We start from the raw sequence: 53,883 nt of genomic DNA on the forward strand, positions 1-53,883 counted from the left end.
ACGATCAGCCTGTCGAGCCTGCCCGGGCTCGGTGACAGATAACGAGACCTGCACCAGACCCGGGGCGCATCAAGTTGTTCGCGAAGGCGTTGGTCATCAGCATTTAGTAGGGCTTCCAGCGAGTCGCGCCAAGCTGTATCGAAGGAGCCCACGAATTTGAGAAGCTGGTCGGGGGTTGCTCCAAGACCTCCCCGCAAGTGATGGGTGATCCGTCGATGAAGTCGCGCATTGCCTGTGGTGAACGCGTATAAGTCTGCCAGGTCATCACGGACCGCTTCTATGTAGCCGACAGCTCTCACCGTGAGGTAGCGGGCCAAGGAGCGAGATACAGCATCTGGCTGATTCGTATCGAGGTTACGTAGACACTCTTGAACTTCCTTAAGGTCGGCCAGACGCTGTCGGATCGTGGCGCGGTGCGGCTTGAATGCGGGCATCAGCTGAGGGCGGCCTGTGCGCGCGTGAGCCTCGTATCCACTGCGTCTTTGTCGGCCGTAGCCCTCCCGGTGTGCTTGATGAACTCAGAATCATCGAGGAGTCGATCAAATCGTTCCGATAGGTTACTCGGAGTACTCCCTTCGGCAATGGATTTCATCACGGCAACGCAAATTGCTTCGGCTTGGGCGGTATTTACCTGGCTGCCACCAGGGCGTCGAAATGCTTTCGGGCCGATACTAGAATTAATCAACTCGCATGCTGTTCGAAACAGCACTCCACGCTCTTCGTTGGCAATTTCGATGCTTCGGTTATTGCGAGCGAACGTATTGAGAAAGCTCTTCAGTGGGCGAGCGTAGTTCGCACTGTTCGAATACAGGGCAAGAATTCGCATGATGAGCTCGTGGTCCCTGATGCGCTTCGATCGGGTACCGTAGAGCTTCCGCCAGTCATCACCGTTATTCAACTTCTCGATCGACGACATCAGTGGTCCTGCGGCCAATGATACTCGGATTTCGTGTGGAGTCAGTTGTGTTCCGCCCGAGTTGAGGCGCTCGAAAATCTGAAATATGGCGTCATCGACTTCGGGTGAGCCGTCGGCGGCGACTATTGTTGCCTGCATGTACGAGTCGTCCAGTTTGAACTGTAAACTCTCATCGAGTGTTCGGTAAGTTAGGCCCTTGAACTCGTCACCGACGTTATCGAGAGTAAATTCCTTCCCTCGATATAGGCCACCGTAGAAATGCTGCAAAGTGATCAACCGCTGCTGGCCGTCCAAAATTAGCATTCGGTTATCATCGGCTTGCTTGACGAGGAATATGCCTGGCACTGGATAGCCTAGCAATAATGACTCAACAAATCGATCCATTTGCGCCTTCGACCACACGAAGCCGCGTTGAAAGCCGGCTACCTTTATTAGTTCATCGCTATGTCCGAATTGTGGAACCATCATCGACTTGCGGTTGAGTCGCTTCACCAACCCGTCGATGCTGAAGTCCTGCGTCGAGTAGGTCACTCTTGCGGGGGCAGCTTCGGTGTCGACGAGGTCGGCGAGTTCCTCGTCGCGCAGGGCGCGATCATCAGCGCTACTGATGTCGTACATTTCCTCGTCGCTCGGCATGTCTGCACGATATCCCGTCGACTTTGTTCGAGTCACGCCTGACCAGCGAGCCTTGAGGTGCACCGCGTGGGTGTGAGAGGTATGGCAGAGCTGATTACTCTGAGTGTCAGTTGAACCTATTTAGGTGATTGATCGGAGCAGGTCTTTGTTCGAGGGCGTTACGACCATGCGGTAGCGCCCACGAACTCCAGTGTTGGCCGGCTAGGTGCGTGGTTGCGCGAAGGATGGCCGGCAAGTGTCGCAAGCAGTCCTGACCGCCTGGCTCGGCGAGGGCTCCGGCCTAGGCTCTTCCTGGGCAGGGATGCTGCTCCGAAGGGGGCTGACCAGGGGCAAGTGAGACTAGAACTGAGACTAAGACGAGAAACGCCGGGTGCCCCGAAGGTGGGGCACCCGGCGTTTCCGCTGGTTACTGCGGCGGAGGATACAGGATTCGAACCTGCGAGGGCGTGAACCCAACACGCTTTCCAAGCGTGCGCCTTAGGCCGCTCGGCCAATCCTCCGCAGAAGACGATACCGGATGGCCTGGGTCACCAGTGAAGGTGGGTCAGGCCGTGACGTCGGCGACCACGCACGTGATGTTGTCCGGGCCGCCGCCTTCGTTGGCCAGGCGGATCAGCTCCGGGATCACCTCGGCCGGCTCCGCGCCCGCCGCCAGGACGTCGCGCAGGGTCGCCTCGGAGACCGGGCCGCTCAGGCCGTCCGAACAGAGCAGGTAGCGGTCGCCCGGCTTCGCCTTGAACGTCCAGATGTCGGGGTCACCGGAGCCCGCCGTCTGCAACGCCTTCATCAGCAGCGAACGCCGGGGGTGCGACTCGGCGTCCTCCGCGGCGACCCGGCCGTCCTCGACCAGGGCCTGCACGAGCGTGTGGTCGCGGGTCAGCCGGCGCAGGCCGCCGTCGCGGAGGAGGTAGCCGCGGGAGTCGCCGATGTGGGCCGCCGCGAACTCGGCGCCGTCGAACAGCAGGGCCGTCAGCGTGGTGCCCATGCCTTCGGTCGTCGGCTCCTGCGAGACCACTTCGTGCAGCCGCGCGTCGATCGACTTGACCACCCCGGCCAGCGTCGCGGCCATGTCCACGTTCGTCAGATCGAGCCGTCGCAGGTCGACTTCCAGTTCGCGCAGCACGTCGACCGCCGTCGCGCTGGCGACCTCGCCGTGCGGCTGGCCGCCGATGCCGTCGGCGACGGCGAGCAGGCGGGAACTCGCGTACACCGCGTCCTCGTTGACCCGGCGACGCTGGCCGACGTCCGACCCCGCGGCGTACCGCAGGACGTACCGATCGTGTGTCATGCCTCCCATGAAAGCATTGGTTGACTGAGTTCACAAGCGTCTCGGCTGAATGGAGCATCCTCCGATAGAGTCCTCGCCATGGACGACGATGCCACGGTCAGCGCGGCCGACATCGCGCGGCTCGCCGGGGTCGGGCGGGCCGCGGTCAGCAACTGGCGCCGCCGCTACCCGGACTTCCCGCCGCCGGTCGGCGGCACGGCGTCGAGCCCGCTGTTCGGCCTCTCCGCCGTGGCCGGCTGGTTCCGCGCGCGCGGCAAGAAGTTCGAGCTGAGCGCCGGCGAACGCGCGTGGCAGCGCCTGCGCGCCCTCGGTGACGACCTCGACCTGGCCGAGCGCGTCAGCCGCGCGGGCGGCTTCTTCGCCTTCCAGGCCGGCGTCTTCGACACCTTCGACAGCAAGCTCGACGACCCGGAGCTGCTCACCCTGCTCAGCGAGCTGACGCACCAGGCGGGCCCGGTCGAAGCGTTCGAACTGGTGTGCCGCCGGTACTTCGAGGCGCATTCACGGCGGTTGCCGGCCACCCCGGAACCGATCGCCGAGCTGATGGCCCGGCTCGCCGGCCCGGTGTCCACGATCCTCGACCCCGCGTGCGGCTTCGGCGCGCTCGCGCTGGCGAGCGGCGCAAAAACCGTGCTGGGGCAGGACAGCGACCCGATGACGGCGTCGATCGCGGCCTTGCGGCTGCGGTTGCGCGGCATCGAGGCCGAGGTCCACGCGGTCGACGCGCTGCGCGAAGACGCCTTCGCCGGCCGCACCGCCGAAGCGGTGTTGTGCGACCCGCCGTTCAACGAACGGGCTTGGGGGCACGACGAACTGGTCGGCGACGCGCGCTGGGAGTACGGCCTGCCCCCGCGCGGCGAACCCGAGCTCGCCTGGGTGCAGCACTGCCTCGCGCACGTCGAACCCGGTGGCACCGTGGTGATCCTGATGCCGGGCGCGGCGGCCGGGCGGCGCAGTGGCAAGCGCATCCGCGGCAACCTGCTGCGGGCGGGCGCGGTCCGGGCCGTCGTCACGCTGACGCCGGCTGGCCCGGACCTTTGGCTGCTGCGGCGGCCGGCCCCCGGTGAGCGAGCGCCGTCCACCGTGCTGCTCGGCGAAGCGGGCGACGATCTGTCCACAGTGGAAGAAAGCTGGCGGGAGTTCGGCGCGCACCCGGAATCCGGCGTCCGGATCATCGACCTGCTCGACGACGACGTCGACCTGACGCCGGCCCGCCGCCGCACCAGGGACGAGGATCCCGGGCAGGCCTTCCAGGCCGTGCGCGCCCGGTTCGCCGCGCTGACGCCCGAGCTGCCGCCCCTCGAAGCGGCGGCCGCCGAACCGGCGTTCACGACCATCGGGGAGCTGGCCAAGGCCGGTGTCGTCGAGGTCAGGTACGCGCCGGTGCGCGCGGACGCCGAGCACCCCTTGGCCGAGGCGGGTGACGTCGTCGCGTCGGTCACCGGCCTCGCGTACGTCCACAGTGGACAACCGCGGCCGGTGGGTGCCGGGCTCACCGTGTACCGAGTCGACTCCGGGCGGCTGGACGCGGAGTTCCTCGCCGGCTGCCTGCGCGCGGCCGACCTGCCCGCCGCGTCGGCGTCGACCCGGATCGACAGCAGGCGCGTGCGGATCCCGCGCGTCTCGCTTGCCGTTCAGCGCGAGTACGGCGAGGTCTTCCGGCAGCTGGCGGAGTTCGACGCGGTTCTGCGCGAGACGGCCGAAACCGGCCGCGAGCTGGTCCGGCTAGGCTTCGCTGGACTTGTCGGAGGACGGCTCAGGCCGGGCCAATAGGGGAACGGATGCTGATCGCCGACCGCTACGAGCTCGACGAGCTGCCGCTCGGCCGCGGCGGGATGGGCGCGGTGCACGGCGGGTTCGACCGCCGGCTGGGCCGCCGGGTGGCGATCAAGCTGCTCAGGCTGCCGGGCGGTGACGAAGAGCTGGAAGCGCGCTTCGCCCGCGAGGCCCGCATCCTGGCGACGCTCGACCACCCCGGCGTCCCGACGCTGTATGACTACGGCACCCACGACGACCGGTTGTTCCAGGTCATGCAGTTCGTCGACGGCGTCACGGTCGCCGACCTGCTCGCCGAGCACGGCCCGCTGCCGGTGCCGTGGGCCGCGGCGATCGCGGCGCAGGCGTGCGCGGTGCTGACCGCCGCCCACGCGCTCGCCGTCTGCCACCGCGACCTCAAGCCGGCGAACCTGATGCTCGGGCCCGACGGCGGCGTCAAGGTGATGGACTTCGGGCTGGCCGTGCTCCGCGTAGCCGACGCGGCGCAGTTCACCCGGGCCGGGCAGCTGCTGGGGACGCCGTCGTACATGGCTCCCGAACAGATCCAGCGGGGCGGCGCCGAACCGCGCAGCGACCTCTACGCGCTGGGCTGCGTGCTGCACGAGATGCTCACCGGGCGGCGGCTCTTCGAGGGGCCCACCGCGTACGCGGTGTTCGAGCGGCAGGTCAAGGAGCTGCCGCCGCCGGTGCCCGGCGTCCCGAAACCGTTGAACAGGCTGCTCGCCGAGATGCTGGCGAAGGATCCGGAAGCTCGCCCGGCCGGCGCCGCCGCGCTGTACGAGCGGCTCGGCGCGTTCGTCGGCGGGCTGCCGCCGCTGCCGGGCTTCCTGGTGCCGCCGTCGGTGCCCAGCCCGGGCCGGATGTACGCCCGGATGCTGGGCCGCGTCAGCGGCTGAGCGCCGGGCGCCGGGCGGCGAGCGGCAGGCCACGGCGCTGGATGCGCCGGTAGGTCGTCGCGTTCTGCACCGCGATGCTCAAGCCGAGGCTGAGCGCGATCGACGCCGAGGTCAGCGGGCCCGTGATGCCGAGGGCGGTACCCAGCGCGACCACGCCGATCCGCACCGCGACCGTCAGCACCCACAGCCCGATCGTGACGGCCGACCCCTTCTGGAACGTCGTGCCGTCGCGTTCGGTGAGGGTGGTCGTGGTGCTGCGCAGCACGCCGAGCCCGGCGAGCACCAGCAGGTCGACGGCCAGCAGGCCCAGCTCGGCCGCGGACGCGCCGGACAGCGCTTTCAGCGTCAGGTACGCGCCCACCACCGTGAGCAGCAGGGGCATGGCGAACAGCGTCCGGCGGTCGAGCAGCGTGCCGCGGACCTGCTGGTAGACGACTTTGTACAGGACGAGGCCGGTGATGGCGGCGTAGAGCAGGACGTTCTGGGCGCTGGGCATTTCGGGCTCCCCCGTGGAGTTCGATGGTTGCTCCCAGCTTCGGCGACCGGCGTCCCGGAGGCGTCGGTCCGCGGATCGGTCCCGGGTGGAACCCCGTGTCAACCCCCGGGTTGACGCCGGCTGCCCAAATCGTGACCTTTTCCGACGAACCTCGAACGGGTGAACGCCGTCTTTACCGGTGTCCAAACGCGATGATCGAAACAGCTGGGGGTAACGGATCGTGAAAAGGCTTCTGGCGGGAGCGGCCGCGCTGGCCACCGCGTTCGTGCTGGCCGCGTGCTCGGGCGGGGGCTCGGCCGGTGGCTCGAACGCGGGCGGCGGGGCCGTCGCCGCGGGGACCGGCGGCGGGACGCCGACGACCTCGAGCACCACCCCCACGCCGACCACCACCGTCACGGTGCCGACGCCGACGCCGACGCCCACCCCGTCGTCGTCCACGAAGCCGGCGCCGACCAGCACCTCGGCCAAGCCGAAGCCCAAGCCGACGCCGACCTCGAAGCCGGCGCCCAAGCCCGCGCCGGACCCCGGCGTCCCGTGCGCGGCCGCGGCCGCGGCTTCGGGCACCGCCGCCTGCGTCGACCTCTCGGCGCACAAGGCGTGGCTGCTGGACGGCGGCAAGGTCGTCTACGGTCCGGTGCCGATGCTGCCGGGCCGCAAGGGCAACGAGACGCCGACCGGCACGTTCCACGTGCTGTCGAAGGAGAAGATGCACCTGTCGAAGGAATTCGACAACGCGGAGATGCCGAACTCGGTCTTCTTCTACCCGGGTGACGCCTTCCACACGGGCAGCCTCTCGGTGTACTCGCACGGCTGCATCCACCTCTCGGCGGGCGCGTCCCTGAAGTTCTTCAACACGCTGCACCTCGGCGACATCGTGCAGGTTGTCCCGTAAATCGCTACGGTCCGTCACGTGGTGTAGGTCACATTCGGATGAAGTAATCCGGATTGCTGCAACTGGTCCTCCTGATCTTGCGACAAATGATCGCTTGGGAAGGGGGCCACATGGCCGTGCGGAAGCTTCGCCTGCTGCTCGCAGCAGCCCTGACGGCGGCGTTGCTGCCCGTCGTGTCCACCGGAGTGGCGGCGGCGGCGACGCTCCCGCCGGGGTTCGTGCTCCAGGACACCGACTTCGGGCTGGGGGCGTACCGGCTCACGGACTTCGGCTACCTGCCGGACAACTCCGTCCTCGCCACCGGCAAGGACGGAGTCATCCGCTGGCTGCCGGGCACCGGCGCCGGCCGGACGATCGCGACGCTGCCGGTCCACGCCGACGGGGACCTCGGCCTCGTCGGGCTGGCCGTGGCGCCGGACTACGCGACGTCGCGGGCCATCTACCTCACGCGGTCGATCAACACCGCCGGCGGCTTCGTCATGCGGCTGTCGCGGTTCACGGTGACCGTGGACGCGGCGGGCGCGCCGACCGGCCTGAGCGGCGAGCGGCCGGTCTTCGAGGCGCCGGGCACCTCCGACGTCCACGGCATCGACACCGTCCTCGCCGCCGCGGACGGGACGCTGTGGCTGTCCGTCGGCGACGACAGCGACTACCGGATGACGGATCCGGCCGCGCTGCGCGCCCAGGACGTCAACCAGCCCTACGGCAAGATCCTCCACCTGAGCGCCGACGGCCGGGGCGTGCCGGGGAACCCGTACTACGACGAGGCGAACCCGGGCTCGACCGCGAGCAAGGTGTTCGCGCGCGGGTTCCGCAACCCGTTCCGCTTCGGCATCGACCCGGGCCTCGGCCTGCCGGTGGCCGGCGACGTCGGCTGGGTCAGCTGGGAAGAGCTCGACGTCGTCCAGCGCGGCGCCAACCAGGGCTGGCCGTGCTGGGAGGGCAACCACCGGACGCCGGGCTACACCGACCTCGCGGGCTGCGCCGGCGTGCCGAACCAGCCGCCCCTGTTCGAGCTGCCGCACGGCGCCGGGGTGATGACGGGCAACAGCGTCACGGGCGGAATTGTCTACAATGGATCCAGCTATCCGGCCGCCTACCGCGGTTCGTACTTCTTCGGCGACTACGTGGCGAACAAGATCTGGACGCTGCGCTACGACGACCAAGGCCGGGTCACGCAGGCTCCGCAGAACCCGCCGGTCTTCACCGATATCGGCGGCCCGGTGAAGTTCGCGGCGGCGCCGAACGGCGACATCGTCTTCGCGGACATCCTGTCCGGCAACCTGCGCCGCCTGAGCTATTCCGCCGGCGACACCGCCCCGGTGGCCAAGGCGACGACGTCGACGAACCCGGGCACGCGCACGGTGTCGTTCGACGGCTCGGCCTCGGTCGACTACGACGCCGACGCGCTCGTCTACGACTGGGACTTCGGGGACGGAACGACCGCGGCCGACGCCGGTCCGAACGTGTCGCACGCCTACGCGGCGGGCACCGCGTCGTTCACCGCGAAGCTGCGGGTCCGGGACCCGCTGGGGCTCAGCGGCGAGGTCGCCATCGCGGTCGCGCCCGGCAACCGCACCCCGGTGCTCACGCTGACCCCGCCCGGCACCACGACGTTCGCCGTGAACCAGCAGGTCGCCGTGAGCGCCACCGCGACCGACGCCGAGGACGGCGCCCTGCCGATCACCTGGACCACGGCGGTGCGGCACTGCCCGAGCGAAGCGACGTGTCATGCGCACCCCGGCGCCGGCGGCACCGGGGCGAGCTTCGCCCAGCCGTTCCCCGCGCACCCGGACTCCCGGATGGAGTTCACCGCGACGGCGACCGACAGCGCGGGCGTCTCCACGTCCAAGACGTACACGGCGATGCCGCGGCAGCACCGGATCACCCTGCGCGGCACGCAACCCGCCTCGCTGAGCATCCCGGTGGAGGGTGGCGTCAGCTCGGCCATGGTCACCGAAGGCGCTTCCTTCGACGTCGAGGCCGCGCCGCTGGCCATCGACGGCGCCTCCGAATTCTCCGGCTGGCAGGGCGGTCCGGCCGGCCCCACCTGGATCGTCACCGTCGGCAGCGGCGACCTGACGCTGACGGCGAACTACACGACCCCGATCGACCGGCGCTACGGCGCCGACGCGGCGCTGCGGGCGACGCTCGGCGCACCGGTGGCGGCCGAGATCACCGACGGCCCGGTCCATTACCGGGTGTACGCGAACGGCCGGCTGTACTGGAGCGCGGAGACCGGCACCAGGTACAGCACCGGTCCCGTGCTGGACAAGTACCTCGCCTTCGGCGGGCACAGCGTGCTCGGGCCGCCGTCGTCCGACACGTCGACGACACCGGACGGAGTGGCCCAGTACAACCACTTCCTCAGCAACGGCACGGTGGGATCGATCTACTACACCGCCGCGACGGGCGCGCACCTGATCTCCGGCGAGATCCGGAAGAAGTGGGCCGAGCTGGATTACGAGCGTGGCTTGGGTTATCCGACGACCGACGAGCTGGGCACGCCGGATGGCCGTGGCCGCTACAACCATTTCACCGGCGGCGGCTCGATCTATTACACGACGGCGACGGGCGCGCACGCGATCTACGGGGAGATCCGGAAGAAGTGGGCGGCGCTGGATTACGAGCGTGGTCTCGGCTATCCGACCACTGACGAACTCGGCACGCCGGACGGCCGTGGCCGCTACAACCACTTCACCGGCGGCGGCTCGATCTACTACACGACGGGGACGGGCGCGCACGCCATTTACGGGGAGATCCGGAAGAAGTGGGCGGCGCTGGATTACGAGCGCGGTCTCGGCTACCCGACCACCGATGAGCTGGGCACGCCGAACGGCCGTGGCCGCTACAACCACTTCACCACCGGCGGCTCGATCTACTACACGGGAACCACCGGCGCGCACATGGTGAAGGGCGAAATCCGGAAGCGCTGGGCCACGCTCGGCTGGGAGTACTCCTACCTGCACTACCCGAAGTCGGACGAATACGTGACGAACGGCGGCTACCGCAGCGACTTCGAGGGCGGCTACCTCACCTACACCTCCGCCGCCGGAGCACGGGACCACCACTGGTGACCCACCACGAAGATTTCCGGCGGCGGCCGTGCTGACCGCTCGATCGGCCGGCGGGTCCGCGGACGTCCGGCCGGCCGCGTCCTCTTAGGACTGACTCAGCTCGGCCGGCGTCGTCCCGGGCGCCGTCAGCGGCAGGCCGAGGGCGACGCGCTCGGTGAGCCACGGGCTCGGTCGGTAGCGGGGGTCGCCGGTGGCCGCGGTGAGGCCGCGCAGGATGCGCAGCACCACGTCGCCGCCGACGAGGTCGCCCCAGGCCAGCGGGCCGCGCGGGTAGCCGAGGCCGAGGCGGACCGCCGTGTCGATGTCCGCCGGCGTGGCCAGGTGCTGGCCCGCGATGAAACAAGCCGTGTTGACGATCGACGCCAGCAGGCGCTGCGCGATCGGGGCGGGCCCGTCGCGGACGACCGTCACCGGGTGGCCGGTCGCGGCCAGCGCGCCCCACGCGGCGCGGCCGGCGGCCGGGTCGAGCCCGGGGTGCACCGACATCGTCAGCCGGCGTTCGTAACCGCCCAGCGGATCGACGCCGGCGACGCGGGCCGGCGGCAGCCCGGCGCGGATCGCGGCGTCCACTGTGGATTCCCCGTAGAGCGGCACGAGCAGGACCGCGTCCGGGTAGGCGTCGGAAACCACCTGCACGCCCGCGGACGACAGCGCGCGGGCGAGGTGCTCGTCCGCGGTGAACACCGGGCTCGTCGGCTTCGGCGGGGCGGCGGGCTCGTCGGTGACCTGCTGCTTGCCGTCGGCGTAGGTGTAGAAGCCTTCGCCGTTCTTCCGGCCGAACAAGCCGGCGGCCACGCGCGGCCGGGTCAGCCACGACGGCCGCAGCCGCGGGTCGCCGTGGAAGCCGCTCCAGATGCTTTCGAGGACGGCGTGCGAGACGTCGAGGCCGGTGAGGTCGAGCAGCTCGAACGGGCCGAGCTTCAGGCCGAGCACGTCCCGGGCGATGCGGTCGACGTCGGCGGGCCCGGCCAGCGCCTCGGCGAGGATCTGCAGCGCCTCGGTGTTGAGGCCGCGGCCGGCGTGGTTGACCAGGAAGCCGGGCGCGTCCTTCGCGAGCACCGGCTCGTGGCCCCAGCTCTTGACCAGTTCGAGTGCTTCGCCCGGCAGCCGGCCGTGCGTGCGCGCGCCGGGGACCACCTCGACCAGGCGCATCAGCGGCACCGGGTTGAAGAAGTGCAGGCCGATGAGCCGGCCGGGGTCGGCCAGCTCGGCGGCGATCTCGGTGACCGACAGCGAACTCGTGTTCGTCGCGAAGACCGTCTCCTGTGGACAGACGCATTCGAGGCTCGCGAACAGGGCGCGTTTCGTCGCGAGGTCCTCCCGGACGGCTTCGACGACGAGGTCGACACCGTCCGCGGGCGCGTCGGGCGCGTCCACCGCGACCAGCCGGTCCTTCACGGCCTGGGCGTCCTCGCTCAGCTTGCCCTTGGCGGCGAGCTTGCCGACCATCCCGCCGACGTACTCGATCGCCTCGGCGACGGCCTCGCGCCGGACGTCGGCCAGCTCGACGGTCACCCCCGCGGTCGCGGCCAGCTGCACGATCCCGCGGCCCATCACCCCGGTGCCGATCACCCGGATCCTGCCGACCTTCCCGGCCCACCCCGTCACGTCGTGCCGCCTTCCGCCGTTGGACTCCCGCCCCAGCCTAGAGGCCGACGAACTCCGCCATCCGCCTCGCCGAGTGAGCGAAGAACGCGTCGGCCGGGTCGACGCTGCCGACGTACTGGCCGAACAGGTCGAAGCTGATCGCGCCGAACAGCTGGGTCCACGCCATCAGCAGCCGGGCCACGGTTTCGGGCCCGGCGATGATCCCGAGGACCTTCGTGAGCGACTCGGCCTGGGCGCGCAGCTCGGGCGGGACTTCGCCGTCGATGTCGCGCAACTCGGTGTGCGTGAGCACGTTGACCAGGGCGAGCGCGACGCGGGCGGCCGGCACGACGGTCTCCTGCGGCGCCGCGTAGCCGGGGATCGGGGAGCCGTAGATCAGCGCGTACTCGTGGGGGTGGGCGCGGGCCCAGTCGCGCGTGCCCTGCCAGATCGCCAGCCAGCGCTCGCGCAGGTCGCCGGTACCCGGGTCCGCCTTCTCGGCCGCTTCGCCGATCGCGTTGTAGGCGTCGACGATCAGGTCGGTCAGCAGCCGGTCGCGGCTCGGGAAGTACCGGTAGATCGCGGACGACACCATGCCCAGCTCCCGGGCCACCGCGCGCAGCGAAAGCCCGTGCGCGCCGACTTCGGCGAGCTGGCGGCGGGCTTCGTCCTTGATCTCCTGGGTCAGTTCGGCGCGGGCACGTTCGCGTGCGGTGCGGGTGGCGGTCATGGTGATCAGTGTGCCACGACGAGAGCGCTGCACAAAACAGAGAGCAGTGCTCTTGACAGAGTGCGGCGCTCTGGTGTTCACTGCTCTTAACCGAGAGCACTGCTCTCCCAAAGCTTCGGAGGACATCATGACCGAGACCCGCTACATCAAGCCGAAGAAGTCGACCAACGCGTTCAACGAGCTGGTCGCGAAGCTGACCAACCTGGGCGTGAGCGTTTGGGGCAGCCGCGTGCTGACGGTGGTCGGCCGCAAGAGTGGCGAGCCGCGGTCGGTGCCGGTCAACCTGCTGACCATCGACGGCGTCCGCTACCTCGTCGCCCCGCGTGGCGAGACGCAGTGGGTGCGCAACCTGCGGGCGGCCGGCCAGGGCACGCTGCGCGTCGGGCGCCGCGTCGAGGCGTTCACCTTCCGCGAGCTGGCCCACGACGAGAAGCCGGGCATCCTGCGCGCCTACCTCAAGCGCTGGAAGTTCGAGGTCGGCGTGTTCTTCGACGGCGTCGACGCCAAGGCCTCGGACGAGAAGCTGCGCGAGATCGCGCCGGGTTACCCGATCTTCGAGATCTTCACGAAGTAGGTTTGCGCGCTTTTCGGGGGGTCCGGGTGGCGGAGCCCCCGGCCCGGGGCGAAGCCCCGGTTGTCACCGCCGCGTGAAGTTGGCGGCGATCAGGACCACGCCGACCAGGAACGCGGCGAGCCCGATCAGGAACCACAGCTTCTGGCCGGTCATGAAGCTGCCGGTGATGACGCCGATGCCCTGCAGCACCCAGACGGCGCCGACGAGCACGAGCACGACCCCGGCCGCGAGGGTGATCCACCGCTTCATGGGGTCAGCTTAGGCGGGTCGCTCGTCCGGGACGAGTTTGTGGCGGTAGGCGTAGACGACGGCGTGCACCCGGTCGGGCAGCCCGAGCTTGCTCAGCACGCGGGACACGTGCGTTTTGACCGTTTCCTCGCCGACGTGCAGCTTCCGCGCGATCTCGGCGTTGCTGCAGGCGCCGGCGAGCAGCAGCAGCACCTCGCGTTCGCGGGAGGTCAGCCGGGCCAGCTCCGGGGGTTCGGCGGCCGCCGGTTCGAGGACCGCCGCGAACTTCGCGACCAGCCGCCGCGTGACCGACGGGTCGATCAGCGCGTCGCCGCGGGCGGCCACCCGCATCGCCGCGACGAGTTCCTCCGGCGCCAGGCTCTTCAGCAGGAACCCGCTCGCGCCGGCCCGCAGCGCGCGGTAGACGTACTCGTCGGCGTCGTAGGTCGTGAGCACGAGGACGCGCGTGTCGTTGCCCGGCGCGGCGAGGATCGCCTCGGTCGCGGCGAGGCCGTCGAGGCGGGGCATCCGGACGTCGAGGACGGCGACGTCCGGGCGCAGGCGGGCGGTCTCGGCGACGGCTTCGCGGCCGTCGGACGCCTCGCCGACGCAGGTGAAGTCAGGCTGGGTGTCGAGCAGCGCGCGCATCCCGGAGCGGAACATCGCGTGGTCGTCGGCCAGCAGGACGCGGATCATGTGCTCTCCACCGGGAAGGTCGTGCGCAGCTGCCAGAGCCCGGCGGCCTCGCCGTAGGAGACTTGGCCGCCGAACAGGGTGACGCGCTGGCGGATGCCCGTCAGGCCGCGGTGCGCGTGCTCGCCCTCGGCCGTCCGGTCCGCGCGCAGGCCGTTGGTCACCGTGAGCACGACCTCGGTGCGGCCGTGGTTCAGCTCGACCTCGACCGGGCCCTGGCCGTGGCGCAGGGCGTTGGTAAGGGCTTCCTGGGCGATCCGGTAGAGCGCCACGTCGAGCGAGCCGGGCAGTTCGCGGGCCTCGCCGCGCAGTGTCAGCCGGGTCGGCAGGCCGGCCGCGCGGACGGTCTCGACCAGCTCGTCGAGGTTGTCCAGACCGGGCTGTTCGACGTCGGTTTCGGCGTGCAGCAGGTCGAGCAGCCGGCGCAGGTCGGCCATCGCGGAGCGGCTCGCCGACTCGACGGCGCCGAGCGACTTCCGCGCCGGTTCGGCGCCGTCGGGGAGGCCGAGCCGGGCGGCGCCGGCGTGCACGCCGATGGCGCTGACGTGGTGGGAGATGACGTCGTGCAGGTCGCGCGCGATGGTGGTGCGTTCCTCGAGGACGGCCCGTTTGATGGCTTCTTCTTCGTGCTGACGACGTTCGTCGGCTTCGCGTTCCAGGTCGGCGATGTAGGCGCGCCGGGCGGTCGTGTACCGGCCGACGAGCCACGGCAGCAGCGCGGAGACGCTGACGTTGATGGCGACGAGCCGCCAGTCGGAGGCGGTGCGCCCGCCGCCGGCGATGCAGCCGGCGGTGACCCCGGCGACCAGGGCACCGAGCGCGAGCACGGCGGGCCGCGGCCGCAGCCAGGCCCCGGCCCGGTAGCCGGCGATGAGGATCCCGGCGTTGTTGCCGGTGACGTACCCGTGACAGGTGCAGAGCAGCAGTGGCGCACCGACGAAGAGCACGGCGTGGGCGAGGGCGACCCAGCCGGAGTACCGCGCGGCCCCGGCGAGGGCGGCGTTGACGGCGACCCCGCCGAGCAGTGCGACCCAGGCCCGCCACCCGGCCTCGCCGAGAGGGCCGCGAAGGCCGAAGAGGGCGGCGTCGCAGACCACGCAGACAAGCGCGACCAGCAGCGACTGCCGTCTCAGCGACCCCCGGATGTCCTGCACACCCGCAACTCTGCCTTAACGGGTGGGCAGGAGGGACGGAAACGCCCCGATGCGGCGTGGAGGGGTACGCGGCAGCGGGGCGTTCCCTGGCTGGTGGGGTGATGGCTGGGATGTTGGTGGCGCGGGGTGCGCCGGGTCGGGTGGGTGCCCCTCGCTGCGGGTGCGCGCCAGGTTGCGCGGGGCGGAGCAGGCGGCCAGCTTGGCCGCGGATCAGCGCGCTGGGTCCAGGCCGCAGGCGACCCGGCTGCGGGCTGGGTCGCCGGACGGGTTCGGTCGCTCAGCCGCCAGCCGCCAGCCGCCAGCCGCCAGCCGCCAGCCGCCAGCCGCCAGCCGCCAGCCCGCCCGAGCGCCGGTTGGCGCGCTGGGGCGGGTCACCTCGCCTGGCCCTGGGACGGCTCGCCGGGAAATGGCGAGGCGCCCAGCCGCTCGCCCGGCCGGGTCTTTGCCGCCGGGCGCGGGTCAGCTCGTCGGGCGGGTCGAATACCCGCCGCGGCGCTGGCCCGGCTGGCGCTGGCCCGGCTCGAAGCCCTTGCCCAGGGACGTTGCCGTTGCCGTCTGGCCGTCCACCTTTGCCACCACCGTCACGTTCGTGTCGCCCGTCTTCACGTCGCCCGTCTTCTGGGTCGATGCGTCGAGCGTGTACGTCTGCTTGTAGCCGTCCTTGCTGGTCAGCGTCACCGAGGTGGCGCTCAGCTCGGTGACGTCGCCCGTCTGCAGGCGCTCGGTCGTGTAACCGCCGTTGCCGTTCGACACCACGAAGTCGCCGTGGAGGGCGTCGCGCACTGCTGCCATTCCGCCGCCGATACCGGCTCCCGGCATGCCTTGGCCGCGGAACTGACCGCCGCCTGGCCCGCCTGGTCCGCCCGGGCCGCCGAAGCCGCCGGGGCCCTGGGCCGTGTTGTCGGCGCTGCTGGTGCCCGCCCAGATCGCCGCGCCGCCGCCCGCCGCGATCACCACGGCGATGCCCGCCGCGATCGCCGTCTTCTTGCCGGACCAGCCCTTCTTCGGCGCCGCCGGGGCCGGATCGCCCCAATTGGTGCCCTCGGGCTGGGTGTTCGGCATTGGCTCGGTCGTCATCGTGTCCCTCCGGGGGTGCCCGCACTGGTCCCGCTCAGGTTCGCCGCCTGGGCTGTGTTTGAGCTGTGCGGCACGTCAGCGGGCGCTGTGCCTCGAAAGCGGCTCGAAAGCGGCCTCAAAAGCGCGAACCTTCACAGCAAATGCACAGCCACCGCACAGCGAACACCGACGCCGGGCCGGGAAGGTGGCACTATGACCGCTATGAACGCCACGTCACCCGGCGCTGGCAAGGCCGACCTCCGCCGCGCCGACGGGAGCCCGGTGCGGGTCCTCGTCGTCGACGACGAGGCGACGCTGGCCGAGCTCGTCTCGATGGCCCTGCGGATGGAGGGCTGGGAGGTGCGCAGCGCGGGCGACGGCACCGAAGCGGTCCGGATCGCGCGCGAATTCCGCCCCGACGCCGTCGTCCTCGACGTCATGCTCCCCGACTTCAGCGGCCTCGAAGTGCTGCGCCGGATGCGGTCCGAGGCGCCCCACCTGCCGGTGCTGTTCCTGACGGCGAAGGACGCGGTCGAGGACCGCATCGCCGGGCTCACCGCGGGCGGCGACGACTACGTCACCAAGCCGTTCAGCCTCGAGGAGGTCGCGCTGCGGCTGCGCGCGCTGCTGCGCCGGGCGGGCGGGGTGACCGGGGCGAGCGGGTCGACGCTCGTCGTCGGCGACCTCACCCTGGACGAAGACAGCCGCGAGGTGCACCGCGGCGGCGACCTGGTGCCGCTCACCGCGACCGAGTTCGAGCTGCTGCGCTACCTCATGCGCAACCCCAAGCGGGTGCTGTCGAAGGCCCAGATCCTGGACCGCGTGTGGAGCTACGACTTCGGCGGCCAGGCCAACATCGTCGAGCTCTACATCTCCTACCTGCGCAAGAAGATCGACGCCGACCGCGAGCCGATGATCCACACCATGCGGGGCGCCGGGTATGTCCTCAAGCCCGCAGGCTGAACCGGAGCGCGTCCGCCGGCCGTGGTCGCTGCGGCGGCGGCTGATCGTCCAGCTCGCCGCGCTGCTCGCCCTGGTGTGCCTGGTCGTCGGCGTGGTCACCGAGTTCGCGCTGAGCGAGTTCCTCGTCGGCCAGCAGGACAAGCGGCTGGCCGCGGCGAGCGACCGCGCCGCACACGCGCCGGACCGGTCGGCCTGGCCGTACGGCGAAGCGCCGCCACCGGACCCGTTGCGCGCGCTGGGGCAGGGTGACGGCACGCTCGCCGTCGTCCAGTCCGGCCCGGTCGCCCAGGCCGGCGTGCTCGACTCCAGCGTCGGCGTGCCGTCGAAGCGCAAGCCGCCGGTACGCGGCATCTCGAAGGAGCAGGTGCTGGCGCTCCTCGCCCTGCCGGCCGACGGGAAGCAGCGGAGCATCGACCTCGGCGGCAACCTCCACGAGTACCGCGTCGTCTCGACGACGTCGCCCCGCGGCGAAAAGACCGTCATCGGCCTGCCGCTGAAGGACGTCAACGAGACGCTCTGGCAGCTCGGGTTCATCCTCGGCGGGGTCGCCCTCGCCGGGATCCTGGTGGCGGGCGCGGTCGGCGCGGCGACGATCCGGCGCACGATGCAACCGCTCGACCGGCTGGCCGCGACCGCGACGCGCGTCTCCGAACTGCCGCTGGACCGCGGCGAAGTGGCGCTGTCCGAGCGCGTCCCGGAGGCCGACACCGACCCGAACACCGAGGTCGGCAAGGTCGGCTCGGCGCTGAACCGGATGCTGCAGCACGTCGCGAACGCGCTGACCGCGCGGCACGCGAGCGAGAACCGCGTCCGCCAGTTCGTCGCGGACGCGAGCCACGAGCTGCGCACCCCGCTGGCGGCGATCCGCGGCTACGCCGAGCTGACCCGCCGCGGCGGCGAGCAGGTGCCCCCGGACGTCGCGTTCGCGATGAGCCGCGTCGAGTCCGAGTCGCGCCGGATGACGACGCTGGTGGAGGACCTGCTGCTGCTCGCCCGGCTGGATTCCGGCCGCCCGGTGGTGCACGAGTGGGTGGACCTGTGCCGCCTGGTGGCCGACGCCGTCGCGGACGCGCACGTCGCGGGCCCGGACCACAAGTGGCTGATGGACGTCCCCGGCGAACCGATCGGCGTCCGCGGCGACGCGGGCCAGCTGCACCAGGTGGTGATCAACGTCCTCGCCAACGCGCGCACGCACACCCCACCGGGCACGACGGTGACGACCACACTGTCCACATCGGACGGAATCGTCCGGCTCCGGGTGGCCGACGACGGCCCGGGCATCTCCCCGGAAATCCTCCCGGACATCTTCGAGCGCTTCGCCCGCGGCGACAATTCACGGTCCCGCGCGGCGGGGAGCACCGGCCTCGGGCTGGCCATCGTGGCCGCGGTGGTGGCGGCGCACGGCGGGCGGGTCGGGGTGCAGAGCCGCCCGGGACGCACGGAGTTCGAGATCACCTTCCGGGCGGCGGCGCCGCAGTGAGCACCCGTCCGGGGTTGATGCACAGCTGGTGCACAGCTTCGGCACAAGTTCACCACATGCATCGCCGACACGGTGGACGCCATGACGACCACGCTGTCGGCGCCCGAACACGCCCAGCCCCAGCCGCCCGCTAGCGTCCGGAAACCGCGGTGGGTCAACCCTTCCGTGGCCGCGCTGCTGGCCGGTACCGCGCTGCTCTACCTGTGGGACCTGGCGAAGACCGGCTGGGCCAACGACTTCTACGCGATGGCCGCGCAGGCCGGCACGTGGAGCTGGAAGGCGCTGTTCTTCGGTTCGCTCGATCCGGGCAACGTCGTCACCGTCGACAAACCGCCGTTTTCGCTGTGGATCATGGGCCTGTCCGGCCGGCTCTTCGGTTTCTCCAGCTGGAGCCTGCTGGTGCCGAACGCGCTCGCCGGGGTCGCGTCCGTCGGCCTGCTCTACCTCGCCGTGCGCCGGCTCTCGGGGCCCGGTGCCGGGCTGCTGGCCGGGGCCGGGCTCGCGCTGACGCCGGTCGCCGCGCTCATGTTCCGCTACGACAACCCCGATGCCTTCCTCGTGCTGCTGCTGGTCGCCGGGGCCTACTGCGTGGTGCGGGCGCTGGAGCACGCGAGCACGAAGTGGCTGGTGCTCGCCGGGGTCGCGATCGGCTTCGGGTTCCTCGACAAGATGCTGCAGGCCTTCCTCGTACTGCCCGCGTTCGTGCTGGTGTACGCCGTCGCGGCGCCGACATCGCTCGGCCGCCGGATCGGCCAGCTGTTCGCCGCGGCGGGCGCGGTGCTCGTCTCCGCCGGCTGGTGGATCGCGGCCGTCGCGCTCTGGCCGGTCGCGGACCGGCCCTACATCAGCGGCTCGACCGACAACACGGTGCTGGAACTGGCTTTCGGCTACAACGGCCTCGGCCGGATCTTCGGCGAAGGGCGCGGCGGCCGGGCGGGCACGCCGCCCGCCGGGTTGGACCTGCCCAGCGGCCTGGAGCTGCCCGCCGGCGCCCGGGGTGGTTTCGGCGGTGGCGGCTTCGGCGGCCAGGCCGGCCTGACCAGGTTGTTCTCCGGCGAGTTCGGCGGCGAAGCGTCGTGGCTGCTGCCCGCCGCCGTCATCGGGCTGGTCGCCGGCCTGTGGTTCACCCGCCGCGCGCCGCGCACCGACCGCACGCGGGCGGCGCTGCTGCTGTGGGGTGGCTGGCTGGTGGTCACCGCGCTGGTGTTCAGCACGATGAGCGGCATCATCCACCCGTACTACACGGTCGCCCTGGCCCCCGGGATCGTCGCCACGTTGGCGATTTCCGCGCGCGAGCTCTGGCGCGGCCGGGCGAACTTCGCGGCTCGCGCGGTGCTCGCCGTCATGCTCGCGGTGACGGCGGTCTGGGCCTTCCTCCTCCTCGCGCGGACGCCGGACTGGCAGCCGTGGGTCCGCTACGCGCTCCTCGTCTCCGGCGCCGCCGCCATCGGGGGCCTGCTCTTCGGCGCCGACCGCTTCCGGCGGCTCGGCCCGGTCGTGGCCGTGCTCGGCCTGTGCGGCGCGCTGCTCGGGACGGCGTCCTTCACGCTGGCGACGGCCGCGACCGCGCACTCCGGCGGGACGCCGTCGTCCGGGCCGTCCGTCGCGAGTGGACGCGGCTTCGGCCAGCGCGGCTTCGGGGCGGGGGAGACCGACACCGCGGTGATCGACCTGCTGAAGGGCACGACGACGAAGTGGGCCGCGGCGCAGAGCGGGGCGATGCAGTCGGCGGGCCTGGCCCTGGCGAGCGGACGGCCGGTGCTCGCGATCGGCGGCTTCAGCGGCAGCGACCCGGCGCCGACGCTGCAGCAGTTCCGGCAGTACGTCGCCGACGGCGACATCCACTACTACGTCGCCGGTGGTCGCGGGGGCTTCGGCGGCGGCCGCGGGACCGCCGGGGAGATCCAGGCGTGGGTCGAGCAGAACTTCGCGCCACTCTCGGTGGGCGGCACGACCGTTTACGACCTGACTAAATCTGTCAGTTGATCGAAATTCCGCGGCCGGGTGGAATTGTTTCCAGCGTGTTAACAGTCCGGGAATCATTGGGCGTATCCCGGACCGGTGCGGTATCGGCCGATGCGGACAGGTGTTCGATTTCCGGGATGGCGGCCGGCTGATTCCGAACGACCGTTCGGATCCGCCGGCTCGCTCTCGGTGATGATCTCGGCACTCCGTGCCGTCGCGGTAACGACTAGGGGTGATCGGTCGTGCAGTTGCACGCCATCCCCGCACGCGCACGCGCACGAATTGACCGGGCGGCCGACAGAAACACCTCAAAAGTTGATCTTGAAACTCGCGAATCCGTGCTGGTTAGCCCAGCTGGCGGTCACTCGTTCGGCTGTACTGGCGGACGTTGTGGGGATCTTGTGTCACTCGCTAGGCTCTCCGCCGGGAGAGGGACAGGGGTGGCTGATCCGGTGCGCCGAGTGCCGGGAATTCACTGAGCGTAGGTTCTTCCTGTCCGCGTTCTCTCGCGATGACCCGATCAGGTGCGGCCGGAAGTGAGCAGCGATGACCGTGCGCGGTAGCGCAGCTCGACGAGATCCCCCTTCCCGTCGTCACCACCTGTAGCCCCGAGCAGCGCAATTCCCCCTTTGGTACGGCACCACTCCACTTCCCCCGCATCCTGGAGTCTCGTTGTGATTTCCCGTCCTCGCCCCCGTCTGCTGACGGTGCTCCTGACTTTGCTGACCCTCGCCGGGGTCACCGCGCTTTCGGGGTGCAGCGACAGCTCCGCCTCCGGCAGCGGCAACAAGGTCACCATCGGGTTCAGCGCCTGGCCGGGCTGGTTCCCCTGGCAGGTGGCGCAGGAGCAGGGCCTGTTCGCCAAGAACGGTGTCAACGTCGACCTCAAGTACTTCGACAACTACACCGACAGCATCAACGCGCTCTCCAGCGGCGCCATCGACGCCAACAGCCAGACCCTCAACGACACCCTGTCGTCGGTCTCCGGCGGCGCCAAGCTGTCGATCGTGCTGGTGAACGACAACTCCACCGGCAACGACAAGGTCATCGCCCGGGACGGGATCACCAGCATCGCCGACCTCAAGGGCAAGAAGGTCGCCGTCGAGCAGGGCGCGGTCGACCACTACCTGCTGCTGCTCGCACTGCAGTCGGCGAACCTGACCGAAAAGGACATCCAGCTCGTCAACCTCCCGACCGACGCCGCCGCGGCCGCGTTCAAGAGCGGCCAGGTCGACGCGGTCGCGGCGTTCGCGCCGTTCACCTCGACGGCGCTGGAGCGCGCCGGCAGCCGCGCGATCTCGACGTCGGCCGAATTCCCCGGCGCCATCCCGGACCACCTCGTGACGTCGCAGAAGCTGGTCAAGGACCACCCGAAGGACGTCCAGGCGCTGGTCAACACCTGGTTCGAGACGCTGACCTGGATCAAGAACAACAAGGACGCGGCCGTGAAGATCATGGCCAAGCGCGGTGGCGTGTCCGATGCGGACTACAAGTCCTACGACGCCGGCACCACGATCTTCACGCGGCAGCAGAACATCGACGCGTTCACCCCGGGTGTCACCGCGCAGCACCTCGACTTCCAGGCGAACAAGATCGTCGACTTCATCGTCGGCACCGGTCTCGCCCAGCAGCGGCCCTCGCTCGACGGCCTGTTCGACGACCAGTTCGTGAAGGCCGCCCCCCAGTGAGCGGTCCGACCCAGCGCACCACCCCGGCGAGCACGGCCGAGGCGCGGGCCGCCGAGGCGCAGGAGGCGGAGCAGCGGCTCGCCGAGCAGCAGGAGGCCGGCCGGGCGGGCGGCGGACGGCCGGACTGGCCGCCGCTGCCCCGCCGGGCCGGGCTGAAGCCGTCCGCTTCGCCGCTTTTCTCCTTGCGCACGCCCATTTCCGCGGCGTCCCGCTGGACGCTCGCGGTGCTGTCGTTCGCCGTCCCGTTCCTGGCGTGGGTCGTGCTGAGCATCAGCGGGGCCGTCGACGCGACGTTCCTGCCGTCCCCGGCCGCGGTGCTCGAGGCGGGGGTGGACATGGCGGGCACCGGTGAACTCTTCGACGACCTCTGGACGACCACCCAGCGGGTGCTCGAAGGCTTCGGCCTCGCCGTGCTCGTCTCCGTGCCGCTCGGTATCCTGATGGGCTCCTTCACCGCGGGGCAGGCGTTCTTCGAGCCGCTGATCGGGCTGCTGCGCTACCTGCCGGCGAGCGCGTTCATCCCGCTGCTGATCATCTGGCTCGGCCTCGGCGAGCCGTCGAAGATCGCCATCCTCTTCATCGGCACGGTCTTCTTCAACACGCTGATGACCGCCGACGTCGTCCGCGGCGTGCCGGACTCGCTCATCGACGTCTCCTACACGCTCGGCGCGCGCCGCGGCGAGGTGCTGCGCAAGATCGTCGTGCCGCATTCGCTGCCCGGCATGATCGACGCGATCCGGGTCAACGCCGCCGCGGCGTGGAACTTCGTGGTCGTCGCCGAGCTGATCAACTCCTCGGCCGGCCTCGGCTACCGGATCGTCCGCGCGCAGCGGTTCCTGCAGACCGACAAGATCTTCGCGGTGCTCGTGGTCATCGGGATCGCCGGGCTCGCCATCGACGTCCTGCTGCGCCTGCTGCGCACGCGGGTCGGGAAGTGGGCGGCATGACGCTGGAACTGCGGAACGTCGCCAAGGACTACACCGTCCGCGGCCGGGTCACGCGCGCGCTCGACGGCGTCGACCTCGAAGTGCTGCGCGGCGAGTTCGTCTGCGTCGTCGGTGCGAGCGGCTCGGGCAAGTCGACGCTGCTGTCGCTGGTGGCCGGGCTCAGCCGGCCGACCGAGGGCGAGATCGTGCTCGACGGCGTCCCGGTGACCGGGCCCGGGCCGGACCGGGGGCTCGTCTTCCAGGCCGGCGCGCTCTACCCGTGGCGCAGCGTCGAGAAGAACGTCGCGTTCGGACTCGAGCTGCTCGCCCTGGATCCGGTCGAGCGGGCCAAGCGCATCGACTGGTACCTGGCCGAGACCGGGCTCGAAGCCGTGCGGAAGTCGCTGCCGAAGCAGCTTTCCGGTGGCCAGAAGCAGCGGGTCGCGATCGCCCGGGCCCTGGCGTGCGAGCCGGAAGTTCTGCTGCTGGACGAACCCTTCGGCGCGCTGGACGTCCAGACCAAAGAGGACATGCAGGTGCTGATCCGCCAGGTGTGGGCCGACACCGGCACCACGGTGCTGATGGTCACCCACGACGTCGAGGAAGCGGTCTTCCTGGGCGGCCGGGTGGTGGTGCTCGCCTCCGACCCAGGCCGGATCGCCGCCGACGTCGAGGTGGCGCTGCCCGCCGAGCGCGACTTGGCGGTGAAGCGCGAACCGGGGTTCCTCGCGCTGCGCGCCCGGATCGAGGATCTGGTCCGGGAGCAGCACCGGGGCCACGTGAGCCGGGTGGCCGCGGTCGAGTGAGAACGGAAGACGGGAAGGTGGCGGGATGAGACACGGCAGGCCGGTCGCGAAACGGGCCGGTGGCGGGGGTTTTCTCGCCCGGCTCGGGATTCGCGGCAAGCTGAACCTGCTGCTCCTGCCTCCGCTGGTCGCGGTGGCGCTGGTGTCGGTGCCGTTCGTGCTGACGCAGGCGACCAGCGCCGGTGCGGCGGCGCAGTCGGCGACGGTGGCGCGGCACGCGCAGCAGCTCGGCGGGTTGATGTGGCAGCTGCAGCGCGAGCGGCTGCTGACGGCCGCGTTCGTGGCGACGCCGTCGGCGAGCCCCGACCAGATGGTCCAGCAGCAGAAGGTGGTCGACAGCACGGTCGCCGACGTCCGCGCCGCGCTGGGGGCCGACGCTCCCGACGAGCTTTCCGCGGCGCTGACCCGGATCGGCTCGCTCGGTGAGCTGCGGCAGAACGCCGCCCGCCGCGGCGTCGCGCTCGACAGCGTCGCCCGTACCTACAACGCCGTGGTCGACGCGGTAATCGATGCACTGCGCCTGGTCCCGCAGCTCACCAGTGACGCCGAGGGCACGCGGGAGCTGACGGCCCTGGACGCGCTGCTGCGGGCGAACGAGGAGAACTCGCTGCGCGCGATGGCCCTCATCGTGACCGCGGTGTCGCCGGCGGCCGGGCGGCCCATCCTGGACGACGCGACCCAGCAGGCGCCGATCTTCGTCGACCGGTTCGTCAAGCAGGGCGACGACGGTGACGACAGCGAGCGCGCCGCCCAGGTCGTCCACGTCGAGCAGAGCGACGCCGGCCGGCGCGTCGACGACCTCGCCGCCCAGGTCGGCAACCCGCGTGACGCGGCGGGCACCACCCAGTACGTCTCGAGCGTGCTCTCCGCGGCGGACAGCCACGCGGGGCAGCGGAAACTCGTGCAGGAGCGGGCGATCAGCGAGATCGCCGACTCCGCGACCGAACGAGCCGACAGCGCGGTCCGGCTGGCCTGGACGGTCGGCCTCGGCGCGGGTGGGCTGTTCCTGCTGGTCGTCTTCCTCGCCGTCGCGGTGTCCCGCTCGATCGCCGGGCCGCTGCGCCAGCTGACCACCGCGGCGACGTCGGTCGCCGACCTCGCCGGCACCGAGCTCGTCCGCGTGACCGACACCGAGGAGGCCGAGGAGCAGGTCCCGCGCCTGGCCACCATCGACGTCGTCTCCGAAGACGAGCTGGGCAAGCTGGCCGCCGCGTTCAACCGGGTCCAGACCACCGCGGCCGAGCTGGTCGAGCGCCAGGCGCTCACCCGGCGCAACACCAGCCTGATGTTCGCGAACGTCGCGAAGCGGACGCAGAACCTCGTCGGCCGCCAGCTGGCCCTGATCGACGAGGTCGAGCGCAACGAGCAGGACACGCGGCTGCTGGCCAGCCTCTACCGGCTCGACCACCTCTCCACCCGCCTGCGCCGGAACGCCGACAACCTGCTCGTGGTGTCCGGCACCCGCGACGAAACGCGGATCGCCGGCCCGATCGAGCTGTCCACGGCGCTGCGCTCGGCGCTCGCGGAGATCGAGGACTACCAGCGCGTCAAGCTCGGTGTCGTCGCCGAAATCCTGCTGTCGTCGGCCCTCGGTGCCGACCTCGTGCTCGTGTTCGCCGAGCTGCTCGAGAACGCGACGTCGTTCTCGCCGCCGGGCTCGATGGTCGAGGTGGACACCATGCTGCTGTCCGACGGCGCCTGCCTGGTGAGCATCGTCGACCACGGCATCGGCATGACCGCGGAGAAGCTGGGCGAGGAGAATCGGCGGCTCGTCGAGCGCGAACGCCTGGAGCTCGCGCCGACCAGTGTGCTCGGCCTGTTCGTGGTCGGCCGCCTGGCGCGGCGCCACGAGCTGCGGGTCGAGCTGCTCGCGACGCCGACCACCGGCGGCGTGACCGCGCGGCTGACCATCCCGGCGCCGCTGTTCAGCCACCGCACCGAGCTGCGGCCGAAGACCGAGCAGGCACCCGTGATCCCGGCGCAGGCCGCGCCGCCGATCGCGTCGTCGCCGCGGCACGCCGCGCCGGCCGTCCCGATCGCACCTGCTGTCCCCGCCGCACCGCCTGCTCTGTCCTCTTTGGACGAACTCCGGCCGGCGGCGCCCGAACCGGTCCCCGACCGGCCCGCCGAACTGCCGGCGCCGGCGATCCCGGCGCTGCTCGGCCACGGCAACGGCTTCCGCTGGTTCCGCGAACTGGAACCGGTGTGGCCGGACGCCGAACCCGACGCCGAACTCGCCGAAGCCGCCGAAGCGCCCGAGCCGGTGGCGGCGACGGTGTCGTCATCGGAGTCTCGGGGCGGCTTGCGCCGCCGGGTCCGCGGCGCCCAGCTGCCCAGCCCGGGCACGTCCGCGGCGGTGGCCGACACCAAGCCGCGGCACGACCCGGAAGCGACCAAGGCCGCGATGGACGGCTTCGCGAGCGCCTTCGCGAAGGCCGCCGAGGTCAGCCCGCCCCCCAACGCCTTCGCCAAGGCCGCCGAGGTCAGCGCGCTGACGGCCGACCCGCCGCCCGCCGCCGTGACCGAACCGGTGTCAGCTGTCCCGGCCCGCGTCCCCGCGGACGCGCCGCTGGTGGCCACGGCCCCGTTCACGGCCGCCGCGCAGTCGCGCGACGGCCTGATGCGCCGTGTCCCCGGTGCCCAGCTCGCCCCCGGCCTGCGTCAGCAGTCCGCGGGGCGGCCGCTCGCCCGCGCCGTCGCCAACCGCTCCAAGCGGGACCCGGCGGCCGAACGAGCGGCGTTCGACGCGTTCGCCGCAGGCCTCGCCAAGGCGGAGGACGTGACGGCAGACAGCCCGCCCCAAGGCGTGGTCGCCGGTCGTGTGATGGAACGAGGAGAAGAGAGCAGGAAATGAGCATCCCCGCACCTGGCGTCAGTGTCGAAGCCCAGAACTTCAACTGGCTGGTGAGCCGCTTCGCGCAGCACACCGCGGGCGCGATAGCCGCCATCGCGGTTTCGGCCGACGGCCTGCTGATCGCGATGTCGACGGAGCTCGAGCGCTCCAACGCCGACCGTCTCGCCGCGATCTCCTCCGCCATGCTCGGGCTCGCCCACGGCGTCTCCGACAGCCACCCGCTTGGTTCACCCGACAAGGTGATCATCGAACTCGAGTACGGGTACCTGCTCGTCTGCACGATCAGCATCGGCTGCTCGCTGGGTGTGCTGGCCAACAAGCAGGCCAGCCTGGGCACGATCGCCTACGAAATGGCGATGTTCGCCAACCGTGCCACCGAGGTTCTGACGCCGGGGCTCATCGAGGAGCTCAAGAACACCGTCGGAAGCTAAGCAGCGGCGCTTTGCGCCTCCGTTGAGGGCGGGGGTGGGGGCATGGATGGAGTTAGGGAGCGACGCGATGACCGAAGAACCGGACATCTCGCTGCTGCGGCCGTACCTGATGACCTCGGGACGGGCCCAGCCGGTCGACCAGAGCCTCGAAATCGAGGCCCAGGTCATGACGTCCCGCCTCGGTGCGGCGTCGCACCCGAAGCTCACGTTCGAACGCCAGGAAATCGTTTCCCTCTGCCGGAACACGATGTCGGTCGCCGAGGTGGCCGCCATGCTCGGCCTGCACATCGGCGTGGCCAGGGTGCTGGTGGCCGACCTCGCCGAACTGGGCTACGTCGTCGTCCGGCGGCCGGGCACCCACAACTCGCACGACCTCGGCATGATCGAAAGGGTCATTCGTGGACTCGAAGCCATTCACTGAACCGGGCACCCGGCCGCCGGCCCCGGTCAAGATCGTCATCGCGGGCGGCTTCGGCGTCGGCAAGACGACGGCGGTGTCGTCCATCTCGGAGATCAAGCCCCTCACCACCGAGGCGGCGATCACCTCCGTGGCGGCGACCGTGGACAGCACCGGCCACGTCCCGGCCAAGACCACCACCACGGTCGCCCTGGACTTCGGCTGCATCACGATCGACGAAGAGGTCAAGCTGTACCTGTTCGGCACGCCGGGCCAGGACCGCTTCGGCTTCATGTGGCAGGACCTGGTCCACGGCGCACTGGGCGCACTGGTCATCGTCGACACCCGCCGCATGGACGACTGCTACCCGGCGGTCGACTACTTCGAGAACGCGGGCCTGCCGTTCGTGGTCGCGGTGAACATGTTCGACGGATCACTCGGCCACAACCTCGAGGACATCCGCTGGGCCCTCGCGGTGAGCGACGACGTCCCGCTGATCACCTTCGACGCCCGGCAGAAGCTTTCGGTGCGAGACGCGCTGCTGGCGGTGCTGCACAACACGTTCAAGCGGGCCCGAGCCCAGGCAGGTGCGGGCGCCTGAGCGGACTTCGCTACACTGATCCACGGACCCCGCGCGGCGTCCACCCTGTGAACCTCCCCAGGGCCGGAAGGCAGCAAGGATAAGCAGGCTCTGGCGGGTGCGCGGGGTCCCCTTCTTTTCGGCTCCGGCTTCGGGGCTTCGCCCCTTTGCCGGGCCTTCACTTCGTTCTTCTGCCCGGGGGCCGAGCCCCCGGACCCCCACGGTGCCTCGGGTGCGGCCTGGGAGCGCTGCCGGGCCCTCGGTGGCCTGACGTGTTGTGTGGTGTTCCCTGGGTGGGCCCGCAGGCCTGCCGTGTCATCTGGGGCGCGGGGGTGGGCGGGGCTGGGGATCAGAACAGGCCCAGCACGTCGTCCGGGGGGTTCGGGGGCGGCGGGGCGTCCGCGTCCGTTATCGGGGCCGCTCTTCCCGCCAGTTTCCGCAGCTCCGCGCCGTGAACGCACCGTGCCGGGAAGGCCGCCGAGGCCGTTTGGCGGGTCAGCTCCTCCGCGGGGAGCTCGGCCGCCGAGGCCGCCAGCACCAAGTTGCCGAAGCGGCGGCCGCGCAGTACTCCCGGGTCCGCCAGCAGCAGGACCTCCGGGAAGACCTCGAGCAGCGTCGCCAGGAAGCGGCGGGCGAACGGCAGACCCGAGCCGTCCGTGATGTTCGCCAGGTAGGTGCCCTGGGTCCGGAGGATGGCCGCGATCGCCCGGGTTGCCTCCAGCGTCGCCAGGCCGCCGGCCAGGGTGGCCCTCTCGAACGCGTCGACCACCACCAGGTCCGCCGACTCCTCGCGGCGCGTCGCCAGGCCTTCGCGGCCGTCCGTCACCCGGACGCGCAAGCCCGGCACCCGCAGCCCCAGCTGCGCGCGGACCAGCTCCACCAGCTCGCCGTCGGCGTCGAACACGAGCTGGCGGGACCCCGGCCGCGTCGCCGCGACGTACCGCGGGAGCGTGCACGCCGCCCCGCCGATGTGGAGTGCGTCCAGGGGGCCCGGTGGCCGCCGGTCCACCACGTCCGCGAACCGGCGGACGTAGTCGAACTCCAGGTGGGCCGGGTCGTCGAGGTCGACGTACGACTGGGCGACGCCGTCCACCGACACCAGCCAGGCGTTGCCGCGGGCGGTGTCGCGGACCAGCTCCGCCGTGCCGAACCGCACCGGGTACCGCCCGGGCACCGGCTCGGGCTTCGGTGTGCGGCTCACGGGATCCGAGGTTATCGGAAACATTCCGACCGCTCCGGCGATAAGGGAACGGACGATCATCGATCGAGGGGGTTTTACCTTGCGTGCAAACGCAGTAATCGTTGCCGCGGCACTCGCGGCGGGGGTCTTCGCGACGCCCGCGGCCGCGGATGTGCTGCCCGACCGGGCGCAGGCCGTTTCGCTGCTGGAGACCGGCGGTCCGGGCGTGGCGCGGGCCGCCGAAGCGGCGTTGCTCGGCTCGCCCGCCGACCTGCAGACCTTCCTGGCCACCGGCCGCCGGCAGGCGCAGAACGACGACGAGCGGGTCCTCGTCACCCAGGCGCTCTCCTCCGGCGGCCCGATCACCAAGCGCACCGCCCAGCGGGCGCTCAGCGGCACCCAGGACGACATCCGCGAATACCTGGCGAACGGCCTGCCGCTGGCCCGCAGCGCCGACGACCGGATCGCCGTCAGCCAGGCCATGGACACCGGCGGCCCGACCGTCAACGAGCGGGGCACGGAGGTGCTCGACAACGGCACGCCCGCCGACGTGCGGGCCTTCCTGGAAACCGGCCTGCAGCAGGCGAAGGACATCGACGACCGCGTCACGGCCAGCCAGGCCATGGCCGCCGGCGGCCCGGAGGTCAAGGCCGCCGCGCAGGCGGCGTTCGACGGCACGCCGGAGGACGTCCGGTACTTCCTGTCGCTGTGGCGGCAGGTCGCCGCGAACTACGACGGCGAAGTCACCGCGGTCCAGGAGCAGCTCGACGCGGCCAAGGCCGCCGCGGCCGGCAACCGGCCCCAGGACGTGAAGCTCGCCGCGGACAAGGCCGCACAGCTCGCCGCGGACGCGCGAACGGCGAACACCAACCGCCTCGCCGCGCAGCGGGCCCAGAACCAGCAGGACGGCCGGGCCGCCTCGGCCGCCGAGGCGGCCGCGCAGCAGCAGGCCAGCGAGGCCGCCGCGCGCGCCGCGCAGGCGAAGAAGGACAACGACAAGCTGCTGGCCGACGCGGCCGACCCGGCGCTGACCGTGCCGAACGGCCGCAAGGCGTCCGTCTACCTGCTGCGCAACGGCGGTGCCGCCGTCAAGAACGCCGCCCGTGCCGCGCTGAGCGGCTCGGACGACGACGTCGTCACGTTCGTGCACAGCGGTCTCGCCGTCGCGCAGGAGTCCGACGACCGCGCCGCCGTCTCGGCGATCGCGGCGGACCCGAACGCCCGCCCCGGCCTGCGCCAGGCGGCTCGGGACGCGCTCGCCGGCCCGTACGCCGGGGTCGCCGCGCTGCTGCGCACCGGTGACTACCCGGGCCGCGACACCGACGACCGCATCGAGGTCAACCAGATCATGGCGGCCGGTGGCCCGGCGACGAAGTCGTGGGCGCAGAACGCGTTGGACGGGACCGTGGCCGACATCCGTGAGTTCCTGGCCCACGGCCGGGACAAGGCGCACCTGATCGACCTGGACATCTACGTCACCCGGACCCTGGGCGAGGGCCCGGAGGTGCAGGCGGTCGCGCAGGGCGTGCTCGACGGGCCGGACTCCGGCGCGCAGCACTACCTGGACGTCGAGCTGCCGAAGGCAAGGGCGCGTGACGCGTTCACCGCGGCGCACGTCACCAAGGTGAACGCTCTGGTCGCCGAAGCGGCGGCCCTGGTCTCCTGACCGCACGGCGAAGGTTGTCGGACCCTGGCGGTACTCCGCCGATGCCCCCGCCACCACCCTCAACGGAGGCGCTGCGCGCCACTGTAAGTTGGTGGCGTGGCTCTCGCGCTGTACCGCAAGTACCGTCCGGCAACCTTCGCCGAGGTCGTCGGGCAGGAGCATGTGACCGAACCCCTCCGCACGGCGCTGTCCGCCGGGCGGATCAACCACGCCTACCTCTTCTCCGGTCCACGCGGCTGCGGCAAGACGTCCAGCGCACGCATCATGGCGCGCTCGCTGAACTGCGCCAAGGGCCCGACGCCGGACCCGTGCGGCGAGTGCAACTCGTGCAAGGCGCTCGCGCCCGAGGGCCCGGGCAGCGTCGACGTCACGGAGCTCGACGCGGCCAGCCACGGTGGTGTCGACGACGCCCGCGAGCTGCGTGACAAGGCGTTCTACGCGCCGGCCGAGGCGCGCTACCGCGTGTTCATCATCGACGAGGCGCACATGGTCACCACGCAGGGCTTCAACGCCCTGCTGAAGATCGTGGAAGAGCCGCCCGAGCACGTCATCTTCATCTTCGCCACCACCGAGCCGGACAAGGTGCTGACCACCATCCGCTCACGCACGCACCACTACCCGTTCCGGCTGATCCCGCCGAGCTCGATGCGCAACCTCCTGGAGCGCAACATCGCGGCCGAGGGCGTCGAGGTCGAGCCGGCGGTGTACCCGCTGGTCATCCGCGCGGGCGGCGGGTCGGCGCGGGACACGCAGTCGGTGCTCGACCAGCTGCTCGCCGGCGCCGGGCCGGAGGGCGTTTCGTACTCGCGGGCGGTCGCGCTGCTGGGCGTCACCGACGTCGCGCTGATCGACGACATGGTCGACGCCCTCTCGGCCGAGGACGCGGCCACGGTGTTCGGCACGGTCGAGAAGCTCACCGAGGCCGGCCACGACCCGCGCCGGTTCGCGACCGACCTGCTCGACCGGCTGCGCGACCTGGTGCTGCTGCGCGCGGTGCCGGAGTCCGCGGGCGGGCTGGTGTCCGCGCCGGAGGAGGAGCTGTCGCGGATGGTCGCGCAGGCCGAGCGGCTCGGCCTCGGCACCCTCTCCCGCTACGCCGACATCGTCCACAATGGACTTCTGGAGATGCGCGGCGCGACCTCGCCCCGGCTCGTGCTCGAGCTGCTGTGCGCGCGGATGCTGTTGCCGTCGGTGACCGATGCGGAAAAGGCCCTGCTGGCCCGGATCGAGCGCCTGGAGCGCCGCGCGACGCTGGCCGGCGGTGGCGGCGCACCGGCCGAGGGCGGCGTGGAGCCCCCGGTGCGGGCGGCTCCGGAACGCGAGTTTTCGAGGCCTTCGCAGCGCCCGGGCTCGGCGGGCCCGGCCCCGGTGCCGGAGCCGGTCAAGCCGCCCGGCCGCCCGGCCGACGCCGCCGACGGCGGAAGTGCCGTGCGTCCGCCCGCTTCGGCGCAGCCCCGCGAAGGCGGGAGTGCCGCGAATGCGCCGGTTGAGGCTCAGCCGGGCGACGGCGGTTCGGGTGCCGTGCGCACTCCGGCCGCAGCCGCACCGGCGGCTGCTTCGGCGGCCGAGACCCAGTCGGGCGGCTGGGGCGCGGTGCGCACGCCCGGCGGCGGCACGCCCGCTCCGGCGAGCGCCTCCGCGTCTCCCGATGACGCCGCGCGCGCGGCCGCCCCGGCGCCGGAACCCGCGGCCGGCGCGCCCACGACCTCGGGCGGGATGGACGCGGCCGGGATCCGGAGCATCTGGCCGCAGCTGATGACCGCGTTGCGCAAGTTCACCGGCGGTCGCAGCCTCGAGGCGATGCTGACGCAGGCCACGGTCGCGAGCGTCGAGGGCAATGCCTTGACGCTCACCCACAAGTCCGAGCCGCTGGCCCGCCGCCTCTCCGACCAGGACAACGCCCGCAAGATCGCCGGCGCCCTGACCGAGGTCCTGGGCGGCGACTGGCAGGTCCGCTGCGTCCACGGCAGCGCCCCGACCGCGGCCGCCGCCCGGCCGCAGCAGGCGGCCCCGGCACCGGAGCGGTCGTTCACCCGCCAGTCGGCGACGGCCGCACCGCCCGCCGAACCGGCGGCCCGCCCCGCGACCCCGCCGCCGCCCCCGGCGCGGCCCAAGGTCACGACGAGCGAGCCGGACATCCCGCTGCCCCCGGAACCCTCCGACGAGGACGACGAGGACCTCTACAACGAGGACGCCAGCCCGGCCCCGCCGCCGCCCCCACCCCCGCCGGACAAGGACCCGGACGAGCTGGCCCGCAAGCTCCTCTCCGAGCACCTCGGCGCCCGCCCCCTCGACTGAACGAACGCCCCCAGAGGGTCGGCTCACGTACCCAGCCGGTCGGCTGACCGGCCGACCCCCAGGTGCGTAAACCGACCCATCAGGTGCGCGGGCCGACCCATCAGGTGCGCGGGCCGACCCTTCAGGTACGCAAGCCGACCCTCCGGGTACGCCAGCCGACCCTCCGGGTGCGCGGGCCGACGTTCCGGGTACGGGTCAGGAGGTCCAGGGGCCGATGCCCGTGACCCGGTCGGCCGTGATGCGCACGATCACGGCCGTCGGTGAGCCCTGGTTGCCCAGTTCGTACTTCTCGGCGCCGAGGTACCGGCGGGCCTGCCGGTCCATCAGCGCGGTGAACTCGTCGGCGATGTCCGGCCCGGTCACCCGGGCGGTGCCCCGGACCAGCAGGTACTGCGGCAGCCCCCGCGCGTCGCGCTCGTCGTGGTCCTCGATCAGCACGGTGACGCGCGGGTCGTTGCGGATGTTGCGCACCTTGGGCCGGCGGCCCTCGCGCTCAGCCGCGGAAGCTCCAGGGCTCCAGGGCTCCAGGGCTCCAGGGCTACGGCCTGGTGGACCGCCGCGCGTACGCCGAAGCGCCGCCGCGTGTCGAGTGCTGCCTGACCGAGCTCGGCCGGACGCTCGTCGAGCCGATCGGCGTGCTCACGAAGTGGGCGACGCGGCACGGCGAGGCCGTCCTCGAGGCTCAGGAGGCCAGGTAGGCCTCGATCGCCGCCGCGATGGCCGACGCGAACTGCTGCCGGCCGTCCGCGCTCGTCATCCGGGCCGCCTCCGTGGCGTTGCGCATGTTGCCGCACTCCACCAGGGCCGCCGGCCGGGTCGAGAGGTTGAGGCCGGCCAGGTCCGCGCGGGCCGACAGGCCGTTCGTGCCGATGTAGTTCGCCGCGCTGAAGCTGTTCGTGCGCATCGTGTCGCGCAGCGTCTGCGCCAGCCGCGTCGAAGGTGCTCCCTGCGCGGCGTTCAGCGGGGGTGACGAATACGCGACGTGGAAGCCGTTCGCTCCCGCGGCCTCGGAGCCGTCGGCGTGGATGGAGACGACCGCGTCCGCGCCGGCCTCGTTGCCGATCGCCGCGCGGCGGTCGACGCAGGGGCCGACGCCGGTGTCGTCCTGTCGCGTGTAGACAACCTTGATCCCCTTGTCCGCCAGCGCTTTCCCGACCCGCTGGGCGACGTCGAAGGTGAACGCGTGTTCGGGGTAGCCCGCGTTGGTCGCGGTGCCGGTGGTGTTGCACGGCTTGGTCTGCCCGCGCCCGGCCGGCACCGGGCGGTTGATCTCCGCCGGGTGGGCGCCGTTGCCGCCGTTGTGCCCGGGGTCCAGCACGACGACCTTCCCGGCCGCCACCGGCGGCGGCGTGGCCGATGGCGACGAAGACGGCGTCGGCGTCGGCGAGGGCGAGGGAGACGACGGCGTGGGCGACGCGGTCGTGGACGTGACCACGGGCGCCGGAGCGGGCGTGGGCGCCGCTGGAGCGTCGTCGGAGCAGCCGGTGAGCAGGAGGGCACCGGCCAGCAGGAGGGGAGCAGTCGCGCGTCGCACGGCGACCACGGTGCCACAGCCCGGCACTTCGCGTGGCGCGACTACCCTGGTGGAGACACAGGCGTGCAGAGAGGACCGAGTGCGATCATGGCCCAACCCGGCGGCGGCTTCGACCTTTCCCAGCTGATGCAGCAGGCGCAGCAGATGCAGCAGAAGCTCGTCGAAGCCCAGGAAGAGCTGGCCAACACCGAGGTCACCGGCACCGCCGGCGGCGGACTGGTCACCGCGACCGTGTCCGGTGACAGCCAGCTGAAGAGCCTCCGGATCGACCCGAAGGTGGTCGACCCGGACGACGTCGAGACGCTGTCCGACCTGATCGTGGCGGCGGTCCGCGACGCGTCGGCGAGCGCGCAGAAGCTCACCGAGCAGAAGCTCGGGCCGCTGGCCGGCGGCCTCGGCGGCGGTGGCGGCATGCCGGACCTCGGCAGCCTCGGCTTCGGCGGCTGACGAACTTGTACGAAGGTGTCGTCCAGGACCTGATCGACGAGCTCGGGCGCCTGCCCGGGGTCGGGCCGAAGAGCGCCCAGCGGATCGCGTTCCACCTGCTGGCCGCGGACCCGGCGGACATCTCGCGGCTGCAGGACGTCCTCGGCAAGGTCAAGGAGGGCGTGCAGTTCTGCGAGGTGTGCGGCAACGTCTCCGAGCAGCAGAAGTGCCGCATCTGCCGCGACGAGCGCCGCGACCTCACGGTCATCTGCGTGGTCGAGGAGCCGAAGGACGTCCTGGCGGTCGAGCGCACCCGCGAGTTCAAGGGCCGCTACCACGTCCTGGGCGGCGCGCTCGACCCGCTGTCGGGCATCGGCCCGGAGCAGCTGCGGATGCGCGAGCTCCTCAAGCGCATCGGCGAGGCGGACATCAGCGAGATCATCATCGCGACGGACCCCAACACGGAAGGCGAGGCGACGGCGACCTACTTGGTCCGCATGTTGCGTGACTTCCCGGGCCTGAGCGTGACGCGGCTGGCGTCGGGGCTCCCGATGGGCGGTGACCTGGAGTTCGCGGACGAGCTGACGCTGGGGCGCGCGCTCTCCGGTCGCCGGGTGCTCTAAGGGGCGTCGAAGCGGCGAAGGTCGTACAGGTTCATCAGCCTGATCACCTTGTTCGCGTACTCCGGGTCGGTGGCGTACTTCCTCGCCACCGCCCGGATGAACGCATCCGGGTCCTGGCGCACCGGCAGCGCCGCCGCATAGTTCGAGGACGTCGTCAACAGCCGTCCGTAGTCGCGGAACGAGTCGTCGATCGAGGCGTACGAACGGAAATACGCATCCACCGGGTGGCACGGCGCCGGAATGCACTCCGTCGTCGGGTAGCGCGTGCAGCGCAGAGCGATCGGCCCCGGGCTCGACGGCGTCACGCACTTGAAGCCGAAGTGGTTCAGCTCGGCCGTGGACAGCTTGCTGCGGCCCCAGTTCGACTCCAGGATCGCCTGCGCCACCGTGACCGACGCCGGGATGTCGTACGCCGCGTGGATCGCTCGCGCGATCGGGCCCGCCGCGCCGACGTACGCCTCCTGGAAGCCCGCCGTCAGCGCGGCGTCACGAACCTCGCCCTGGTCGATGGGCGGGACCACCACCAGTGCGGCCGCCAGTCCGATGTGGATCATGGCGACACTTTGCCCGGCTCACCCCCGGAGAAACCCGGGGTCACCCCGACGAGACCTCAGCAGTAGCCGAGCTGCGCCAGGGTGTCCACGACGATCTCGGACGGGTGGTACTTGTCCATCCAGGACTCACCGCGGCGGTTCTGGTACGTGTCGAGGAAGTTCTGCAGCTTGTCGCCGCGCATTTCCGTCAGCACGACCGTCTCGCCGAGGTGCTGCGGGGTCTCCGTGCGCTCGCGGTGCACCGCGCACGGCAGGCCGAGGTAGTAGCACTCCGCCGAAAGACCACCCGAATCGGTGACAACGTACTCGGCGCGCGCCACCAGCGGCAGGAACTTCAGGTACCGCATCTTCGGCTGGACGATGAACTGGTCGTCGAAGATGTTCCCGATGCCCAGCGAGCGGATCTTCTCGCGCTCCGGCGCGCCGGCCATGTACAGGATCGGCATCTTGCGGCTCTGCTCGCGCAGGATCTCCAGCGCCTCGCGGTACTTGTCCGGGCGCGAGACCAGCTCGAAGCGGTGCAGCGTGGCCAGGCCGAACTTCTCCGGCAGGTTCGGCACGTCCAGCGGTTGGTTGATGGCGAGGCGCATCGCGTCGATCGCCGTGTTGGCCTCGGTGTCGACGACCACGCCGCGGGCGTTGCGGAGGTTGTTGACCTCGCGGATGCTCGGCGCGAAGTGGATGTCGACGATCTTCGCCGCGATCTTGCGGTTCAGCTCCTCCGGCAGCGGCGAGAGGATGCTGCCCGAGCGCGCGCCCGCCTCGACGTGCCCGACGCGGGACTTCAGGATCCGCTTGCCGATCAGCGAGCCGTACGGCGTGGTGAACGTGTCGCCGTGCACCAGCACCAGCGGCGGGCGGCCGTCCTCGGTCAGCGCGGCGCGCAGTTCGTGGCGGCGGCTCCACGCGGTGCGCAGCACCTGCGCGGCCCACCCCGGGACCTGCGCCGGCGACTCGAGGTTGTGGGCCTTGTCCTCCGGCACCAGCCAGACGTCCGGCTGCGGCATGTTCAGGTCGGCGAGGACGTCCGCGACCTCGTCGACGTGCTGGGCCGTGAACCAGATCTTCGGCCGCATCCCGCGCTCGCGGATCCCGTGGTAGACCGGGGCGATCTTGATCAGTTCCGCGGTGGTGCCGAGAATGAAGGAAATCACCGTGAAGCCCATTTCTGGTCGGGTGCGGTGGCGTAAGGATACTGGCCGACCTGCCACGGGGGCCGCCGGGTAGCCTCGGCACGGTGAGTGCGAACCCGCTCCTCCCCTCGCTCAGCGTCGTGATCCCGGTCTACAACGAGCAGGACTGGATCGAACGCAGTGTCGGCGCGCTGCTCGCTTCGGCGTCCGCCGCGAGCTGGCCGATCGAGGTCGTCGTGGTCGACGACGGCAGCACGGACGCCACGCCGTCCCGGCTCGACGACCTGCGCGAACGCCACGGCATCACCGTGCTGAGCCAGGCCAACGCCGGCCGGTTCGAGGCCCGGCGGGCGGGCATCGCCAAGTCCTCCGGCGAGTGGATCGCGCTGCTCGACAGCCGCGTCATCGTCGACGATTCCACCCTGACGTTCCTGCGCGACCAGCTCGTCGAGCACCCCGAGCGCGCGGTCTGGAACGGCCACATCAACGTCGCGTCCGAGCACAACCCGTACGCCGGGTTCATGGCCGGCCTGGTCAAGGTGCCCTGGCGCAAGTACTGCGCGAACCCGCGCCTGATGTCGTACGGCATCGAGGAGTTCGACGTCTACCCGAAGGGAACGACGTTCTTCTGCGCCCGCCGCGGCCTCCTCGAAGGCTCGGTGACGGCGTTCGCGTCGCTGTTCGACGACCTCCGCTTCGCCAGTGACGACACCCGCATGCTGCGCTGGATCGCCGAGCACGAGCGGATCTGGCTGGCCCCGGAACTGTCGGCGACCTACCACGGGCGCGACTCGTTCAAGAAGTTCACGCAGCAGGCCTACTTCCGCGGCACTACCTACGTGGACTCCTACATCGCCTCGCCCGGGCCGGCCCGCAACGCCCTGTTCGGCGCGCTCGCGGCCGGTGCCGTCGGCCTGGTCTTCGCCGCGAAGAAGCCGAAGACGACGCTGGCCGCCGGTGTCTTCGGCGCGGTCGCGGCGGGCGAGATCGTCAAGAAGTGCGGCGCGACCGGCCCCGAGGCCCGCGCGGTCAGCACGCTGCTGCCGGTGTTCGCCGGCGGGTTCGGCGCCGGTGTCCTGCGTGGACTCGCCATGGCGGGGCGCGCCCGGCTCCGTCGTCGATGAGCACCGAAGTGGACACCCCGGCCACCGCACGCAGCGGACGCACAACCGCGGGCAGCCTCGGCGGCTCGCTGATCGTGTCCATCGGCCTCGGCTACCTGCTCACGGTCGCCTGCCAGCGCCTGCTGTCCCCGCCGGAGTACGCGGTTTTCGTCACCTTCTGGGGCCTGATCATGGGCCTCGGCAGCACGCTGTCGCCGCTCGAGCAGGAGCTTTCGCGCCAGTCGGCGGTCGCCGCGCTCGCCGGCGGCAAGGCGGGCCGCCCGGCTCTGCGGGCGGTGGCGGTCGGCGTGGTCGTCGCGGCCGCGTTCTCGCTCGCCTTGCTGATCCCACCGGTCAACGAAAGGCTCTTCCGCGGCGACTGGTCGCTGGCGCTGATCGTGCTGTGCGGCGGGGTCGCGTTCGCCTGCCAGTTCGGCACGCGCGGGCTGCTCATCGGGCAGCACAAGGTGAAGGCCTTTTCCCTGCTCGTGGTGGCCGAACCGGCGATCCGGGCGCTGGTCCTGGGTGTCCTGTTCGTCTCGGTCGCCTACAACGTCGTCTCGCTGGCGATCGCGGTCGCGGCCGGTTCGTTCGCCTGGCTGCTGTTCGCCCGCCCGGCTCGCCGGCTGCTCGACTTCCGGGTCGAGGGCGACGGCTGGGGCGTCACGTCCCGCCGGATGGGCATGCTCCTGGTCGGCGCGGCCCTGACGGCGGCGGTCATCACGGGCTACCCCGCGCTGGTCGGCCTGCTCGCGCCCGGCGGAGACCGCGACCGCGTCGGCTCGCTGTTCGCGGCGCTGGTCATCGCGCGGCTGCCGCTGACGCTGATCGGGCCGGTGCAGTCGCTGGCGGTGCCGTTCGTCGTCCGGCTCTCGGTCACCGAGGAGGGCCGCCACAGGCTGCGCCGCGTGCTGGCTCTCGGCGCCGGCGCCGCGCTGGTGCTCGCCGCGGTCGGCGCCCTGGTCGGGATGTGGATCGGGCCGTGGGCGGTCCGGACCGTCAGCGGCCCGAAGTACGACATCGACGGCTGGTCGGTCGCGGGGCTGGTGTGGTCGTCGGTGCTGCTGGTGCCGATGCAGCTGCTCACGGCGGTGCTGATCGCCCGTACCCAGGCTCGGCTGGTGCTGGCCACGTGGGCGGTGGTGACCGGGACGGCGTCCTTGGTGCTGTTGTTCCTGCCGGGTGACACGGTGTTCCGCGCGGTGGTCGCGCTGGCGGTGGCGCCGACCCTGGGGCTGGCGGTGGTGCTCGCCTTCGTCCTGCGGCGGGCCCCGGAGCCGGTCACCAGGATGTCGTGAGTGGTAAAGCGGGTTCTAACCCGCGTTACCACTCACGACCAGCCGCGGCAGAAGCCCAGCTCTGACCGCCCTCAGCCCCGGGGCGGGGTCTGCGGCAGGTCCAGCCGGTACACACTGACCGTGCCCGAGCTGAACGCCTTCGTCAGGCCCGGCAGGCCCGTCAGCCCGCTCAGCCCCGGTGCCAGGCTGAACGTCAGCTGGCCCGTCCAGTGGTGGCCGTCCGTGCCGACCGTCGGGGCCGAGGAATCCACGTACACCCAGCGGACGTTCTTCGCCCTCAGGATGTTCTGGACCTGCGGGTCGGCCGGGAAGTCGTTGAACTTCGCCAGCAGGGTGATGTTGTCCTCGATCGGGCTGTGGCCGTCCGGGACGATGTTGAGGATCGGCAGGTCGTAGTCGACGTACAGCAGCGTCGAGCCGTCGTTCGCGTTGTTGAGGATCGTCTCGCCCGGGGCCGCGTGCTCGTGGAGCCACTTCGCGGCCGCGTCGTCCGCCGCGTTGTAGCGGACGAACTGCGGGGCCGCGTAACGCTGGCTGAGCGACAGCGCCCCGGTGTTCATGTAGCCGCGGAACGACGTCACCGTCAGCGCGCCGAGCAGCACCACGATCAGCCCGAACGCCACCGCCGGGCGGAGCCGCGCCGGGATCGGGTTGCGGGCCCGCACCGCGACGACGAACAGCCCGAGCGCCACGAACAGCACCCCCGCCAGCGGCGGGATCAGCAGGTAGACGTGGGTGTCGAGGCGATTGGCGACCCGGTAGTAGTAGCGGCCGATGGTCGCGCCGAACCCGGAGTTGGGCGAGTAGTGGAAGCTCACCATGACCGCGGCCCAGAACAGCCAGGCCGTCAGCAGCGGCCACGCCCGCCGGGACAGCAGCGTGGCGACGACGCCGGCCAGGCCCAGCAGGCCGAGCACCAGCTGGCCCATCGTGCCGCCCGGGTCGAAGTAGCCGCCGTAGGGCAGCCGGGCGACCAGCTCGGCCGACTCGCGCAGCGGTGAGCCGGGGATGTTGGCCGGCGCGTCGACCACCGTGCCGCCGCCGAGCCGCAGCAGCGCCAGCACGTCCGGGACGATGAGGACGACGGCGACCACGCCCGTCACCACCAGCGGCAGCAGCGCGCGGACGAAGGCGAGCCGGCCCGCTTTGGTGAACAGCAGGCCGACCATGGCCGCGACCGTCGTCAGCGCCACCGAGGTCAGCGCGCTCGGGTGCAGGTTGAACGCGCCCGCGGCGGCGACGCCGACCAGCACCGCGCGGCCCCAGTGGCGTTTGCCGATCACCAGCATCACCGCGACGAGCCCGGGCATGAGCGTCATCGCGGCCGCGTTCGGCAGGACCCCGCCGTCGTGGGCGAAGGCGATGCCGGGGCGGTACAGCTGCACGGAGACCAGCGCGGCCACCCCGGCGGCGAGCTCGACCCAGCCGCGGCCGAGCCGGCCGTGCCGGAGCACCGCCGCGGTGAAGGCGGCCACCGACAGCGGCAGCACGACCACCATGAACACGACGGTCGTCAGGTTCAGGGACAGCATCGTGTCCCCGAAGATGTCGGTGAGCAGCGCGCAGATGTCGGTGAACCCGGGCGGGTAGAACTGGACGTTGGTGTCGTGCACGACGTCGATCGGCAGGATCTGCCACGGCGCGGCCTTGCCGGTGAAGTGCGTGAACGCGGTCAGCACTGCGTGCGTGACGGTGTCGTGCTCCTGGGTCGGCGTCCGCCACGACCCGAGGCCCTTGTGCCACATGCGGACGCCGAGGCCGACCCCGGCGACGGCGATGAGCGCGCCCAGCACCTGGGCGACCGTCCCGGCCCGGCCGGTCAGCGTGCGCAGCCGCGGGTCTTCGGCGGGCTCCGCCGGATCCGCGGCCGGGCGACGGCGGCGGACCAGCCACCGCACGCCGCCGAGCACGAGCAGCACGACCACGAGCGCGACGACCGCGGTCAGCAGGCCGAAGCGGAGTCCGGTGACGCCGGTGAACAGGGACACCAGCAGGACGAACCCGGTGGTCAGCGGCGCCGAGAGGCCCGCCAGCCACAACCGCTCGCGTACGCCGGCGACCAGGAGAATCGAGAATCCGGGGAGCAATACCACCAGGATTCCCACGGCCAGCCGGACAGCTTCGGACAGCATGCCTTCTCCGATCAACAAAGCCGTCAACGCCCGGGAGTCTATGGGGGGCCGCGGTGTGCCCAGGATGCGGGTGACCAGCGAGCTGACGTGCACGGTAGCGTGGCCGCCGCCGTCGGAGACGCCGTTCACCGCGGTGGCGGGACGGCTCACGGCGAAATGGGATGGAACAATGGGGTTTCTGCTCGTTCTGGCCGCATTCTGGCTGCCCGGCGCCGTTTTCGGCGCGGCGATCGGCCTGCGTGGCTGGACGCTGGGCGCGGCGGCCCCGGTCCTCACCTTCGGGGTCGTGGCCCTCGCCATCCCGCTGCTCGGCGCCACGGGCATCCGGTGGACAGCGCTCTCCGTGACACTGTGGACGCTCGTGGTCTCGGCCGCCGGCTTCGCGGTCACCTGGGCCGTGGCCCGGTTCACCCGGCGGCGCCGGCCGGACGCCGAGGCGGCCCCGCCCGAGCGCCCGCGGTGGTCGTGGCGCGCCCACGCCTTGACGGCGCTCGGTGTCGCCGCCGGGATGGCGGTCGGCGCGCTCACCGTGCTGCGCGGCATTCCGGCACCCGGCACGGTGAACCAGGACTGGGACGCCGCGTTCCACGCGAACCTCGTCCGCTGGATCGCCGAGCGCGGCGACGCGCGCCCGTCGACCGTCAGCACCATCGCGAACCTGCCGGACGAGACGCACTACTTCTACCCGGACACCTACCACGCGCTGCTCGCCGTGCTCTTCGGCAAGGGCGGCCTGACCGTGATGCCGCTGCTGAACTTCGCGTCGATCGCCGTCACCTTCGCGGTGCCGCTCGGCGTGGCCGCGATGTGCCGCGCGTGGCGGCTGCCCCCGGTGACGGCCGCCGCGGTCGCCGTCGCTTCCGCCTGCTTCACCTCCTTCCCCTACGACCTGTTCTGGCACGGGCCGGTCTGGCCGTACGCCGCCGGCGTCGCCCTGGTCCCGGCCATGCTCGCGGTGGTCCGCCTGCTGCTCGAGCCGGGCGGTGCCACCGGGCCGCTGGCCGTGGGCTTCGGCGCCGGGGGCCTGGCGGCGCTGCACACCAGCGTCGTGTTCGTCCTCGTCGTCTACTGCGTCCTGATCCTGGCCGCGGTGCTCTTCCGGTTCGAGCCGATCGACTGGCGGCGGGCCTGGCCGTCGCTGGTGGCGGCCGCGCTGCTCGCCGTCCTGCTCGGGCTGCCCCAGGTGCTGCCCTCGCTCTACAACGCCGGCGGCGTGACGTCCGCGATCTGGGGGAACGCCGCCACCGTGACCGGCGCGGTCGGGCAGACGGTCACGTTCTCGCCGATGGCGGACTTCCCGCAGTGGTGGATCGGCGTGCCCGCCGTCGCCGGCGTGGTCCTGCTGGCCCGGCACCGGCGGGTGGTCTGGCTGGTCGCCGCGTACGTCGTCCTCGGCGGCTTGTACGCGGCGACGGTGTCCATGGAGAACGGCCTGGTCCACCTGCTGACCGGGCCGTTCTACAACGACAACTACCGGATCGCGGCCCTGCTGCCGTTGATCGGCGCGGTGGGCTTCGGCGAGTTCGTCCACACCGCGACGGCGTGGTTCGCGGCGAAGGTCCGGCCCCGGCTGCCGAGGCTGCACCCGGCGGCGCCCGTGCTGGCCGGCGTGGTGCTGCTGGCGGCGGTGATCGGCGGGTTCAGCCGCGGGTACGTGTACATCAACTCCGTCCACGTGAACATCGGCTACCGGGGCTTCCCCTCGGTGAGCGCGGACGAGGAGGCGGCGTTCGCCTGGCTGGCCGGGCACACCGTCCCCGGCGAGCGCGTCCTGAACGACCGCCTCGACGGGTCGGTCTGGATGTACGCGCTGCAGGGGGTGAAGCCGACCCAGTGGAACTACTACGGCGCGCCGCCGGCCAGCGACATCGGCTACGTCAGCGCGCACGCGAACCGGCTGGAAGCCGACCCCCGGGCCCGCAAGATCTTGCGGGAGCTCAAGGTCCGCTACGCCTTCGTCGGCCAGGGCAACGCCGTCCCCGACGGGCAGAACGATCCCGGCCTGCTGAACCTGGACACCGCTCCGGGGTTCAAGCCGGTCTACCGCAACCCCGGGGCCTCGATCTACGAGATCGCGGGGCAGCAGGACGTCGTCACGGCGGGCGCCGCGCCCGGGTCCGCGACCGGCGACGGGCGGTGAAGCGTTAAAGTGATGCCCGTGTCTGTGACCTCGGCGAACCCGGTGACCAGCCGCCGCGTGCTCATCGTGATGCCCGCCCTCAACGAGTCGGCGAGCGTCGCGTCGGTCATCGAGCAGGTCAAGCGGGCCCTTCCGGGCGGTGACGTGCTGGTCGTGGACGACGGCTCGGTGGACGACACCGCCAAGCTGGCCCGCGCCGCGGGCGCCGAGGTGGCCCGGCTCGCCGTGAACCTCGGGGTCGGCGGCGCGATGCGCACCGGGTTCCGCTACGCCGCCGCCCGCGGGTACGACGTCGTCGTCCAGGTGGACGCCGACGGCCAGCACGACCCGGACGAGCTCGACGCGCTGCTGCGCGGCCTGGACGACGCGGACATCGTGATCGGCTCCCGGTTCGCCGGCAAGGGCGCGTACAAGGCCAGCGGGCCGCGCAAGTACGCCATGGTCGCGCTGTCCATCGTGTTCTCGCGGCTGGCGAAGACGCGGCTCACCGACGTCACTTCCGGTTTCAAGGCGATGGGGCCGCGCGCGATCCGGCTGTTCGCCGGCTACTACCCGGCCGAGTACCTCGGCGACACGGTGGAGTCCCTGGTCATGGCCATCCGGGCGAAGCTGACCATCAAGGAAATTCCGGTCGTCATGCGGGAGCGCGCGGGCGGCACGCCCAGCCACTCGCCCGTGAAGTCGGCCGTCTACCTGAGCCGGGCCGGGCTCGCACTGCTGCTGGCGCTGGTACGCCGCCGCCCGGCGGTCGACTCGTCCGACTCGGCATAAGGGAGCTTGCGAGATGGAAGGTTGGCGCGTCCTCAGCATCGTCGTCGCCTGCGTCGTGCTGTTCGTCGTCCTCGAGATGATGCGGCGGCGCAAGCTCCGTGAGAAGTACGCGGGCGTGTGGCTGGTCGTCGCCATCGGCGTCGTGGTGCTGGCCGTGATCCCGGCGGCCGCGAAGTTCCTCGCCGGGCTGACCGGGGTGGAAACGCCGTCGAACTTCGTCTTCCTCCTCGCCGGCGTGGTCCTGGCGCTGGTGTCGCTGCACCTGTCCACCGAGACCGGGCACCTCGAGGAAGAGGTGCGCACCTCGGTCGAGGAGATCGCGCTGCTGCGCTGCGAGCTCGAAGACACCCGGCGCGAGCTGGCGAGCCGGATCGCCGAGCTGGAGGCGAAGACGGCGGCACCCGACGACGTCAAAGGGCTCCCGGAGGTCGAGCGCGTCAGCAAGTGACGCGCTGATCGAGGCCCTGCTCGCCGCCCCCGCGCGGCTGGGCCGGGTCCGCGTGCTGGCCATCGACGGCCCGTCGGGCGCCGGCAAGTCCACACTGGCCGCCCACGTCGTCGCCGAGCTGACCGCCCGCGGGTGCCGCACGGCCTTGGTGAGCACCGACGCCTTCGCGACGTGGGACGACCCGGTCTCGTGGTGGCCCCGGCTCGCCAGCGGCGTCCTGCGGCCGCTGGCCGGCGGTGTGGCGGGCGCGTACCGGGCAATGGACTGGTCCAGTGGGGCACCCCGGCCGGGTGAACTCGTCCGGGTGGCCGTGCCGGACGTCCTGGTGCTGGAGGGGGTTTCGAGCGGCCGCACTTCGGTAAGACCCCTGCTTTCCCACCTCTGCTGGCTCTCCGGCGGCTCCGAAGCCGGGCGGCTGGCCAGAACCGTCGCCCGGGATGGCGAGGCCGCACGGGCCGAATTGGCGCGGTGGCAACGCTTCGAGCGCGGCTGGTTCGCCGTGGACGGCACCGCCGGCGCCGCCGGAACCCGACTTCCGTAGGGGAACAGGGGGTCACGCATCGTGTCCGAGGGACTCCGAATCGATCAAGCTGTCCGTAGCCGGATACACGAGCGGGGTAATGTCGGTACCGCCATCTGAGTCATGGATCACGCACCCAGGGCAGCCGTAGCCCGCAAATGGTCACATTCTGTCGTGATTTATGGACACATTGCGGTCAAATCGGTGTCCACGTAGCGCGATCGTAACCTCACGTGCTTAAGTGCGGGCCGAGTTCCCGCTAGTGTCGGCGAGCACACCGATCGTCCGTCGAGTTCCTGACCGACCGGACGGTGACTTTGAAACCCGAAACATCTCCCAAGGGGTGCCAGATGCAGCAATTGCGGCTGACCCGAACACGCCGCGTGGCCCTGATCGGGCTCGCCGGCGCGCTCGCGGTTTCGCTGTCCGCCTGTGCGGAGTCCAAGCGTGACGAGGGCGCAGGGGGTGGTTCCGGGGGCACGATGATCTTCGGTGCGGCCGGTAACCCGAAGCTGTTCGACCCCATCTTCAACGACGAGGGCGAAACCTTCCGGATCACGCGCCAGATCTTCGACACGCTGATCCAGAACAAGCCGGGCACCGCCGACCTCGAAGCCTCGCTGGCCGAGAAGTGGGAGCCCAGCAACGACGGCAAGACCTGGACCTTCTCCCTCAAGCAGGGCGTGAAGTTCTCCGACGGCACCGCCTTCGACGCGACCGCGGTCTGCTTCAACTTCGACCGCTGGTACAACATGAAGGGCGCCGCCGCCCAGAGCCAGATGATCTACTACGCCGACGTCTTCGGCGGGTTCGCCAAGAACGAGAGCGACGACTACAGCGACCCGGTCTACAAGAGCTGCGAAGCCAAGGACCCGGCGACCGCGGTCGTGAACCTGAACAAGGCGAAGGGCGCGTTCCCGGCGGCCTTCACCCTGCCGTCGTTCGCGATGCAGAGCCCGACCGCGCTCAAGCAGTACAAGTCCGACGAGGTCACCCAGTCCGGCGACTCGTTCACCTACAGCGAATACGCGAACAAGCACCCGGTCGGCACCGGCCCGTTCAAGTTCGACAGCTGGGACCAGGGCAAGGGTGAGATCATCCTGTCCAAGAACGACACCAGCCCGACCCAGACGGCCAAGCTCGACAAGCTGATCTTCAAGGTGATCCCGGACGAGAACGCCCGCAAGCAGGCGCTCAAGGCCGGCGACATCCAGGGCTACGACTACCCGGCGCCCGCCGACTACGGCCTGCTGCGCAACGAGGGCGAGCAGGTGCTGGTCCGCCCGCCGTTCAACGTGCTCTACATGGGCATCAACCAGTCGGGCCCGGCCGGCGACAAGCTGAAGGACGTCCGCGTCCGCCAGGCGCTGGCCTACGGCATCAACCGCGAGCAGTTCGTGAAGAGCAAGCTGCCCGAGGGCGCCGAGGTGGCCACCGAGTTCGTGCCCAAGACGATCTCCGGCTACACCGACGAGGTCACCAAGTACGCGTACAACCCGGAGAAGGCCAAGTCGCTGCTCCAGCAGGCCGGCGCGACGAACCTGACGCTGAAGTTCTACTACCCGACCGAGGTCACCCGTCCGTACATGCCGAACCCGGCGGACGTCTTCACCTCGATGTCGGAAGACCTGAAGGCGATCGGCGTCAAGATCGAACCGGTGGCCAAGCCGTGGAACGGTGGCTACAAGGACGACGTGCAGAAGTTCGGCAAGCAGGACCTGCACCTGCTCGGCTGGACCGGTGACTACAACGACGCCGGGAACTTCGTCGGCACCTTCTTCGGCCGCAAGAAGCCGGAGTTCGGGTTCGACAACCCGCAGCTGTTCCAGGCGCTCGCCGCCGCGGACGCTTCGCCCGCCGGCGACGCGCACGCCAAGGCGTACCAGGAAGTCAACAAGCAGATCATGGACTACCTGCCGGCCATCCCGATCTCCTACGGACCGCCCGCGATCGTGGTCGGCCCGAAGGTCAAGGGTCTGGTCGCCAGCCCGCTGACCGACGAGCGGTTCAACACCGTGACTGTCAACTGACGGTTCCACTTTGCGAGGCATGGGGTGGGTGCTACCGCGCCCACCCCATGTTCCGTACTCAGCGGGCTGCCACCTAAGGACTGCAAGTGCTCCGTTTTCTCGTGCGTCGGCTGCTACAAGCGATCCCGACGCTCCTCATCCTGTCCATCCTGGTCTTCGCCTGGCTACGGTCGCTGCCCGGAGGGCCCGCGGCCGCCCTCCTCGGCGACAAGGCAACGCCGGAGAAGATCGCCAACCTCAACCACGTGCTGGGGCTCGACCAGCCGGTCATCTTCCAGTACTTCAGGTTCCTCGGCCGCGCGATCACCGGTGACTTCGGTGCCTCGCTGGTCTCCACCCAGCCGGTGATGTCGGAGATCGGCACGTTCCTGCCGGCCACCATCGAGCTGGGCATCTCCGCGATGATCGTCGCGGTGGTCATCGGCATCCCGGCGGGCTACATTTCGGCCCGCTACCGCGGTGGCGCCGCCGACAACGTGATCATCGTGCTGACCCTGATCGGTGTCGCGGTCCCGGTCTTCTTCCTCGGCTACATGATGCAAGACCTGCTCGCCGGGCCGCTGGGCCTGCCGTCGCAGGGAAGGCAGGCAGCCGGCCTGGACGCCACCGCCATCACCAACTTCGCCATCCTCGACGGCATCATGACCAGCGAGTGGGACGCGGTCTGGGACGCGATCAGGCACCTGATCCTCCCGGCGTTCGCGCTCGCCACCATCCCGCTCGCGGTGATCACCCGGATCACCCGCGCGTCGGTGCTCGAAGTGCTCAACGAGGACTTCATCCGCACGGCCAACTCGAAGGGCCTCACGCAGCCGGTCGTCCGGCGGCGGCACGTGCTGCGCAACGGCCTGCTGCCGGTGGTCACCACCATCGGCCTGCAGACCGGCGCGCTGCTCGGCGGCGCGGTGCTGACCGAGCGGGTGTTCAACTTCCGCGGCCTCGGGTTCCTGCTGGCCGAAGGGATCGAACGGCGTGACTACCCCCGGCTGCAGGCGTTGCTGCTCTTCGGCGCCCTGGTGTACGTGCTGGTGAACACACTGGTCGACGTCTCGTACGGGATCATCGACCCGAGGGTGCGTGTGCGATGAACACTCTGCTGAACAAGAAGAAGGAACCGATCGACAAGCTCGCGTCGGCGTCCGGGCACAGCCTGGGCGGCGAAGCGGTGCGGCGGATGCTGCGCAGCCCGGTGGCCATCACCGGCGGCGTGATCACCGCGCTGTTCCTCCTGCTGGCGATCTTCGCGCCGCTGATCGCACCGAAGGACCCCTACGTCCGCTACCTGCAGGACAAGGTCTCCCTCGGCCAGGGCATCATCCCGGGCGCCCAGCCCGGGTTCCCGCTCGGCGTGGACGACTTCGGCCGCGACTACCTCTCGCGACTGCTCGTCGGCGCCCAGCAGACGCTGCTGGTCGGCGTGCTGGCGACGGTGATCGGCGTGCTGATCGGCGTCATCATCGGCGGGCTGGCCGGCGCGTTCGGCGGCTGGGTCGACACCGTCCTCATGCGACTGGTCGACGTCATGCTGTCGGTGCCTTCGCTGCTGCTGGCGATTTCGGTGGCGGCGCTGTTCCAGAAGCCCAGCCAGTGGACGGTGATCCTGGCCGTGTCGATGATCGGCGTGCCGATCTTCGCGCGGCTGCTGCGCGGTTCCATGCTGGTGCAACGCGGCAGCGACCACGTGCTCGCCGCGACGTCGCTGGGCGTGAAGCGGACGTCCATCGTGTTCCGGCACATGCTGCCGAACTCGCTGGGCCCGGTCATCGTGCAGGCGACGCTGACCCTGGCCACCGCCATCCTCGAGGCCGCGGCGCTGTCGTTCCTCGGCCTGGGCGACCCGGACCCGAACCGGGCGGAGTGGGGCATCATGCTGAGCCGCGGGGCCCGGCAGTTCCTCGACGTCCGGCCGGAGCTCGCGTACTACCCGGCCATCGCGATCATCGTGGTGGCGCTCGGGTTCACGCTGCTCGGCGAGTCCCTCCGCGAAGCCCTCGACCCGAAGAACAGGCGGTGAAGCACTGATGGCACTCCTTGAAGTCCGTGATCTCAAGGTCGACTTCGTCCGCCGTGGCGAAAAGTCGTTCACCGCGGTGGACGGCGTGAGCTTCGACGTCGAACCGGGCCAGACGGTCGGCCTGGTCGGCGAGTCCGGCTGCGGCAAGTCCGTGACGTCCCTGGCGATCATGCGGTTGCTCGCCAAGCGCGGCAACAAGGTCAGCGGCTCGGTGCGCTTCGAGGGCGCCGACCTGCTCAAGCTGTCCGACCGGGAAATGCGCGACCGCCGCGGCCGCGATCTCGGCATGGTGTTCCAGGACCCGCTGTCCTCGCTGAACCCGGTCATCCCGATCGGGCTGCAGATCACCGAGGTGCTGGAGCGCCACCGCGGGATGTCGCGCAAGGCGGCGTCCGTCGAAGCGGTGGACCTGCTGGACAAGGTGGGTATCCCGGACCCGTCCCGGCGGCTTTCCGAGTACCCGCACCAGCTTTCCGGCGGGATGCGGCAGCGTGCGCTGATCGCGATCGCGCTGGCGTGCCGGCCGCGGCTGCTCATCGCCGACGAGCCGACGACCGCGCTGGACGTCACCATCCAGGCGCAGATCCTGGCGCTGCTGCGGGAACTGGTGCAGGACACCGGCACCGCGCTGATCATGATCACCCACGACCTCGGCGTCGTCGCCGGGCTGTGCGACGAGGTCAACGTGCTCTACGGCGGCAAGATCGTGGAGCGGGCCCAGCGGCACCGGCTGTTCGCCGAGCCTCGCCACCCGTACACGCACGGCCTGCTCGCGTCGATCCCGCGCCTGGACGCGGGCCGCGGCGAGAAGCTGATCCCCATCCGGGGTTCGGTTTCCGACAACATCCCGTGGGACCACGGGTGCGCCTTCGCGCCGCGCTGTCCGAACGCGCTGCCGGTCTGCCGCGAGGCCCAGCCGCAGCTGGTGCCGGACCGGGCCGGACTGCTGCGCTGTCACAACCCCGTGCGGCCCACGGTCGCGGCGGGAGGAGGAGCCCGATGACCCGTCCTGCTGGTGACGTGCTGCTCGAGGTCACCGACCTCAAGGTGCACTTCCCGATCAAGAGCGGCGTCGTGTTCGACCGGACGGTCGGGCACGTGTTCGCGGTCGACGGCGTCGACCTGGCCATCCGGCGGGGCGAAACCTACGGCCTGGTGGGCGAATCCGGCTGTGGGAAGTCCACGTTGGGCCGGGCGATCCTGCGGCTCAACGAGCCCACGTCCGGGCACGTGGTGTTCGACGGCACCGACGTCGCGCAGCTCAAGGGAGAGGAACTGCGGAAGGCCCGGCGCCGGATGCAGATGATCTTCCAGGACCCGATGTCCAGTCTGGACCCGCGGCAGTCGGTCGAGTCGATCCTGGTGGAGGGCATGCACGCGCACGGCCTCGACAAGGACAAGGAAGCAACCCAGCGGCGGCTGCGTCAGCTGCTCGCCGCGGTCGGCCTGCCGGAGACGTCGTTGCGGAAGTACCCGCACGAGTTCTCGGGCGGGCAGCGCCAGCGCATCGGCATCGCGCGGGCGCTGGCCGTGGAGCCGGACCTGATCGTCGCCGACGAGCCGGTGTCCGCATTGGACGTTTCGGTGCAGGCCCAGGTGGTGAACCTGCTGGAGGACCTGCAGCAGCAGCTCGGCCTGACCTACGTCGTGATCGCGCACGACCTCGCGGTGGTGCGGCACATCTCCGACCGCATCGGCGTGATGTACCTGGGCGCGCTGGTCGAGGAGACCGACGCGGACTCGCTGTACCGGGACCCGCTGCACCCGTACACGCGGGCGCTGCTGTCGGCCATCCCGGTGCCGGACCCGCAGGTCGAGGACACCCGCGAGCAGATCCTGCTCGCCGGTGACCTGCCGTCGCCGGCGAACCCGCCGTCGGGCTGCCGCTTCCACACGCGCTGCCCGTGGAAGCAGGCGAGCCTGTGCGGCACCGACCGCCCGCAGCTGCGCGAGATCGGCGGCGGGCACCGGGTGGCGTGCCACTACGCGGAGGACATCCGCGACGGGCGCATCCAGCCGCACGAGGTGGAGCCGGAGCTGGTGGAACTGACCGGGGCGCTCAACCCCGACCTGGGCCCGCCGGACATCGGCACCGCCGCCGAGATCCTCTGAGGCTCTGAAGTTCTGATGCGAACGGCCGGCCGGGCGTTGTCCCGGCCGGCCGTTCTCATGTCTCCAGCTTGGCGGCACGCGACTGCAGGTACGCCTGCTCGGGCAGGCTCAGCGTCCGCCGCGCGGCAGCCAGGTACGCCTCCCGGGCCCCGGCCGCGTCCCCGGACAGCTCCAGCAGGTGCGCGCGGATCGCGTCGACCCGGTGGTGGTTCGCGAGGGCGGGGTCCTTGGCCAGCTCCGACAGCTCCGCCAGCCCCGCCTCGGGGCCGTGGACCTGCGCGAACGCCACGGCCCGGTTCAGCGTCACCATCGGGCCGGGTGCCACGACCCGCAGCAGGTCGTAGAGCGTGAGGATTTCGGCCCAGTCGGTCTCGTCGGCCGTCGCGGCCTCGTCGTGGACCGCGGCGATGGCCGCCTGCAGCTGGTACGGGCCCACCGGCGCGGTCGCGAGGGCTTTCGTGATCAGCGCGACGCCCTCGTCGACGAACGCCCGGTTCCAGCGGGTGCGGTCCTGCTCGGCCAGCGGGACGAGGGCGCCGGTCGCGTCGACGCGGGCCGGGCGCCGGGCCTCGGTCAGCAGCATGAGGGCGAGCAGCCCGGCGACCTCGCCGTCGTCCGGCAGCTCCGCGTGCAGCTGCCGGACCAGCCGGATCGCCTCGGTCGTCAGCTCGACGCGGCTCAGCGCGTCCCCCGAACTGGCCGTGTGGCCCTCGGTGAAGATCAGGTAGAGCACCTGCAGCACCGCGGCCAGCCGTTCGGCGCTGACGTCCCTGGTGAGCCGTTCCCCTTTCAGCTTCTGTTTCGCGCGGCTGATCCGCTGCCCGATCGTGGCCTCGGGGACGAGGAAGGCCCGCGCGATCTCGGCGGTGGTCAGCCCGCCGACCGCGCGCAGGGTGAGGGCGACTTGCGACGGCGGCGTCAGCGACGGGTGGCAGCAGAGCAGCAGCAGGGTCAGGGTGTCGTCGACCCCGCTGACCGGCTCTTGGCCGGGCGGCTCGGCGAGCGCGACGGTCTCTTCACGCCGTTGCCGCGCGGTCTCACTGCGCCACTGCTCGATGCGCCGACGGGACGCCGTCGTGATCAGCCACCCCTTCGGGTGATCCGGAACGCCTTCGGCCGGCCACTGCTGCGACGCGGCGAGCAGCGCCTCCTGGACGGCGTCTTCGCAGGTGTCGAAGCCGCCGTAGCGCCGGACCAGCGCGGCGAGGACCTGCGGGGCGAGCTCGCGGAGCAGGTGTTCGACGTCGGTCACAGCTCCGGCCCGTGCAACCCCATCACCGGCCGCACCTCGACCACGCCGAAGGAGGCTTCCGGGATCTTTGCGGCGATCTCGAGAGCGCGTTCTTCGCTCTCGCAGTCGAGCAGGTAGAAGCCGGCGAGGAACTCCTTGGCCTCGGCGAAGGGGCCGTCGGTGGCCATGGGACCCACCCGCTTGGCGAGCTCCGGGAAGGCGAGCCGTTCGGAGACGATCCGCTCGCCGGAGGCATCGAGATCGTCGTTGAGCTGCTGGTAGTAGGCCAGCCCGGCGGCCCGCTGTTCGTCGCTCATGCCTTCCCACGCGCTGCGCGACTCGGGGTTGCCGTAGATCAGGACCACGTATTTCACGTCCGCCTCCTGTCTGCTCGATCGGCAGTTATCCACCGGAGTTGTCCACATGGGGGTGGACTCTGTGGACAACTCCGGACGACCGCCCCGGCTGTCATGCGTGATGCCTTGGCGAGCACGGGAACTGCCCTTCCACCGACCCGAACGCCGGATTGTTCAACGGCCGTCACGCCGCGTCAAGGCGGGAAAGCGTGCCTTGACCCGGCG

48 protein-coding genes, 1 tRNA gene, 1 other RNA gene and 1 pseudogene are annotated in these 53,883 nt (G+C 71.1%); 32 read left to right on the plus strand and 19 right to left on the minus strand.

The features are described 5' to 3' along the window. The 4 genes from C2L58_RS51105 to C2L58_RS43680 form a co-directional block, all read right to left on the minus strand. A partial coding sequence (locus tag C2L58_RS51105; RefSeq protein WP_233226261.1) for a hypothetical protein occupies positions 1–434 on the minus strand: 434 nt, incomplete at its 3' end. After that, positions 434–1,552 carry a DUF262 domain-containing protein gene (locus tag C2L58_RS43670; protein WP_103343504.1) on the minus strand — a complete coding sequence of 373 codons (1,119 nt, stop codon included), beginning with the start codon at positions 1,550–1,552 and terminating at the stop codon, positions 434–436. The genes C2L58_RS43670 and C2L58_RS51105, both read right to left, overlap by 1 nt. A 415-nt stretch (positions 1,553–1,967) precedes the next feature. Further along, a tRNA-Ser gene (locus C2L58_RS43675) sits at positions 1,968–2,052 on the minus strand. 44 nt (positions 2,053–2,096) lie between these two features. Beyond that, positions 2,097–2,840 (minus strand): PP2C family protein-serine/threonine phosphatase, encoded by a 744-nt coding sequence (locus tag C2L58_RS43680; protein WP_199191717.1) that lies wholly within the window; start codon positions 2,838–2,840, stop codon positions 2,097–2,099. Positions 2,841–2,918: 78 nt separating this feature from the next. Here C2L58_RS43680 and C2L58_RS43685 point away from each other — a divergent pair, with 78 nt between their 5' ends. Both C2L58_RS43685 and C2L58_RS43690 read left to right on the plus strand, forming a co-directional pair. Further along, positions 2,919–4,613, plus strand: a complete 1,695-nt coding sequence (locus C2L58_RS43685) for an HsdM family class I SAM-dependent methyltransferase (RefSeq protein ID WP_103343506.1) — start codon at positions 2,919–2,921, stop codon at positions 4,611–4,613. 8 nt (positions 4,614–4,621) lie between these two features. Then, entirely contained in the window at positions 4,622–5,512 is an 891-nt protein-coding gene (locus tag C2L58_RS43690) for a serine/threonine-protein kinase (protein WP_103343507.1), read from the plus strand. Here C2L58_RS43690 and C2L58_RS43695 read toward each other — a convergent pair. Next, positions 5,502–6,008, minus strand: a complete 507-nt coding sequence (locus C2L58_RS43695; RefSeq protein WP_103343508.1) for a hypothetical protein — start codon at positions 6,006–6,008, stop codon at positions 5,502–5,504. The two genes, C2L58_RS43690 and C2L58_RS43695, sit on opposite strands and share 11 nt — an antisense overlap. Before the next feature lie 220 nt (positions 6,009–6,228). Here C2L58_RS43695 and C2L58_RS43700 point away from each other — a divergent pair, with 220 nt between their 5' ends. Together C2L58_RS43700 and C2L58_RS43705 are read left to right on the plus strand one after the other, a co-directional pair. Beyond that, the gene (locus C2L58_RS43700) at positions 6,229–6,900 is read left to right on the plus strand and encodes a L,D-transpeptidase (RefSeq protein WP_103343509.1); all 672 of its coding nucleotides are present in this window, start codon (positions 6,229–6,231) and stop codon (positions 6,898–6,900) included. A 110-nt stretch (positions 6,901–7,010) separates the two neighbouring features. Then, positions 7,011–9,977 carry a PQQ-dependent sugar dehydrogenase gene (locus C2L58_RS43705; RefSeq protein ID WP_103343510.1) on the plus strand — a complete coding sequence of 989 codons (2,967 nt, stop codon included), beginning with the start codon at positions 7,011–7,013 and terminating at the stop codon, positions 9,975–9,977. Between the two features lie 84 nt (positions 9,978–10,061). Here C2L58_RS43705 and C2L58_RS43710 read toward each other — a convergent pair whose 3' ends face one another. Next, entirely contained in the window at positions 10,062–11,585 is a 1,524-nt protein-coding gene (locus C2L58_RS43710; protein WP_103343511.1) for a 3-hydroxyacyl-CoA dehydrogenase, read from the minus strand. A gap of 37 nt (positions 11,586–11,622) precedes the next feature. Further along, positions 11,623–12,294 carry a TetR/AcrR family transcriptional regulator gene (locus C2L58_RS43715; protein ID WP_103343512.1) on the minus strand — a complete coding sequence of 224 codons (672 nt, stop codon included), beginning with the start codon at positions 12,292–12,294 and terminating at the stop codon, positions 11,623–11,625. A gap of 127 nt (positions 12,295–12,421) precedes the next feature. Here C2L58_RS43715 and C2L58_RS43720 point away from each other — a divergent pair, with 127 nt between their 5' ends. Next, positions 12,422–12,868: a nitroreductase family deazaflavin-dependent oxidoreductase gene (locus C2L58_RS43720; RefSeq protein WP_103343513.1), complete on the plus strand. Its 447-nt coding sequence runs from the start codon at positions 12,422–12,424 to the stop codon at positions 12,866–12,868. A gap of 63 nt (positions 12,869–12,931) precedes the next feature. On the opposite strand, the gene C2L58_RS43725 is transcribed toward C2L58_RS43720, so the two are convergent. The 4 genes from C2L58_RS43725 to C2L58_RS43745 all read right to left on the minus strand — a co-directional run bounded on the left by C2L58_RS43725 (position 12,932) and on the right by C2L58_RS43745 (position 16,020). Then, positions 12,932–13,117, minus strand: coding sequence for a hypothetical protein (locus C2L58_RS43725; protein ID WP_103343514.1), 186 nt, complete (start codon positions 13,115–13,117; stop codon positions 12,932–12,934). A 9-nt stretch (positions 13,118–13,126) separates the two neighbouring features. Further along, the gene (locus tag C2L58_RS43730; protein ID WP_103343515.1) at positions 13,127–13,792 is read right to left on the minus strand and encodes a response regulator; all 666 of its coding nucleotides are present in this window, start codon (positions 13,790–13,792) and stop codon (positions 13,127–13,129) included. Then, positions 13,789–14,943 carry a sensor histidine kinase gene (locus C2L58_RS43735; RefSeq protein WP_103343516.1) on the minus strand — a complete coding sequence of 385 codons (1,155 nt, stop codon included), beginning with the start codon at positions 14,941–14,943 and terminating at the stop codon, positions 13,789–13,791. The genes C2L58_RS43730 and C2L58_RS43735 overlap by 4 nt, the downstream gene beginning before the upstream one ends. A 459-nt stretch (positions 14,944–15,402) precedes the next feature. Further along, positions 15,403–16,020: a hypothetical protein gene (locus tag C2L58_RS43745; RefSeq protein WP_103343517.1), complete on the minus strand. Its 618-nt coding sequence runs from the start codon at positions 16,018–16,020 to the stop codon at positions 15,403–15,405. Between the two features lie 192 nt (positions 16,021–16,212). Here C2L58_RS43745 and C2L58_RS43750 point away from each other — a divergent pair, with 192 nt between their 5' ends. The 11 genes from C2L58_RS43750 (at position 16,213) to ffs (ending at position 28,226) form a co-directional block, all read left to right on the plus strand. Then, positions 16,213–16,962 (plus strand): response regulator transcription factor, encoded by a 750-nt coding sequence (locus C2L58_RS43750; protein WP_103343518.1) that lies wholly within the window; start codon positions 16,213–16,215, stop codon positions 16,960–16,962. Next, positions 16,940–18,442, plus strand: a complete 1,503-nt coding sequence (locus C2L58_RS43755) for a sensor histidine kinase (protein ID WP_103343519.1) — start codon at positions 16,940–16,942, stop codon at positions 18,440–18,442. The genes C2L58_RS43750 and C2L58_RS43755 overlap by 23 nt, the downstream gene beginning before the upstream one ends. Before the next feature lie 81 nt (positions 18,443–18,523). Beyond that, positions 18,524–20,428 (plus strand): glycosyltransferase family 39 protein, encoded by a 1,905-nt coding sequence (locus C2L58_RS43760; RefSeq protein ID WP_199191718.1) that lies wholly within the window; start codon positions 18,524–18,526, stop codon positions 20,426–20,428. Positions 20,429–21,081: 653 nt separating this feature from the next. Next, positions 21,082–22,095: an ABC transporter substrate-binding protein gene (locus tag C2L58_RS43765; protein WP_199191719.1), complete on the plus strand. Its 1,014-nt coding sequence runs from the start codon at positions 21,082–21,084 to the stop codon at positions 22,093–22,095. After that, positions 22,092–23,042, plus strand: a complete 951-nt coding sequence (locus C2L58_RS43770) for an ABC transporter permease (protein WP_103343520.1) — start codon at positions 22,092–22,094, stop codon at positions 23,040–23,042. The genes C2L58_RS43765 and C2L58_RS43770 overlap by 4 nt, the downstream gene beginning before the upstream one ends. Beyond that, on the plus strand, positions 23,039–23,827 hold the full coding sequence (locus C2L58_RS43775) for an ABC transporter ATP-binding protein (RefSeq protein WP_103343546.1): 789 nt from the start codon (positions 23,039–23,041) through the stop codon (positions 23,825–23,827). The genes C2L58_RS43770 and C2L58_RS43775 overlap by 4 nt, the downstream gene beginning before the upstream one ends. 25 nt (positions 23,828–23,852) lie before the next feature. Further along, positions 23,853–26,681, plus strand: coding sequence for a sensor histidine kinase (locus tag C2L58_RS43780; RefSeq protein WP_103343521.1), 2,829 nt, complete (start codon positions 23,853–23,855; stop codon positions 26,679–26,681). Continuing rightward, the gene (locus C2L58_RS43785; protein ID WP_103343522.1) at positions 26,678–27,112 is read left to right on the plus strand and encodes a roadblock/LC7 domain-containing protein; all 435 of its coding nucleotides are present in this window, start codon (positions 26,678–26,680) and stop codon (positions 27,110–27,112) included. The genes C2L58_RS43780 and C2L58_RS43785 overlap by 4 nt, the downstream gene beginning before the upstream one ends. Before the next feature lie 67 nt (positions 27,113–27,179). Next, positions 27,180–27,533 (plus strand): DUF742 domain-containing protein, encoded by a 354-nt coding sequence (locus C2L58_RS43790; RefSeq protein ID WP_013230635.1) that lies wholly within the window; start codon positions 27,180–27,182, stop codon positions 27,531–27,533. Further along, complete coding sequence (locus C2L58_RS43795) at positions 27,511–28,110, plus strand: GTP-binding protein (protein WP_103343523.1); 600 nt, start codon at positions 27,511–27,513, stop codon at positions 28,108–28,110. The genes C2L58_RS43790 and C2L58_RS43795 overlap by 23 nt, the downstream gene beginning before the upstream one ends. A gap of 21 nt (positions 28,111–28,131) precedes the next feature. Further along, positions 28,132–28,226: signal recognition particle sRNA small type (gene ffs, locus C2L58_RS43800), an RNA gene on the plus strand. A gap of 212 nt (positions 28,227–28,438) precedes the next feature. On the opposite strand, the gene C2L58_RS43805 is transcribed toward ffs, so the two are convergent. Further along, positions 28,439–29,314, minus strand: coding sequence for a spermidine synthase (locus tag C2L58_RS43805; protein WP_199191720.1), 876 nt, complete (start codon positions 29,312–29,314; stop codon positions 28,439–28,441). Between the two features lie 55 nt (positions 29,315–29,369). Between C2L58_RS43805 and C2L58_RS43810 the strand changes: the two genes are divergently transcribed. Further along, entirely contained in the window at positions 29,370–30,935 is a 1,566-nt protein-coding gene (locus C2L58_RS43810; protein WP_103343524.1) for an ALF repeat-containing protein, read from the plus strand. Between the two features lie 96 nt (positions 30,936–31,031). Beyond that, positions 31,032–33,233, plus strand: a complete 2,202-nt coding sequence (locus tag C2L58_RS43815; protein ID WP_103343525.1) for a DNA polymerase III subunit gamma and tau — start codon at positions 31,032–31,034, stop codon at positions 33,231–33,233. Between the two features lie 195 nt (positions 33,234–33,428). Here the strand turns inward: C2L58_RS43815 and C2L58_RS43820 are convergent, their stop codons facing one another. Then, entirely contained in the window at positions 33,429–33,704 is a 276-nt protein-coding gene (locus tag C2L58_RS43820) for a hypothetical protein (RefSeq protein ID WP_233226263.1), read from the minus strand. 71 nt (positions 33,705–33,775) lie between these two features. Here C2L58_RS43820 and C2L58_RS43825 point away from each other — a divergent pair. Beyond that, a pseudogene (locus C2L58_RS43825) lies at positions 33,776–33,931 on the plus strand (winged helix-turn-helix transcriptional regulator); the annotation flags it as partial. Here C2L58_RS43825 and C2L58_RS43830 read toward each other — a convergent pair. Next, positions 33,916–34,776 (minus strand): N-acetylmuramoyl-L-alanine amidase, encoded by an 861-nt coding sequence (locus C2L58_RS43830; protein ID WP_233226265.1) that lies wholly within the window; start codon positions 34,774–34,776, stop codon positions 33,916–33,918. The pseudogene C2L58_RS43825 and the gene C2L58_RS43830 overlap by 16 nt on opposite strands. A 78-nt stretch (positions 34,777–34,854) precedes the next feature. Between C2L58_RS43830 and C2L58_RS43835 the strand changes: the two genes are divergently transcribed. Both C2L58_RS43835 and recR read left to right on the plus strand, forming a co-directional pair. After that, a complete protein-coding gene (locus C2L58_RS43835; protein WP_103343527.1) occupies positions 34,855–35,214 on the plus strand; it encodes a YbaB/EbfC family nucleoid-associated protein in 360 nt (119 codons plus the stop codon). Positions 35,215–35,219: 5 nt separating this feature from the next. Then, entirely contained in the window at positions 35,220–35,816 is a 597-nt protein-coding gene (gene recR / locus C2L58_RS43840) for a recombination mediator RecR (protein ID WP_103343528.1), read from the plus strand. Here the strand turns inward: recR and C2L58_RS43845 are convergent. Continuing rightward, positions 35,813–36,370 carry a glucosaminidase domain-containing protein gene (locus C2L58_RS43845; protein ID WP_103343529.1) on the minus strand — a complete coding sequence of 186 codons (558 nt, stop codon included), beginning with the start codon at positions 36,368–36,370 and terminating at the stop codon, positions 35,813–35,815. The genes recR and C2L58_RS43845 overlap by 4 nt on opposite strands. 56 nt (positions 36,371–36,426) lie before the next feature. Then, the gene (locus C2L58_RS43850; protein ID WP_103343530.1) at positions 36,427–37,536 is read right to left on the minus strand and encodes a UDP-N-acetylglucosamine 2-epimerase; all 1,110 of its coding nucleotides are present in this window, start codon (positions 37,534–37,536) and stop codon (positions 36,427–36,429) included. Positions 37,537–37,607: 71 nt separating this feature from the next. Here C2L58_RS43850 and C2L58_RS43855 point away from each other — a divergent pair, with 71 nt between their 5' ends. Beyond that, positions 37,608–38,627, plus strand: a complete 1,020-nt coding sequence (locus C2L58_RS43855; protein WP_103343531.1) for a glycosyltransferase family 2 protein — start codon at positions 37,608–37,610, stop codon at positions 38,625–38,627. Then, positions 38,624–39,904, plus strand: a complete 1,281-nt coding sequence (locus tag C2L58_RS43860) for a lipopolysaccharide biosynthesis protein (protein WP_103343532.1) — start codon at positions 38,624–38,626, stop codon at positions 39,902–39,904. Before C2L58_RS43855 ends, C2L58_RS43860 begins: the two co-directional genes overlap by 4 nt. A gap of 71 nt (positions 39,905–39,975) precedes the next feature. Here C2L58_RS43860 and C2L58_RS43865 read toward each other — a convergent pair whose 3' ends face one another. After that, a complete protein-coding gene (locus C2L58_RS43865) occupies positions 39,976–42,036 on the minus strand; it encodes a DUF6541 family protein (RefSeq protein ID WP_103343548.1) in 2,061 nt (686 codons plus the stop codon). Positions 42,037–42,205: 169 nt separating this feature from the next. On the opposite strand from C2L58_RS43865, the gene C2L58_RS43870 reads away from it, so the two are divergent. The 9 genes from C2L58_RS43870 to C2L58_RS43915 all read left to right on the plus strand — a co-directional run bounded on the left by C2L58_RS43870 (position 42,206) and on the right by C2L58_RS43915 (position 52,071). After that, positions 42,206–44,176, plus strand: coding sequence for a DUF6541 family protein (locus C2L58_RS43870; protein WP_103343533.1), 1,971 nt, complete (start codon positions 42,206–42,208; stop codon positions 44,174–44,176). Between the two features lie 12 nt (positions 44,177–44,188). Further along, a complete protein-coding gene (locus tag C2L58_RS43875; RefSeq protein WP_103343534.1) occupies positions 44,189–44,947 on the plus strand; it encodes a glycosyltransferase family 2 protein in 759 nt (252 codons plus the stop codon). Positions 44,948–44,960: 13 nt separating this feature from the next. Further along, complete coding sequence (locus tag C2L58_RS43880) at positions 44,961–45,395, plus strand: DUF2304 domain-containing protein (protein WP_103343535.1); 435 nt, start codon at positions 44,961–44,963, stop codon at positions 45,393–45,395. A 37-nt stretch (positions 45,396–45,432) separates the two neighbouring features. Beyond that, positions 45,433–45,936 (plus strand): uridine kinase family protein, encoded by a 504-nt coding sequence (locus C2L58_RS43885; protein ID WP_441296375.1) that lies wholly within the window; start codon positions 45,433–45,435, stop codon positions 45,934–45,936. Positions 45,937–46,265: 329 nt separating this feature from the next. Further along, positions 46,266–47,945, plus strand: coding sequence for an ABC transporter substrate-binding protein (locus C2L58_RS43895; protein ID WP_233226266.1), 1,680 nt, complete (start codon positions 46,266–46,268; stop codon positions 47,943–47,945). A gap of 86 nt (positions 47,946–48,031) precedes the next feature. After that, positions 48,032–49,033: an ABC transporter permease gene (locus C2L58_RS43900; protein WP_103343538.1), complete on the plus strand. Its 1,002-nt coding sequence runs from the start codon at positions 48,032–48,034 to the stop codon at positions 49,031–49,033. After that, on the plus strand, positions 49,030–49,959 hold the full coding sequence (locus tag C2L58_RS43905) for an ABC transporter permease (protein ID WP_103343539.1): 930 nt from the start codon (positions 49,030–49,032) through the stop codon (positions 49,957–49,959). The genes C2L58_RS43900 and C2L58_RS43905 overlap by 4 nt, the downstream gene beginning before the upstream one ends. A 7-nt stretch (positions 49,960–49,966) precedes the next feature. After that, positions 49,967–50,962, plus strand: a complete 996-nt coding sequence (locus C2L58_RS43910; protein WP_103343540.1) for an ABC transporter ATP-binding protein — start codon at positions 49,967–49,969, stop codon at positions 50,960–50,962. Then, positions 50,959–52,071 carry an ABC transporter ATP-binding protein gene (locus tag C2L58_RS43915; RefSeq protein WP_103343541.1) on the plus strand — a complete coding sequence of 371 codons (1,113 nt, stop codon included), beginning with the start codon at positions 50,959–50,961 and terminating at the stop codon, positions 52,069–52,071. Before C2L58_RS43910 ends, C2L58_RS43915 begins: the two co-directional genes overlap by 4 nt. A gap of 55 nt (positions 52,072–52,126) precedes the next feature. Here the strand turns inward: C2L58_RS43915 and C2L58_RS43920 are convergent, their stop codons facing one another. Both C2L58_RS43920 and C2L58_RS43925 read right to left on the minus strand, forming a co-directional pair. Continuing rightward, on the minus strand, positions 52,127–53,323 hold the full coding sequence (locus C2L58_RS43920; protein WP_103343542.1) for an RNA polymerase sigma factor: 1,197 nt from the start codon (positions 53,321–53,323) through the stop codon (positions 52,127–52,129). Then, a complete protein-coding gene (locus C2L58_RS43925) occupies positions 53,320–53,676 on the minus strand; it encodes a YciI family protein (RefSeq protein WP_103343543.1) in 357 nt (118 codons plus the stop codon). The genes C2L58_RS43920 and C2L58_RS43925 overlap by 4 nt, the downstream gene beginning before the upstream one ends. Between the last annotated feature and the right edge of the window lie 207 nt (positions 53,677–53,883).

Source organism: Amycolatopsis sp. CA-126428 (genome assembly GCF_002904335.1).
In the GTDB taxonomy this organism is placed as follows: domain Bacteria; phylum Actinomycetota; class Actinomycetes; order Mycobacteriales; family Pseudonocardiaceae; genus Amycolatopsis.

Excerpts from the sequence above, each read along its gene's own strand:
- C2L58_RS43670 (WP_103343504.1), bottom strand. The coding sequence starts at position 1,552 with ATGCCGAGCGACGAGGAAATGTACGACATCAGTAGCGCTGATGATCGC.
- C2L58_RS43680 (WP_199191717.1), bottom strand. The coding sequence starts at position 2,840 with ATGACACACGATCGGTACGTCCTGCGGTACGCCGCGGGGTCGGACGTC.
- C2L58_RS43685 (WP_103343506.1), top strand. The coding sequence starts at position 2,919 with ATGGACGACGATGCCACGGTCAGCGCGGCCGACATCGCGCGGCTCGCC.
- C2L58_RS43690 (WP_103343507.1), top strand. The coding sequence starts at position 4,622 with ATGCTGATCGCCGACCGCTACGAGCTCGACGAGCTGCCGCTCGGCCGC.
- C2L58_RS43695 (WP_103343508.1), bottom strand. The coding sequence starts at position 6,008 with ATGCCCAGCGCCCAGAACGTCCTGCTCTACGCCGCCATCACCGGCCTC.
- C2L58_RS43705 (WP_103343510.1), top strand. The coding sequence starts at position 7,011 with ATGGCCGTGCGGAAGCTTCGCCTGCTGCTCGCAGCAGCCCTGACGGCG.
- C2L58_RS43715 (WP_103343512.1), bottom strand. The coding sequence starts at position 12,294 with ATGACCGCCACCCGCACCGCACGCGAACGTGCCCGCGCCGAACTGACC.
- C2L58_RS43720 (WP_103343513.1), top strand. The coding sequence starts at position 12,422 with ATGACCGAGACCCGCTACATCAAGCCGAAGAAGTCGACCAACGCGTTC.
- C2L58_RS43725 (WP_103343514.1), bottom strand. The coding sequence starts at position 13,117 with ATGAAGCGGTGGATCACCCTCGCGGCCGGGGTCGTGCTCGTGCTCGTC.
- C2L58_RS43730 (WP_103343515.1), bottom strand. The coding sequence starts at position 13,792 with ATGATCCGCGTCCTGCTGGCCGACGACCACGCGATGTTCCGCTCCGGG.
- C2L58_RS43745 (WP_103343517.1), bottom strand. The coding sequence starts at position 16,020 with ATGACGACCGAGCCAATGCCGAACACCCAGCCCGAGGGCACCAATTGG.
- C2L58_RS43750 (WP_103343518.1), top strand. The coding sequence starts at position 16,213 with ATGACCGCTATGAACGCCACGTCACCCGGCGCTGGCAAGGCCGACCTC.
- C2L58_RS43755 (WP_103343519.1), top strand. The coding sequence starts at position 16,940 with ATGTCCTCAAGCCCGCAGGCTGAACCGGAGCGCGTCCGCCGGCCGTGG.
- C2L58_RS43760 (WP_199191718.1), top strand. The coding sequence starts at position 18,524 with ATGACGACCACGCTGTCGGCGCCCGAACACGCCCAGCCCCAGCCGCCC.
- C2L58_RS43775 (WP_103343546.1), top strand. The coding sequence starts at position 23,039 with ATGACGCTGGAACTGCGGAACGTCGCCAAGGACTACACCGTCCGCGGC.
- C2L58_RS43780 (WP_103343521.1), top strand. The coding sequence starts at position 23,853 with ATGAGACACGGCAGGCCGGTCGCGAAACGGGCCGGTGGCGGGGGTTTT.
- C2L58_RS43785 (WP_103343522.1), top strand. The coding sequence starts at position 26,678 with ATGAGCATCCCCGCACCTGGCGTCAGTGTCGAAGCCCAGAACTTCAAC.
- C2L58_RS43790 (WP_013230635.1), top strand. The coding sequence starts at position 27,180 with ATGACCGAAGAACCGGACATCTCGCTGCTGCGGCCGTACCTGATGACC.
- C2L58_RS43805 (WP_199191720.1), bottom strand. The coding sequence starts at position 29,314 with ATGTTTCCGATAACCTCGGATCCCGTGAGCCGCACACCGAAGCCCGAG.
- C2L58_RS43835 (WP_103343527.1), top strand. The coding sequence starts at position 34,855 with ATGGCCCAACCCGGCGGCGGCTTCGACCTTTCCCAGCTGATGCAGCAG.
- C2L58_RS43845 (WP_103343529.1), bottom strand. The coding sequence starts at position 36,370 with ATGATCCACATCGGACTGGCGGCCGCACTGGTGGTGGTCCCGCCCATC.
- C2L58_RS43850 (WP_103343530.1), bottom strand. The coding sequence starts at position 37,536 with ATGGGCTTCACGGTGATTTCCTTCATTCTCGGCACCACCGCGGAACTG.
- C2L58_RS43860 (WP_103343532.1), top strand. The coding sequence starts at position 38,624 with ATGAGCACCGAAGTGGACACCCCGGCCACCGCACGCAGCGGACGCACA.
- C2L58_RS43865 (WP_103343548.1), bottom strand. The coding sequence starts at position 42,036 with ATGCTGTCCGAAGCTGTCCGGCTGGCCGTGGGAATCCTGGTGGTATTG.
- C2L58_RS43870 (WP_103343533.1), top strand. The coding sequence starts at position 42,206 with ATGGGGTTTCTGCTCGTTCTGGCCGCATTCTGGCTGCCCGGCGCCGTT.
- C2L58_RS43875 (WP_103343534.1), top strand. The coding sequence starts at position 44,189 with ATGCCCGTGTCTGTGACCTCGGCGAACCCGGTGACCAGCCGCCGCGTG.
- C2L58_RS43880 (WP_103343535.1), top strand. The coding sequence starts at position 44,961 with ATGGAAGGTTGGCGCGTCCTCAGCATCGTCGTCGCCTGCGTCGTGCTG.
- C2L58_RS43895 (WP_233226266.1), top strand. The coding sequence starts at position 46,266 with ATGCAGCAATTGCGGCTGACCCGAACACGCCGCGTGGCCCTGATCGGG.
- C2L58_RS43905 (WP_103343539.1), top strand. The coding sequence starts at position 49,030 with ATGAACACTCTGCTGAACAAGAAGAAGGAACCGATCGACAAGCTCGCG.
- C2L58_RS43910 (WP_103343540.1), top strand. The coding sequence starts at position 49,967 with ATGGCACTCCTTGAAGTCCGTGATCTCAAGGTCGACTTCGTCCGCCGT.
- C2L58_RS43915 (WP_103343541.1), top strand. The coding sequence starts at position 50,959 with ATGACCCGTCCTGCTGGTGACGTGCTGCTCGAGGTCACCGACCTCAAG.